The sequence below is a fragment of the Ferrovibrio terrae genome, from assembly GCF_943372915.1.
GTDB classification, from domain to species: Bacteria; Pseudomonadota; Alphaproteobacteria; order Ferrovibrionales; family Ferrovibrionaceae; genus Ferrovibrio; species Ferrovibrio terrae_A.
Map to the genome: position 1 here is coordinate 1 of NZ_CALSAN010000008.1, position 57,482 is coordinate 57,482.

The window sequence follows — 57,482 nt, forward strand, 5'->3', positions numbered from 1 at the left end:
CACGCCCTTGCGCGGCGGCTTTGCCGCCACCGGTCCGCCATCGTGGAAAACATCCTCGGTGATACAGACGATCTTGCGCACTTCGACCAGACTCATATCCCTCACCCCAACGCTTTCTGTGTACTGCCGAGCAGCATCTCGCCACCCACCGTTCTGGTCTCGCCCTGCAGCGACAGGAATGCCGCCTGAACCAGGCCGTTGCGGCGCAAATCTTGCGCGCGCGCTACGCCGGACGACAAGGCCTGCTGGATGGCAATAATCGGTAGTGCACCTACGGATACCGTCACCGGCAGTGCACCCAGATCGCTGTCGTCACGCAATGCGTGTGCCGGCTGCCGGCGAATCATCTCATGCTCCACGGTCACCGCATTGGCGATGATGGTGGCCGCTGCATCGGCCTGCGCTGCCGTTTCGGCCAGAACAGTGACCGCATCGGCAATGCCGAGCGAGAACGAGCGGCCACGCCAGCCCGAAGTGGCGATGCCGCGCGAAGGCTGTGCGGCATTCAGCGTGGCAATCGCATCCAGATGCGGCAGGTCGGGATTGCAGACTACGGCGGCGCGCAGGGTCTCGCCGGGTGTGAGATGGAAAGCGATATCGCCACCATTGTTTACATAAGCTTTTGTCAGCTGCGTGCCGGCCTGCATCGCGGCCAGCACTTCATCCGCCACCGATCCGGCCACGGCCGCCATCGGGGTGATGAAGACGGCACGGTGCGGCCAGCAGGCCGCCGCCATGCGGCGGGCCACCGGGCCGCGGAACAGCGGATGCGCCCCGCCCAGCGGCCGACGCAGATCGGGCAGCTCAGCCACCAGCGTGGCGAGGATATCCTGGAAGCGCGCCACCGACTGGTCATAGGCCCGCGCGACATCCGCTTTTGCGCCAAAGGCTTCGATCACCAGGTCGATCGGGCCATGCTGCAGATGCAGGCGCCGTGAGGCGCCATCGCGGCCAACCAGCCAGGCTGCTGTGGGCTGCGTGCTGCTCACGGCTGCTCCTCGGCCGTCGGACGCGAGATCGGCCAGGGATTGTCGTCGCGCCAGGCCTGCTTGCTCAGACGGCCGGTCTGCAGCACGTCGTCAAGCTGCACCACGTAATCCATATGGCCGCCGAGTGCGGCATAGTCGTCGCGCCGCAGGGTGAATTCGATGGGGGCAACCAGCGCCGGCGTCGGCACATAGCCAAAGGAATTGTCGGGCATGCGCGCCACATCCACCATGTAGGTGATGCCGCCGCCGGGCCAGACATAGACCGGCGCGCCACCAGAGGTGACGCGGGTAAGGCGATCCTTCACCGACAGCGTCAGCCGCACCGGGTTTTCGGTGACGCCCGCGCGCAGGCTGCCGCCAGCGCCGGCCATGAACAGCACGGTGCAGAGCGAGGGCTCGCAATTCTCGGCAATGCGGTCGACCACGACACGCACCGGGGCCGGCATCTCGGCCGGCTGCGGCTTCAGTTGGTCGTCCAGCACATACCAGGCGCTGTGTTCACCGGTGGTGGAGACCATCAGCAGCTTCATGCCCGGCCAGGCGGCCTTGGCATCGATACTCTCGATGATGTCGAGCGGATCGGACACATTGGTGCCGCCCCAGCCCAGGCCCGGCTCGGCCACCTGGAAATAACGGCCCGGCGTGGATTTGCGGCCACGCACGCGGATGCCGGCCAGCGGCATGTCGAGGAAGCGGCCAGCCTGGTGCTCGCTCAGCACGCCGGTGATGTGGTCGTCCACCACGATCACCTCGTCGGCATGGCCGAGCCACTGCTTGGCGAAGATGCCGATGGTGGCCGAGCCGCAGCCGACACGCATGCGCGCTTCCGGCGTGCCGTTCACGATGGGCGGCCGGTTGGCCTGGATGGTGACTTCGGCGCCACCATCGATCTGCACGGTGACAGCCTGCTTGTTGCACAGCGCCAGCAGCGCGTCGCAGGTGACGATGCCTTCCTTCTTGCTGCCGCCAGTCAGGTGATGCACGCCACCGAGCGAGAGCATCTGCGAGCCGTATTCCGCCGTGGTGACATGGCCGATCGCCTCGCCGTTCACGCGCACGGCGGCCTGTTCCGGACCGAGATGGCGATCGGTGTCGATCTTCACCTTGACGCCGCAGTAGCTGAAGATGCCTTCGGTGACGACCGTGACCATATCGACGCCGTCATGCTGCGACGACACGATGAAGGGCGCCGGCTTGTAATCGGGATAGGTGGTGCCGGCGCCGATGCCGGTGACGAACATGGGCGACAGTGCAACAGGCGGCGGGGCTGCCACGCTGCCATTCCAGCCTTCGGAGCCGGAGAGAAACGGCACCACGGCCCCTTCGGAAGCCGCGCGTTCGGTAATGACCAGTGGATCGACGCGGGTGAGCACGCCCTCGACATTGGCATAGCGGTCGCAGGCGCCGGCCTTGCCGGGACGGATGCGGCACAGCACCGGACAGGCATCGCAGCGAACGACGTCATCCTTCGGAGCGGTGGTGGCGACAGCGTGGCTCATGCGTCCCTCCCCTGTCCTATTCCGCGGCCAGCGGCACGTCTTTGAGCGCCGCATGCAGGCGATGCGGCAGCACCGGCACTTCGGTGACGCGCACGCCGGTGGCATGGCGGATCGCACCCAGGATCGCCGGCGCGGTCGGCACCAGGCCCGGCTCGCCCACACCCTTGGCGCCAAACGGCCCGAGCGGTTCGGCATCCTCGATCATGATCACATCGATCTCGGGCACATCGCCCACGGTCGGGATCAGATAGTCATGCAGGTTTTCGGTGCGGCCCGGCAGGTATTCTTCCATCAGCGCCAGGCCCAGCCCCTGCGCGATGCCGCCATGGATCTGGCCTTCCACCTGCGTCGGGTTCACCGCCCGGCCCACGTCATGGGCGGCGATGATTTTCTTCACCTTCACCTTGCCCAGCTCGGTATCGACTTCGACCAGCGCCATCTGCGCGGCAAAGCCATAAGTGGCATAGGGCACGCCCTGGCCATTGGCATCCAGCATGGTGGTGGGCGGATCGAAGCGGCCCTCGCCCAGCAGCACATCGCCATCCAGGTTCAGCCGCGGCAGGCTGGCAAGATCGATGCGGCGCACCGCGCCGCCGTCGTCCACGGTCAGCACCGCACCATCGAAGTTGAGTGTCGCGCCATCGCCGGCATTGGCCAGCCGCAGAATCTGCGCCCGCAGATCGCGGGCAGCGATTTCGGTGGCCTTGCCTGAAACAAAGGTCTGGCGCGAGGCCGAGGTCTTGCCGGCATCCTGGGTGCGGTCGGTATCGCCCATCACATAGTCGATACGATCCATGCTGACACCCAGCGCATCGGCCACGATCTGCACGAAGATGGTGTTCGAACCCTGCCCGATATCGACGGCGCCGTTATAGAAAAACACCCGGCCATCGGCACGCAGGCTGATCCGCATGGTGGAGGGATTGGAAATCGAGGTATTGCCTAGGCCATACCACATGCAGCCAATGCCGAGGCCGCGACGCAGGGTCTTGCGACGGGCATTGAAGGCTTCGACATCGGCGCTCATCGCCTGCCAGTGCGGCCGCAGCGCGGCAATGCAGTCGGCCAGGCCGGCGGAATGTTCCAGTTTCTGGCTGGTCGCCGTCAGATCGCCGGCGCGGATCGCGTTGATGAAGCGCATTTCCAGACGATCGATGCCGAGTTTGGCGGCCAGATCATCCATCAGGGTTTCATGGGCAATGGCGGCCTGCGGCACGCCAAAGCCGCGGAAGGCACCCGACGGCGGCGCATTGGTGAACAATGCGCGGCTGCGGTTCTTCACATGCGGCACATGATACGGCCCGCTGGCATGCACCGGCACGCGGTTGGCCACGGTGGGGCCCCAGCTGGCATAGGCGCCGGTATCGAAATCGGCATGGGTTTCCACCGCCACCAGGCGGCCATTCTTGGCCGCCGCGAATTTCGCCTGGATGCGCGCCGGATGCCGCTTGGTGCTGGAGGCCATGCTTTCCGGCCGCGTGTAGACGCAGGCGACCGGCTTATCCAGATTCCAGGCCGCCAGTGCGATCAGCGGCTGCACCGAAACATCCAGCTTGCCACCGAACCCGCCGCCGCAGGCGGTCGGCACGATGCGCACGCGGTCGGGCGGCAGCTGCATGACACTGGCCACCTCGTCGCGGTCCATATAGGGCGCCTGGGTGGAGGCATGGATTTCAATGCGGTCGCCGATGCGCAGGGCCCAGCCGGCTTCCGGTTCGATATAGGCATGCTCGACAAAGCAAGTCTGGAACAGGCCCTCGGCGGTGGCGGCGGCTTCGGCAAAGCCCTGCGCCACATCGCCCTTGGTGACATTGCCGCGGATCAGCACATTCTCCGGCTTGCCGGCCTGCACCAGCGGCGCGCCCGGCGCCGCTGCGGCGATCACGCCACTGACCGGCTCTTCCGGCACATAGCGGATCGGCAGGTCTTCGGGCTTCACGGCCTCGACCGCCGCGCGCGGACCGACCAGCGCGACCACCGCCTCGCCGCGATAGCGCACCAGGCCGTCGGCCAGCACCGGCTGGTCCTTGTCATCGAAAATGGCAAAGCCGTTGCGCGGCACATCGGCTGCCGTGAACACGCGCACCAGGCCGTATTTGCGCATCACATCGGAGAAATCGCCCAGTGTGAAGGTGGCGCGGGCATGCGGGCTGCGGATCGCGCGCAGCCACAGCGCATCATGCGGGATGTAGTCGGCGCCGTATTTTTCGGTGCCTTCCACTTTCGCAACACCATCGACCTTCAGGCTGCGCGCACCCACGGCGGCGCCAATGTCAGGCGATGCCGGCAGTTCCGGCGTGCGGGTGGCATCCAGCACGGCTTCGACGATCTTGCGATAGCCGGTGCAGCGGCACAGCACACCGCCGATGGCATCCATCACCTGCTGTTCATCAGGCTTGGACACTTCGGCCAGCAGATCGGTGGCGGCCATCAGCATGCCCGGCGTGCAGATGCCGCATTGCGCCGCGCCATGCTTGAGGAAAGCGCTCTGCAGGCGCGACAGCGCGCCATGGGCCTTAAGTCCCTCGACGGTGACCACCGGCCGGCCGGCGGCCTGGCCCACGGCGGTGAGGCAGGCGCAGACCTGGCGACCATCCAGCATCACCGTACAGGCCCCGCAATCGCCGGCATTGCAGCCGACCTTGGTGCCGGTGAGGCCGAGATCATCGCGCAGCACATCGCTCAGGCGTTTGGCCGGCGAGCCCTGATAGGTATGCGGTTTGCCGTTGACGATCAGCCGCATGCCGTCAGTTCCCCTTCTGCTTGGTCAGTGTGGTCAGCGCGCGGCGGACCAGGATTTCTGCCGCCTCGCGGCGATACCCGGCACTGGCGCGGATATCGTCAATCGGGCTCAGGCCATCGAAATGCGAGCGTTCGACGCGATTGGCCAGGGCGACATTGAACCGGCGGCCGATCAGTTCGGCCTCCAGATACGGCAGGCGCTGGGCGACCGCGGAGCAGGCGCCGACGGCGACGCTGGCCGCCGAAATCACGTTGTTCTCGACCTCCACCACCACCGCAACCATGGCAATCGAGATCACCAGATATTCGCGCGCGCCAAGCTTGAGGAAGATGCTGTGCGCGTCTTTTTTCGGTTTCGGCACCAGAATAGCCGAGACCAGCTCGCCGGGCTTCAGCACGGTGCGGCGGTTGCCGGTGATGAAATCGCACAAGCCCAGCTCGCGCTTGCCGCTTGCGGCAGAGATTTCCACCCGCGCCCGCATGGCCAGCAGCGGCGGCACGCTGTCGGCGGCCGGCGAGGCATTGCACAGATTGCCGGCCACGGTGGCGGCATTCTGGATCTGCACGCCGCCGATGGCGCGGGCCGCAGTGCGCAGCGCATCGAACAGCGGCGGCAGGTCGGCGGCAACCAGATCGCTCCAGGTGGTGGTGGCGCCAATGCGCCAGCCGTCAGCGGTTTCGCTGATTCCGCGTAGGTCGGGGATGCCGGTCAGATCGAGGATATCGTCATCGACGGCACGGCCGACGCGCACCGGGTAGAAATCCGTGCCACCCGCCAGGATCACCGGTGCGGCGACATTCTGATTGGCGGCGCTCAGATGATCGAGCGCTTCGGCCAGACTCGTTGGACGCACATAAGACGCCATCGGTGTTGGGGCCTCCCCTCCGGCATCCGACCGTATCGCCCACCCCCGCAGGCCGATATCGTTCGTACGCATATGATGCTGCGTTGCTGCCTCGAAAGAGTCAACGTCAAAATGTAGGCAGTCACTGCGCAGGAATGCGGCAGCGCAACAGAGCGCTGAAAGGTCGCGAAAAGCTCAGGTCAGGCGCTTGAGCAGCGCGACAAACTGCTGCTGTTCGGCCGCCGTCAGCGGGTCGAGCGTGGCTTTGCTCACCTTCGGCCCGTTGTTCAGCAGGCGTCCGACCAGATCGCGGCCTGCTGCAGTGAGGCTGAGGCAGCGGCGACGCTTGTCGTTCTTGTCGGGCCGGTGGGAGATCAGCTTGCGCAGGGTCAGGCGGCGGATCACGCCCTGGATGGTGGCCGGGTCCATCGCGGTGAGACGGCCCAGATGGTTCTGCGACAGTTCGCCCATCTGATACAGCTTCACCAGCGCGGCATATTGCGTGGTGGTCACCTGCTCGTCGCCGATCATGGCGATGAAAAGCGCAGTATGGCGCTGATGCGCCCGGCGGATCAGATGACCGACCTGGTCTTCCAGCACATAGCCGTCAGGCATAGCGGTCGGTTCAACCTTGATCTCCGGTTTCACATTCATGCGCTGCTCATTCCGCTGGATCGCCACTCACAGCTCCAACTTAGCCGGTTCACCGCATCGGGGCCAAGCCATTCCGCAGCAGCCGCAATGCATACGCTGTGATATCGAGCCGCGACGGAACCGGCCGGTTACAAAACTTTCGTCGTGGCCTCGACGCCGCGCGAGACCACCGACAGCCCGCGCATCGTGGTCTCGACCACGGTGCAGGAACAGTAATCCGGCTGCATCACCACCATGCGTTCGTCATTCATGGCCGCGCTCATGGCAGCATTGATGACCATGAAATGCGTGAAGATCACCGTGTCGCTGCGGCAGGACCGCAACATGCCGATCAGGCCCTCGCGCCAGGCGCGGATGATCGACGGTTGGGCGCTGTAACGCTGGTTGGCGATCTGCTGCAGCCAGGGGCCGCGCGCCTTGATGCCCTGTTCAGCAATCTCGGCCGGGGTGGGAATTTCAGAAAATGCAGCACTGACCTCCGGCACCGATCCCCAGCGGTTGGCCAGCGGCAGGGCGGTTTCACGCGCCCGCTCCATCGGTGAAGTATAGATCGGCAGCGGCCCGAGCTTTTCCAACTCCAGCGCCAGATCGATCGCCGCCTCCTTGCCATCATCCGACAGGCTGGGATCTGGATCTTCATCGAACCGCGCCGCAGCCTTGGCGTGTCGCACCAGGTAAATCCGGGACATGTGTCCGCCCCCTCCCTACAATAAATTCACGCGCATATTCTCGCGTGCGACCATGGCGCCGGACCAAAGCTGTCTCGCTTCGGCTTCCAGCTCCTCCATGAACGGGTCCTCATGATCGGGATCATGGTGGAAAATCGCAAGCGTCTTCGCACCGGCGGCGCGGCAAAGCCGCACCCCCTCCTGCCAGGTCGAATGACCCCAGCCGACATGATCTTCGAATTCCGCATCGGTATAGGTGCTGTCGTAGATCACCAGATCGGCACCCTCGATCAGCCCCAGGATATTCTGGTCCGGCTGGCCCGGCGTGTGCTCGGTATCGGTCACATAGCACAAGGATTTACCGCCGTATTCAAAGCGATATCCGGTGGCGCCATCGGGATGGTTCAGCGCCGCAGTGCGCACCTTGATCTGGCCGCCCAGACTGAAGCTGTCACCGGCGCGAAAATCGACACTGTCGATCTGCGCCCCCATCTTTTCCAGCGGCACGGGGAAAAAAGGCTGTGCCATCTGCGACTGCAGTGCATTGCCGATGCCGCCCTTGTCTATCAGATGGCCGGCATGGATCGTGAACTGCCGATCCGCCTTGAAGGCCGGCGAAAAAAACGGGAAGCCGTTGATATGGTCCCAATGCGTATGCGACAGGAAGATATCGCCCCGCATCACGTTGCGTCGCAACAGCCAGTGGCCAAGATTGCGGATGCCGGTGCCCGCATCGAGGATGATGCTGCGGTTGCCGATCTTCAACTCGACGCACGACGTATTCCCGCCAAAACCGATATGGCGCGGCGATGGCGTTGCTATGCTGCCGCGGACGCCCCAGAACTTCACCTTGAAGCTCATGCCGCGCCCTCTTTCCGTTATGATGCCGGCAGGATGGTTTCGACCAGGCGCGACCAGTAGGTGGCGCCGATCGGCAGGACGTCGTCGTTGAAATCATAGCGGGGGTTATGAACCATGCAGCTTTCCTCACCCGCACCGTTGCCGATCCAGACGTAGGAACCCGGCTTCTCGCGCAGCATCCAGGCGAAATCCTCGGCGCCCATGCTGGGGTTGACGTTGCGCAGCACGTTGGTGCCGCCCACCACGGCGGCGGCGGCGGCAGCGGCGAGTTCGGTTTCGTCGGCGGTGTTGATGGTGGGCGGATAGCGGCGCTGGTAATCCAGCTTGGCGGTCGCGCCATGGCTGGCGGCGATGCCGGTGACAATCTGGTTCATGCGCGCCTCGATCATGTCCTGCACCTCTGGCAGGAAGGCGCGCGTGGTGCCGGCGATCATCACCTCTTCCGGAATCACGTTGGTGGTATGGCCGCCCTGGATCTGGCAGCAGCTGACCACCGCGCATTGCAGCGGATCGACATTGCGCGCCACGATATTCTGCAGCGCCAGCACCATCTCGGCGGCGATCACCACCGGGTCGATACCGCGATGCGGATAGGCGCCATGGGCGCCGACGCCCTTGATCTTGATCCAGAACATATCGGCCGAAGCCATCATCGGGCCGGTGCGCACGGCGAACTTGCCCACGTCGATGCCCGGCATGTTGTGCATGCCGAAGACGGACTCACAGGGAAACTTGGTGAACAGGCCCTCATCGACCATCACCTTGCCACCCGCGACATTCTCTTCTGCCGGCTGGAAGATGAAATGCACGGTGCCGTCGAAATTCTTCGCCTTGGCCAGATACTGGGCGGCGCCGAGCAGCATGATGGTATGGCCGTCATGGCCGCAGCCATGCATCTTGCCTTCATGCTTCGACTTGTGGCCGAACTCGTTCATCTCGATCAGGTCGAGCGCATCCATATCGGCGCGCAAGCCGATGGCGCGGTTGCCCTTGCCGGCCTTCAGCGTGCCGACCACGCCGGTCTTGGCCAGGCCGCGATGCACCGGCATGCCGAAGGACTCCAGGGTCTTGGCGACGAATTCCGACGTGCGATGCTCCTCGAAGGCGGTTTCGGGGTGCATATGCAGGTCATGCCGCCAGGCGGTGAGCTGTGCCTTGTTGGCGACGATCTCGTCGATCAGTTTCATTCGGGGCTCCGGCAGGAAAATGCAGGCGTTAAATGGCAGGAATGGGACGATAACCGATTGATTTTGCTCTTTCCACCTGCATAAGGAGGCATTGACTCGGGGGGGCTCCTGTGGTCTTGTCCGCCCGCGGACGGTGCGCATCTGTGCTGACGCCGTCAAGATAATACGGAAATCCATGGAATTTACTGATTTAGGCTTGAGCGAGCCGGTCCTGAAGGCCGTCGCCGATGCCGGATACACCACTCCTACGCCGATCCAGGCGCAGGCCATCCCCATCGTGCTGATGGGCCGCGACGTGCTCGGCACGGCGCAGACCGGAACCGGCAAGACGGCCGGCTTCACCCTGCCGCTGATCGACATCCTGGCCGGTGGACGCGCCCGTGCGCGCATGCCGCGTGCCCTGATCCTGGAGCCGACCCGCGAACTGGCCGACCAGGTCGCCCAGAGCTTCGACAAATACGGCAAGAACTCCCCGCTTTCGATGGCGCTGCTGATCGGCGGCGTGAACTACACCGAGCAGGAAAAGCTGCTGGATCGCGGCGTCGACGTGCTGATCGCCACCCCTGGCCGCCTGATCGACCATTTCGAGCGCGGCAAGGTGATGCTGACCGGCGTGCAGATCTTCGTCATCGACGAAGCCGACCGCATGCTGGACATGGGCTTCATGCCCGATATCGAGCGGATCGGCAAAATGCTGCCGCCGCTGCGCCAGACCCTGTTCTTCTCGGCCACCATGGCGGCCGATATGCGCAAGCTGGCCGACAAGTTCCTGAGCAACCCGAAGGAAATCGAGGTTGCGCGCCAGGCCACGACCGCTGAGTCGATTGCCCAGTTCCAGATCCAGGTTCCGCATCGCCTTAAGCGCGAAGCCCTGCGCACTCTGATCCGCAACGAAGACGTCAAGAACGCCATCATCTTCTGCAACCGCAAGCGCGACGTGGATATCCTGGCCAAATCGCTGGCCCGGCACGGCTTCGATGCCCAGCCGCTGCATGGCGACATGGACCAGTCGGTGCGCACCGCGACGCTGGAGAAGTTCAAGAAGGGCGAGATTGGCATCCTGGTCGCCTCCGACGTGGCTGCTCGCGGCCTCGACGTCCAGGGCCTGACCCACGTGTTCAATTTCGACGTCCCGACCCATCCGGAAGATTACGTCCATCGCATCGGCCGCACCGGCCGCGCCGGCATGAATGGCCGCGCCTTCACGCTGGTGGCCGGCGAGGATGGCAAGTATCTGTCCGCCATCACCAAGCTGATCCAGCGCGATATTCCGGTTATGGAGCTGCACGGCTTTGCCCATGACTCCAGCGATGTTGCCGGGGATGCCGCCGACGAGCGCAGCGAACGTGGCGAGCGCGACCGCAAGTCCGGCCGTGGCCGCGGCGGCCGTGGCCGGGATCGCGACGGCGACCGCACCCGCAGCCGGGATCGCACCCGCGAGCCGCGCGCCAGCGACGCCTCGCGCGAGCCGCAGGCCGCCGTCGAGGCCGCGCAGGTCGAAACCGCCCAGATCGAGACCAGTCAGGTTGAAACCGGCCAGGCTGAGCAGCCGCAGATCGAGCAGCAGGACGCAGCTCCCCGCGATGAGCAGAAGCCGCGCCGGCAGGACCGCCCGCGTCGTGATCGCTCGCGCAAGGAGCGACCGGAACAGCCGCGTGCTGAGCCGGCCCGTGCCGAGCAGCCACGCGCGGAACAGCCGCGCGAAGCCCGCCGTGACCGCAACGACCGGGATCGCAACAATGATCGTGGCCGTCGCGACCATCGCGAAGACCGCGAACCGCCGGTGGTTGGCATGGGCGACCATGTCCCCGACTTCCTGCTGCGCCCGAGCCGCAGGGCGTCCTGATCCGGGCCTCATGATCGTCGCTCACCGGTTGCGGCCCGATTGCGGCCCACGACGGACTTCGATTACAGTCGCGCCAGGACGAGGAAACGGAGCCGGCGATGCAGACGATTTTCGTGATGGTGAAATGCGAGCTGGGCCGCGCCTATGACGTGGCGGTGAAGGCCGTTGAGGAGGTCGAGCAGGTCTCCGAGGTGCATTCGATTTCAGGCCAGTATGACCTGATGATGAAATGCTACCTGCCTGACGGCCAGGACATCGGCCATTTCGTGGTCAACAAGCTGCAGACCATCACCGCCGTGAAGGACACCTTCACGCTCATCACCTTCAAAGCCTTCAACTGACCTGATTGAGAGCGCGCACTTTAACGCGCCCTGACGTTTAGCGCGGACGGTTGCCTGCGGCGCGCGGAGCACTGGTCACTGTGCTGCCGGTCGATGGCGCCACGGTCATGTCGACCTTGGACCCATACAGCGTGGAGCGCGAAATCAGCACCGACGCCACGCGGTCGCCACCCCCCGACAGGAAGGTGAGCTGGCTGGCCTCGGCGCGCACCACGGCCACCTCGGTCCAGCCGTAATTGGCCATCTCGCGCCGGATGAAATCAAACATCGCATCGGCCGAAGAATTCACGCTGTAGGACAGGCGCCCGATCCAGCGGTCCCCCTCGCCCAGAATAATGGTGCGGTTGGAATCCAGCGAATAGCCGTCAGGCAATGCCACGCCGGCAATCTGCGTCGGCGGGCCGCTGCCCGGCTTGCCGGCATCACCCGAGCCACCGGCAGAACTGTTCCATGCTGAGCAGGCCGTCATGCTGCCGAGGATGGCAACAAGCGCGAGAGCCCGTCGTGTTGGGCTGTTGATCAGGCTTGTAAACATCATCGTCGTCCGACGTCCCCCGGCGAATCGGTAAGTCTTTTATTTACCATACTTGCCCGGACAAGTCGCTGGCACGCTGAACGGTACTAGCATGCCGTGCTTCGCTGAGCCTGCGGCGCAGACTCCATCTTGTCGCTGCCTGCAATTTATTTTATACTTAAAATAATATGGCCATGGAGCGGTCCAGGGCCCAAAGGAGCATCCGGGTGAACGAGCAGTCCAAGGCATCCGCGGCAGGCAATCGGGCGTTTACCGGACAGCATGTGCTGGTCACCGGCGCCAGCCGTGGTATCGGCTGGTCGATTGCGCAGGCCTTTGCGTCACGTGGCGCCACCCTCAGTCTGGCCGGCCGCGATGCTGCCCTGCTGGAACAGCGCCGGGCATCCCTCGGCGCGGCCCATACCGCCTTTTCTGCCGATCTTGCCGATGCCGATGCCGCCACCGCCATGGTGCGCCATGCTGTCGCCGCCCACGGCCCGATCAACATTCTGGTCAACAATGCCGGCTACGGCGCCAGCCAGCCGTTTGCCAAGATGACGGCCGAACACTGGAACCAGATGCTGGGTGTGAACCTGTCCGGCGTCTTCCATGTCACCCGCGCCGCTATCGACGGCATGCTGCCGCGCAAATCCGGCCGCATCATCAATGTCGCCTCCACCGCCGGCCTCACCGGCTATGCCTATGTTGCCGCGTATGTCGCCGCCAAGCATGGCGTGGTTGGCCTGACCCGGGCGCTGGCACGCGAATTCGCCACCCAGGGCATCACCGTGAATGCCGTCTGCCCCGGCTATGTCGATACCGAGATGACGGCGGCGACCATCGACACCATCGTGAAAAAAACCGGGCGCAGTGCCGAAGATGCACGCGCCGAACTGGCCAAGAGCAATCCGCAGGGCCGCCTGATCCAGCCGGAAGAGGTCGCCGATGCGGTGCTCTGGCTGGCTGGAGCCGCTGCGGCTTCGGTGACTGGCCAGTGCATCGCCATTGCGGGGGGAGAAGTGATGTCATGAGCGAAGTGCGTCAGCCAGTGCCGGCCAACGATCGCGAAACCGCCGCCAATCGCGACGATAAGCTGGAGCTGCGGCTGTGGCTGCGGCTGCTCACCTGCTCCAGCCTGATCGAGCAGAATGTGCGTGGCGCGCTGCGTCTGCAGTTCGATACCACCCTGCCCCGCTTCGACCTGCTGGCCCAGCTGGATCGCGCGCCCGATGGCCTGACCATGAGCGAGCTGTCGGCCCGCATGATGGTGTCGAACGGCAATATCACCGGCCTGGCCGACCGCCTGGTGGAAGAAGGCCTGGTCAAGCGCACGCCGTCGCAGCGGGACCGCCGCTCCAGCCATATCAGCCTGACGCCGGCCGGCAAGAAGGCCTTCGACACCATGACACCGGTGCATGAGGGCTGGATCGACCGGATGATGGGCGGCCTCAGCCGCCAGGACATGCAGCAGCTGTTCCAGCTGCTCGGCAAACTGAAGCAGTCGGTGCACCAGAACGCCGTCGAAGCGGACCAGGGAGACAAGCCGTGAGCAAGCTGGGCAAGGATTTCAAACCGCAGCATTTCGGCTGGTCGGTCGATGGCAAGGTGGCGACCGTCACCCTCAACCGGCCCGAGCGCAAGAATCCGCTGACCTTCGAATCCTACGCCGAACTGCGCGACACCTTCCGCGCGCTCAACTATGTCAGCGATGTGAAGACCGTGGTGATCACCGGTGAAGGCGGCAACTTCTGCTCCGGCGGCGATGTGCATGAGATCATCGGCCCGCTGGTGAAAATGAAAGACGCCGGCGACATGGCCGGACTTCTGGCCTTCACCCGCATGACCGGCGATCTGGTGAAAGCGATCCAGCATTGCCCGCAGCCGGTGATTGCCGCCGTCGACGGCATCTGCGCCGGCGCCGGCGCGATCCTTGCCATGGCTTCCGATCTGCGCATCGGCACGCCACGCACCAAGACCGCCTTCCTGTTCGTGCGCGTCGGCCTCGCCGGCGCCGATATGGGTGCCTGCAATATCCTGCCGCGCATCATCGGCTCCGGCCGCGCCGCCGAACTGCTCTATACCGGCCGCAGCATGAGCGCCGAGGAAGGCGAACGCTGGGGCTTCTACAACCGGCTCGTTGCGCCCGAACAGGTGCTGGCTGATGCGCAGGCGCTGGCCAAGGAGCTGAGCGACGGGCCGACCTTCGCCCATGGCATCACCAAGACCTGCCTGCATCAGGAGTGGTCGATGGATCTGGATGCAGCCATCGAGGCCGAGGCGCAGGCACAGGCGATCTGCATGCAGACGCAGGATTTCGCCCGCGCCTATCATGCCTTTGTCGCCAAGCAGAAGCCGGTCTTCGAGGGCAACTGAGATGGCGGACAAGAGTTATCTGACCTGGCCGTTTTTCGAGGACCGTCACCGCGCGCTGGCCGCCGAGCTGCAGACATGGGCGAAAAAGCACGCCGCCCATCACGACGAAAGCGATGACATCGACGCGGTCTGCCGCGGCTTTGTCGCGCGCCTGGGCGCTGCCGGCTTCCTCGGCCTGACCGTGCCCAGGGATGGTGGCGGCACTTACGACAAGCTGGAAGTACGCAGCCTGGCGCTGGCGCGCGAAATCCTTGCCTATCACCACGGCCTGGCGGATTTCTCGTTTGTCATGCAGGGGCTCGGCTCGGGCCCAATCAGCCTGTTCGGCACGCCGGAGCAGAAACAGCGCTGGCTGCCCGGCGTGGCGCAAGGCACGCGCATAGCAGCGCTTGCGATGTCCGAACCCGATGCCGGTTCCGATGTCGCCGCCGTCAGCACCGTGGCGGTGCCGGATGGGCAGGGCTATCGCCTGAATGGCGTGAAGACCTGGATTTCCAACGGCGGCATCGCCGACCAGTATACCGTTGTTGCCCGCCTCGGCGATGCGCCGGGCGCAAAAGGCCTTGCCATCTTCGTGGTCGAGGCCGGCACGCCGGGCTTCAGCGTGCCCGAGCGCATCGACGTGATCGCCCCGCATCCGCTCGGCCGCCTGGAATTCAAGGATTGCGTGATTCCCGCCGGCAACCTGATCGGCAAGCCGGGCGAAGGCTTCAAGATCGCCATGAGCAATCTCGATGTTTTCCGCTCCACCGTCGGCGCGGCGGCACTCGGTTTCGCACGGCGTGCGCTGGACGAGGCACTGAAGCGCGTGCATGAGCGCAAGGTGTTCGACCAGAAGCTCGCGGATTACCAGCTGACCCAGGCGAAGATCGCCGACATGGCAACCGAGATCGATGCCTCGGCGCTGCTGATCTACCGCGCGGCCTGGACCAAGGACATGGGCGCTGCCCGCGTCACCCGCGAGGCCTCGATGGCCAAGATGTATGCCACCGAAGCCGCGCAGCGCGTGATCGATGCCGCCGTGCAGCTCTGGGGCGGGCTGGGCGTTACCCGCGGCATCATGGTGGAAAGCCTGTATCGCGAAGTGCGCGCGTTGCGCATCTATGAAGGCACCACCGAGATCAACAAGCTGGTCATCGCTGGCCAGACCTACGCCGCCTTTGCAGGCGAGGCACAGCCATGAAGATCCTCGAACCGCTGAAGCTCAATGGTGTGACCCTGCCAAACCGCATTGCGGTGCCGGCCATGGTCACGCGTCTGTCGGGTGAGGACGGTTTCGTCAACCAGCCGATCATCGACCGCTATGTGCGTTACGCGCAGGGCCATGTCGGCCTGATCGTGGTGGAAGCCACGGCCGTGCATTCCAACAAGTCCGGGCCTTTGCTGCGGCTGTCGGACGACGAGTTCATTCCCGGCCATCGCGACCTGGTCGATCAGGTGCACGCCACCTCCGACTCCAAGGTGGTGCCGCAGATCATCCATTTCCTGAAAGTGGCGCGCTCGGGCTGGCGCCAGACCATCGACAGTTTGAGCGAAGCCGATATCGAGCGCATCATCGAGGAATTCGGCCAGGCTGCTGCGCGCGCCCGTACTGCTGGTTATGACGGCGTCGAGCTGCATTCGGCCCATGCCTATACGCTCTCCTCCTTCCTGTCGCGCCGCAATCCGCGCCGCGATGATTTTGACGGCCGCACCCTGGAAGGACGCCTCGCCATGTTCGGCCGGGTGATGGCCAGTGTGCGCCGCCATGTTGGCAAGGACTGGACCGTGGGCGTGCGCTTCCTCGCTGAAGAGGCGATCAAGGAAGGCTATACGGTCGAGGATGCCAAGCTGATCGCGCTGCGCATGGCGCAGCTTGGCGTCGACTATATTTCGCTGTCGGTCGGCGGCAAGTTCGAGGATGCGGTGCATCGCGAAGGCCAGCCGCTCTATCCCTATACCGGCTATTCCGGCGACCGCTGCATGCCGGGCGACTGGTATCCGCCGCTGCCGCATGTCCATCTCGCCGCTGGCGTGAAGCAGTATATCAATTCCAAGGGTTTCACCGTGCCGGTGATTTCTGCCGGCAAGATCAGTGACCCTGTCGATGCCGAGCGCCTGCTGCAGACCGGCCAGGCCGACATGATCGGCATGGCGCGCCAGCTGCTGGCCGATCCCGACTGGGTCAAGAAGGTGGAGCAAAAGCGCGGCGACCAGATCGTGCGTTGCATCTACTGCAATGTCTGCAAGCAGCTGGACGAGAATTTCAAGGAAGTGACCTGCTTCCTCTGGCCCAAGGGCCTGGTGCAGGCGCCCGCCGATGCCACCGATGGCGCGGCGCCGCAATGGCCCGAAGGCGGTGCCAAGCTGGTCGCCACCGTCGATAAGGGCCAGGTTAAGCTGAGCTGGGCCAAGGCCGTGGCCGGGGCCGCGCCGATCGCCGGCTACAATGTCTATCGCGCCGAAGATGATGGCGCCGCCCATGTCACCGAGGCGGTCAAATCGACCAAGCACAGCGACAAGGTCGTGCTCGGTGGCTTGCGCTACACCTATTACGTCCGCGGCCATGATGCCGCCGGCCGTGCAACACCGCCGTCAGATGCGGTGCGTATCGACCTCCCCGTCCCGATCGCCGAACCCGCTGTCTCGTCTTCGTCCGAGGTTCGTCATGTCCCGCATTGAAACCCATATGCCCGCCGTTCACGAATTTGAACCATCCGCGCATGTCGACAGCTTCGCCCGCGACCACCTGCCGCCGCAGGAGCAGTGGCCGGTCATGCTGTGGGACACGCTGCCTGAGCTGAAGGCGTACCCCAAGCGCATGAACTGCGCCGCCGAGCTGCTCGACAAGCAGGCCGCCATCCATGGCGACCGGCCAGTGATCTATTACAACGACGAAGTCTGGACCTACACGAAGCTGCTGGAAGCCGCCAACCGCATCGCCCATGTGCTGGTGGAGGATTACGGCATCAAGCCGGGCAACCGCGTGCTGCTGCGCTCACCCAACAACCCGATGTATGTCGCCTGTTGGTTTGCAGTGATGAAGGTGGGTGCCATCGCGGTGGCCACCATGCCGCTGTATCGCTGGCGCGAACTCACCTTCATGACCGAGAAAGCCGAGATCGAACTGGCGATCTGCGACTGGCGCCTGCGCGGCGAAATGGAAACCACGCTGCGCGAGTCGAAACATCTCAAGCGCATCTGCTACTTCTACAGTGAAGACGTGCCGGACTCGCTCGAAGCCCGCATGGCGACGAAGCCAGCGGTGTTTGAAACCCTTGATACCGCCTGGGACGATGTCTGCCTGATCGCCTTCACCTCTGGCACCACCGGGCCGGCCAAGGGCTGCATGCATTTCCATCGCGACGTGATGGCGATCTGCGACACCTTCAACCGCTATGTGCTGCGGCCGACCAAGGAAGATGTCTTCACCGGCAGTCCGCCGCTGGCCTTCACCTTCGGCCTCGGCGCTTTGGTCACCTTCCCCATGCATGTCGGCGCCAGCACGGTGCTGGTCGAGCAGTACACGCCGCAGAAGATGCTGGAGACCATCCAGGCCAAGAAGGTCTCGATCCTGTTTACCGCGCCGACGGCCTATCGCGCCATGATCGACCTGGCGAAGAATTTCGACCTGTCCTCGCTGAAGAAAGGCGTCTCGGCCGGCGAGACCCTGCCGCTGGCCACCTATCAGGGCTGGTATGACGCCACCGGCGTCAAGCTGATCGACGGCCTGGGCGGCACCGAGATCCTGCATATCTTCATCACCTCGGAGGGTGACGGCATCCGCCCCGGCGCCACCGGCAAGCCGATCCCGGGCTATGAAGCCGCGATATTCGACAAGGATGGCAACCGCGTGCCGCCGGGCACGGTCGGCCGCCTGGCAATCCGCGGGCCGGTCGGCTGTCGCTATCTCGACAACCCGGAACGCCAGACCGCCTATGTGCAGCAGGGCTGGAACTTCACCGGCGATGCGTACATGTGCGACGAGGATGGCTATTATTGGTATCAGGCGCGCGCCGACGACATGATCGTCTCGGCCGGATACAACATCTCCGGCCCCGAAGTGGAATCCGTGCTGCTGATGCATCCGATGGTGCAGGACTGCGCCGTGGTCGCGGCCCCCGATGGCGAGCGCGGCCAGGTGGTGAAGGCCTATATCGTGCTGCGCGACAAGACCCAGGCAACACCGGAGACGGTGAAGCTGCTGCAGGACTTCGTGAAGGCCGAGATCGCGCCCTACAAATATCCGCGCCAGATCGAGTTCATCGAAACCCTGCCGCGCACCGAAAGCGGCAAAGTGCAGCGGTTCGTGCTGCGCAAGCAGGCTGCCGAGACCAAGGTCTGACCCGGCGCAAAAGTGCAAGTTTCCCTCCGCTGAGTCCATTGGATGCCGTTGGGGAAGGATTAGGTTGTCCAAAGGCAGGATCTTGCGCCGCGACAGCCTTTGACATGCATAATAATGCTTGCGGAGGCCGTGACCGGCATTATAGTACCTACTCGATAATAAACGGAGGAAATGTAACGGGTCGCGGTTTGCGATCTGGCCCGAGCCGCAAGACCTTCGGCTCACAGCATAAATTCCCCCGCAAGCCGCCTTCGTAGCGATGTGGCGAAGGTGGGTTTGGACGTATCGTGCAGGCGTGAGTACAGTGTGGGTACAGGGGCATGCGCCGCAGTCAGGCGGCGTCAGGGGCCATAACAGTCACAAGCGACCAGTAACAAGCGATGGGCCGGACAATCCGGCACCGCGCAGGGAGAGGAGACCACCAATGAAGTTTTCAACCGTCCTGAGCCTGACCAGCGCGCTCGCGCTTGCGGCCGTGCCCTTCGTGGCACAGCCCGCGGCCGCCCAGGCCAAGAAGATCAAGATCGGCTTCGTCACCACCCTGTCCGGCCCGAATGCCGCGATCGGCGTCGACATGAAGAACAGCGTTGAGCTGGCGCTCGATCACCTGGGTCGCAAGATGGGCGGCATCCCGGTCGAAGTGATCTACGAAGACGACGAGCAGAAGCCGGAAGTCGGCAAGCAGAAAACTGAAAAGCTGATGCAGCGCGACAAGGTCGACTTCGTTGCCGGCTATATCTGGTCGAACGTGCTGCTGGCCTCCTACAAGACGGTCGTTGATGAGAAAACCTATCTCATCAGCGCCAATGCCGGCCCTTCGCCGCTGGCCGGCGAGCAGTGCAATCCCTATTTCTTCGCCGCCTCCTGGCAGAACGACCAGAACACCATGGCGGCCGGCGAGCTGCTGAACCAGAAGGGCATCAAGTCGCTCTATATCGTGGCGCCCAACTACGCCGCCGGCCAGGACATGGCCAATGGCGTGAAGTCCACCTTCAAGGGCCAGGTGGTTGGCCAGGACATGACCAAGTGGCCTGACCAGCTCGACTTCTCGGCCGAGATCTCGAAGATCCGCGCCGCCAAGCCGGGCGCCGTCTTCGTGTTCTTCCCCGGCCGCGCCGGCGTGCAGTTCTTCCAGCAGTACAGCCAGGCCGGCCTGAAGAAGGACATTCCGCTCTATACCACCTTCACGGTCGACGCGATCACGCTGAAGCTGCAGAAGGATCTGACGCTGGATACCTACCAGACCCTGTGGTGGGCGCCGGATCTGCCCTATGCCGCCAACCAGAAGTTCGTCGGCGACTTCAAGAAGAAGCACAAGGACACGCCCTCCTTCTACGGCGCGCAATCCTACGACACGATCAACCTGATCGCCTCGGCCGTGACGGCCACCAAGGGCAAGGTGTCCGACAAGGCAGCCGTCGGTGCTGCGCTGAAGGCCGCCAAGTTCGACTCGGTGCGTGGCCCGATGAAGTTCGGCAAGAACAACTTCCCGATCCACAACGTCTACCAGCAGGAAGTCTACAAGGTGTCGGACACCGAGTATGACATCCGCACGGTCAGCACGGTCTATACCGACCTGGTTGACCCGTATGCGGCCAAGTGTCCGATGAAATAAGCAGCAGTTGACCTGCAAAACAGCGGGGCGCCGGCATCGATCGGCGCCCCGTTTGTGTCTAGCTCCAGGATTGCCATTGCCGCGTCAGACTTCGATTGCCTCGCAAGGTATTTGATGCTTAAAATATCTCAACGGGGGACTCCCAAGGGCTTGCAATACAAACGCTGTATGGCGGCGGTGCATCGCTTGATGGGCCGCTCCGCAGGCATGTCACTGAAGGAGACACAAACGATGCGTTCCAGCTTCAAGACGCTTACCCTGCTTGCCACGGCCCTGACGGCTCTGCCGTTCCTGGCCGATGACGCCGCGGCCCAAGCCGCCAAGAAGATCAAGATCGGTTTCGTCACCACGCTCTCGGGTCCCAATGCTGCCTACGGGCAGGATATGAAGAACGCCTTTGAACTGGCGCTCGATCATATGGGCCGCAAGATGGGCGGAATCCCGGTCGAGGTGATCTACGAAGACGACGAGCAGAAGCCCGAGGTAGGCAAGCAGAAAACCGAGAAGCTGCTGCAGCGCGACAAGGTCGATTTCGTTGCCGGCTATATCTGGTCAAACGTCCTGCTGGCCTCCTACAAGCCCGTGCTGGATGCCTACACCTTCCTGATCAGCGCCAATGCCGGGCCGTCTCAATTGGCCGGCGAGGGCTGCAGCCCGTATTTCTTCGCGGCCTCCTGGCAGAACGACCAGAACCACATGGCCGTCGGCGAACTGCTGAACCAGAAGGGCATCAAGTCGCTCTATATGGTGGCGCCGAATTATGCCGCCGGTGTCGACGGCACCAACGGCGTGAAAGCGCTGTTCAAGGGCCAGGTGGTCGGCCAGGACATGACCAAGTGGCCTGACCAGCTTGATTTCTCCGGCGAGATTTCCAAGATCCGCGCTGCCAAGCCGCAGGCGGTCTATGTGTTCTTCCCCGGCCGCGCCGGCGTGCAGTTCTATCAGCAGTACAGCCAGGCTGGCCTGAAGAACGAAATCCCGGTCTATTCTGCCTTCACCATCGATGCGGTGACGCTGAAACTGCAGAAGGATCTGGTGCTGGATACCTATCTCACCTCGACCTGGGGCACCGACCTGCCCTATGCCGCCAACCAGAAGTTCGTCACCGACTACAAGAAGAAATACAAGGAAACTCCGGCCTTCTACGGTGCCCAGTCTTACGATGCCGCCAACCTGATCGGCAGCGCTGTGGTTGCCACCAAGGGCAACCTGAAGGACAAGAAGGCGGTCGGCGCGGCGCTGAAGGCTGCGAAGTTCGACTCCGTGCGCGGCCCGTTCAAGTTCGGCAATAACAATTTCCCGATCCAGAATGTCTACCAGCAGGAAGCCTACAAGACGGCCGATGGCGCCTATGATCTGCGTACGGTCAGCACTGTGCTGACCGCGCATCAGGATCCGCACGCCGCCAAGTGCAAGATGTAAGTTCGACCCGGATGCGCCGTCTCGCGACGGCGCATCCTTCTTTCAAGTGAGTGCTACGACCCCATGATTCTGCTTTTCGAGCAATTCCTGAACGGCCTGCAGATCGGTCTGCTGCTGTTCCTTCTCGCCGCCGGCCTGACGCTCGTCTTCGGCATCATGGACCTGGTCAATCTGGCGCATGGCTCGCTCTACATGATGGGCGCCTACTTCGCCGCCGTCTTCACCGAATGGACCGGCAGTTTCGTGCTGGGCGCCCTGCTCGCCCTGCCGGCCGGCGCCCTGCTGGGCATCGCGGTCGAGGTGATCACGCTGCGCACGCTGTATACCCGCGACCATCTCGATCAGGTGCTGGCCACCTTCGGCCTGATCCTGTTCTTCAATGAACTGGCGCGCGTGATGTTCGGCGCCGGCGGCATGATCATCACCATGCCGAGCTGGCTGAACGGCCAGATCGAAGTGCTGCCCGGCCTGCCCTATCCGTCCTATCGCTTCCTCATCATCGTGGTCGGCCTGCTCTGTGCGGTATTCCTGTATATCCTGGTACAACGCACGCGGCTGGGCATGCTGATCCGCGCCGGTGCCTCCAACCGCGAGATGGTCGGTGCGCTCGGCATCGATATCAAGCTGCTGTTTACCCTGGTCTTCGGCCTGGGGTCTGCGTTGGCCGCCCTCGCCGGCCTGATGGCCGGCCCGGTAACCACCGTGCAGATCGGCATGGGCGACAACATCCTGATCCTGGCACTGGTGGTGATCGTGATCGGTGGCATCGGCTCGCTGCCGGGCGCCTTCATCGCCGCCATTGCCATCGGCATCATCGACACCATGGGCCGCGCTTTCCTGCCCAATATCCTCGGTGCGTTCCTGACGCCATCGGATGCCGGCACGCTGTCGGCCGCGCTCTCCTCCATGCTGATTTACATCCTGATGGCCAGCGTGCTGGTGCTGCGTCCCGCGGGCCTGTTCCCCGCGCCCGGCCGCTGAGGAGAGTTGTTCGTGTCTCAAGCTTCCGTATCCGCGACTTCTGAAATCACCACGGCCCTGCCGCGCAACTTCACCACGCTTGTCGGCGTCATCCTGATGGCACTGCTCGGCCTGGTGCCGGTCTTCGCCGTGATCTTCGACGATCCCTTCCTGCTCACGCTGTTCACCCGCATCGTCATCATGGCGATTGCCGCGGTCAGCCTGAACCTGATCCTCGGCTATGGCGGCCTGGTCAGCTTCGGTCATGCCGCCTATATCGGCATCGGCGGCTATACCATCGGCATCCTGGCCTTCCACGGCGTGCATGCGGCGTGGATCCAGTGGCCGCTCGCCATCATCATCTCGGGCATTGTCGCGACACTGATTGGGCTGCTGTCGCTGCGCACCAAGGGCATCTTCTTCATCATGATCACGCTGGCGCTGGCCCAGCTGGTCTACTATCTGGGCAACGGCGCCTTCGCCTATGGCGGTGATGACGGCCTGAACATCCTCAAGCGCTCGGATTTCGGCGGCCTGATCGATCTCAATCACCGGCCCAGCTTCTACTATCTGTGCTGGGCATTGCTGGCCGCCACGATCTATTTCTGCCACCGCGTGGTCAATTCGCGTTTCGGCATGGTGCTGCAGGGTGCCAAGTCGAATGATCGCCGCATGGCCACCATCGGCTTTCCAGTGCATCGCTATCGCCTCACCGCTTTCGTGATTGCCGGCATGATCTGCGGCCTGGCCGGCGTTCTGACCGCCACCTTTTCCAATTTCATCAGCCCGGCGATGATGCACTGGAGTCGTTCCGGCGACCTGATCGTCATGGTGGTGCTGGGTGGCATGGGCAGCCTGTTCGGGCCGCTGTTCGGCACCGTGGCCTTCCTGCTGCTTGAGGAGATTCTCTCCAGCTGGACCGAATTCTGGAAGATCGTGTTCGGCCCGATCCTGGTGCTGGTTGTGATCTTTGCGCGCGGCGGCATCGACGGTGCCATCCTGCGCGGCCATACCGGCAAGCTGATGGCAGGCCTTGGCCTGTTCTACATCGTCTACGGCATCCACCTGGTCTACGACCGCGACTGGCTGGTGCCGGCATTTATTTTCGCGGCGCCAATCGGCCTGCTATGGCTGGTGCTGTGGTGGGAGAAACGCCGGCGCGGCGAGGCTGTGACGGTGGGAGGCGGCCATGAGTGAGCCCGTGCTGAAGGTGGCCAACCTGGTCAAGCGCTTCGGCGGCCTGACCGCGACCGACAACCTGTCGCTCGATCTGCGCGAGGGCGAAATCCATGCGGTGATCGGCCCCAATGGTGCCGGCAAGACCACGATGATCGGCCAGCTGATCGGCGAACTGCGCCCCGATGCCGGCAGCATCCATTTCATGGGCCGCGACATCACCTCGATGCCGGTGCACCAGCGCTCGGCGCTGGGCATCGCCCGCTCGTTCCAGATCACCTCGATCTTCCCGAACTTCACGGCGCTGGATAACGTGGCCTTCGCGGTGCAGGCCCATGACGGCCATTCCTTCCGCTTCTGGGCCGATGCCCGCAAGGACCAGACCCTGCGCCTGCCGGCCATGGCGGCACTGCAACAGGTCGGCCTCGGCCACCGTGCCGATATCACCGCCAGCGTGCTGAGCCATGGCGAGCACCGCCAGCTCGAGATTGCCATGGCCCTGGCGACCAAGCCGAAGCTGCTGCTGCTGGACGAACCGATGGCCGGCATGGGGCCGGAAGATTCCGCCCGCATGGTCACCATGCTGCAGAAGCTGAAGGGCAGCGTGACGATCCTTCTGATTGAGCATGACATGGATGCCGTCTTTGCCCTGGCCGACCGCATCACCGTGCTGGTCTATGGTCACAGCATCGCCACCGGCCTGCCGGACGATATCCGCCGCAACGAGCAGGTCCGCCAGGCCTATCTCGGCGACGAAGCGGAGGCCGTGTGATGACCGACCTTCTCACCGTCGAAAACATCGACACCTTCTATGGCCGCAGCCAGGTGCTGTTCGGCATGTCGCTCAGCATCAAGGCCGGCGAAGTGGTCACCCTGATGGGCCGCAACGGCATGGGCAAAACCACCACGATCCGCTCGATCATGGGCATGACCCCGGCGGCACGCGGCCGCATTGCCTTCCGTTCGGCCGATATCCGCGGCCTGCCCTCCTACCGCGTCGCCAAGATCGGTGTCGGCCTGGTGCCCGAGGGCCGGCAGATTTTCCCCAACCTCTCGGTGAAAGAAAACCTGATCGCTACTGCCGCCAATCGTAATGGCACGGCCCAGCCCTGGAGCTATGAGCGGGTGATCGAACTGTTTCCCCGCCTGGCGGAGCGTGCCGGCAATATGGGAAATCAACTCTCAGGTGGCGAACAGCAGATGCTGGCCGTCGGCCGCGCCCTGATGACCAATCCGCATCTGCTGATCCTGGACGAGGCCACCGAGGGCCTGGCGCCTTTGATTCGGTTGGAAATTTGGCAATGCCTTGAGCGATTGAAGCAGGCCGGACAAGCCATCCTGGTTGTGGATAAGAATGTCGGGGCGCTCACCAAGCTGGCCAACCGCCACTATGTGATCGAAAAGGGCCGCGTGGTCTGGCAGGGCGATTCCGCCGCGCTGCAGGCCGCACCGGATATCCAGCACCGCTATCTCGGCATCTGACGGGCTGCGCAGGAATTTCATAAGCAAACCCGTGGACAGCGCCGCGCCCGCGCCGCAAAGTAGGCAGCGCGCAGGCCTGTGATCGGGGGAGAACGGCCGGCGCCGAGGGGAGCCCGGCGTGTATCACGACGACCTGCATCAGGCAGCGGAATACGCCCATGCGGCGGTAGCCAGCATGACGCGGTTTTCGATTCCGCCGACCCCGATCAATTTCACCATCTGGTACGAATACCATGCCGGCCGCGATCCGGCGCTCAGCCGCGCGATCGACAGCCTGCTCTCCTCCAGCACAGCTTTCACGCCCGATACCACGCTGCAGCTCTATGAGGAATTCCTCAATCCGGCCCGCATGCTGCGCGCCTCGCGCGAAACCACCGAGAAGCTGCAGGAAGCAATGGACGAGCTGCGCAACTTCATTGGCGCCGCCGAGGAAGACACCCGCACCTACGGCGACAAGCTGGAGGATTTCTCCGACAGCCTCGACAAGCACGGTCATGCTCCTGCCTTCGGCTCGCTGGTCGGCGCCATGCTGCAGGAAACCCGCAGCATGCAGGAGCGCAACCAGTCGCTGGAAGATCGCCTGGCCGAAACCACGGCTGAGGTGCAGCAGCTGCGCGAACATTTCGAGCAGGCGCGCCGCGAGTCCCTGTCTGACTCGCTCACCGGCCTGGCCAACCGCAAGAATTTCGAGCAGACCCTCACCCTGTTTGCCAAGGCGGCGCAGGACAGCGGCGATCCGCTGGCGCTGATGCTGCTGGATATCGACCATTTCAAGCTGTTCAACGACCGCCACGGCCACCAGACCGGCGATACCGTGTTGCAGCTGGTCGCCCGCACGCTGAGCGACAATGTGAAAGGCCAGGATCTGGCGGCGCGTTATGGCGGCGAGGAATTCGCCCTGCTGCTGCCGCGCACCCGCGCCGACCAGGCCGTGAAACTGGGCGACAATATCCGCGCCCTGATCGCCACCCGCAAGCTGGTGAAGCGAACCTCCGGCGAACCGCTCGGCCGCATCACGGTCTCCGCCGGTGTGGCCGAATATCGCCTCGGCGAGTCGCTCAGCAGTTTCGTCCAGCGGGCCGATGCCGCGCTCTATGGCGCCAAGCGCGAGGGCCGCAACCGCGTGGTTGCCGCAACGGAAGCCGTTGTTCTGACAGAAACGGTTCTCCGCTCCTGACAAATCGGCTAGCGTTGCTTCCAATAAGGGAGAGAAACGCATGGCTTGGAATACGCTCATCGTCGACAAGCGCGACGGCATCGCCACCATCACGCTGAACCGGCCCGACCGCCTCAATGCGCTGAACAGCGAATTGATGACCGAACTGGGCAAGGCGCTCGACGAGATCGACGCCGATGCGACCATGCGCTGCCTGCTGCTGACCGGTGCCGGACGCGGCTTCTGCTCTGGCGCCGACCTCGCCTCTGGCGATCTCAACAACGATGGCGGCATGCCCGATCTGGGCCGTGCGCTGCATGACAAATACCATCCGGTGATCCGCCGGCTGGCCGCCTATCGCATGCCGGTGGTCTGCGCCGTGAACGGCCCCGCCGCCGGCGCCGGCATGAGCCTGGCGTTGACCGGCGACATCGTGATCGCGGCACAATCCGCCACCTTCCTGCAGGCCTTTGCCAATATCGGCCTGGTGCCCGATGCCGGCAGCACCTATTTCCTGCCGCGCCTGGCCGGCACCGCGCGCGCGCTCGGCCTCACCATGCTGGGCGAGAAGCTACCGGCCGAAACTGCTGCCGCCTGGGGCCTGATCTGGCAATGCGTGCCCGATACAGAGCTGATGCCGGCGGCTATGAAGGTGGCGACCAAATTCGCCAATGGGCCCACCGTGGGCCTGGCGCAGATCCGCAAACTGATCCGCCAGTCAGCCACCAACGGGCTGGATGCCCAGCTGGAGGCCGAGCGCGAGGCCCAGGTGGTGGCCGGCCGCACCCGCGACTTCATCGAGGGCGTCACCGCCTTCCTGCAGAAGCGCGCCGCCAAGTTCAGCGGCAAATAATGACGCCGCAGGAGATTGCCGACACCATCGGCAAGGCCGCCGCAGACCGCGACCTTGCCGCGCGCAAGCTGGGCATGCAGCTGATCGCGATGGGGCCGGGCCGCTGCGTGCTGCAGATGACGGTGCAGCCCGACATGGTGAACAGCCATGGCACCTGCCATGGCGGCATGATCTTCACGCTGGCCGATTCGGCCTTCGGCTATGCCTGCAACAGCTTCAACCGCAACGCCGTGGCGCAGCAGTGCGACATCACCTTCCTCAAACCCGTGGCCGTCGGCACGCTGCTGACCGCCACCGCCGAACTGCGCGAGACGGCGGGTCGCAGCAGTGTCTATGACATGACCGTGCGCGATGCCGCCGGCGATACCGTGGCGCTGTTCCGCGGCCTGTCGCGCGAAGTCAGCGGCGCAACCATTCCCAATCTCGGGGGCTGAGCATGGGCAAACTCAATACCGACATGAACCTGGCCGATGGCGACGCCACCTATGCCGCGCTGGTGAAGATGACCGAGGGGATGGACGATACTGCTGCAATGAAGGCGATGGCGAAGCTGGTGCTGCTGCTCGCCAACCATATCGGCGACGACGCGGTGCTCAACGAGGCCATGGCGATTGCGCGGGGAAAGGCCTAAACAGGCACCCCAGATTCTGCAATGGACAATGAAAATTGCTGCCAATATAGCTCTACCATCTAATAACCTGTAGCAGGTTCTGTATGTGGCGCATCATCATTGCAGCACTAATATTCGTCGCTCCGATTGCACAAGCTCAGACAATTCATGTGCCCGAAGGATATGTCCTCCAGGAACTTCGCCCGACCGGAGGCCAAATCGCCAAACCGGCCAATTGGCAATATCATGATTTCGCCGGCTCGAATGGTTGGACATGGATCATCGCCGCCAGTGACCCGACGAAATGGTATGACATCGGTTGGCGCACACAATTATTGATTGGCGTGGAGAGCGGAACCAAACGGCCCCGCGCAGACTTCGTCAGAAATTTCATAAATCAGAAGCGTACGACTGGTCAGGTTCTGCGCGATTGTCCGCAGTCCGATCAGGGTGATTTCTTCCTCATCTGCTTGGAAACCATAGAGACTTTAAAAACTCCGAGCGGAGAACGTCGCTTTCACATTCTTTATTCAGTGTTCTGGGGCAAGCAGATGGACATGGTCTATGTCACCACAAGCGGAGCTCCCGAAGAGGATTGGGAAACAGCTCGCCCTGCTTTCGAGGTTATGCGCAACTTCATTATCATTGGCGCTGATTTTGCCAATAAGGGAACAGCCGGGAAGCAGCAGTAAGGGCGGTTAACGGTAGCGCCGCGCGGCGCCCAGCGTGATGCGGCGCGACGACGGCGGGATGGCCGCCTTCTCCGCCTTGGCGACATCCAGCGCCGTTTTGCCCCAGGCAACCGCCTCTGCGGCATTGTCGATCAGCTCGGCCGGCAGCTTCCAGTAGCTCATCTGCACCGGCTTGCCCTTGCTGTCATAGACAAACGGGCCGCAGCCGCGCGCCTCGAAGGCTTTTTTGCCTTCGGCATCGGCCTTGAGATAGACGGTGTCGTCCGCGACCAAGGCAAACATCAGGCCGCGCGAATAGACCCCGGTGCCGCCGAACATCGGGCGCAGGGTCACGCCGCCCAGGGGGGCGAACAGCTCCTGAATGAAGGCGGTGAAATCGCGACTCGCAGGCATGGCGGGCAAGATAGCCAAGCCGGCGCCCAGGGCCAAGCGGGCTTTGCAGCCTGCGACAAAAAATGCCGCAGGCCGCTGGGCGGTTTTTTGCCGGCGGTCAGCCTGTCCCCTGCCAGCCCCCGGTCTGTGATCCAGCTACGGGCTAGAAATAGAGCCCTCCAAATGAGGTCGAGCCGGCAGCACTGCCCGGCAGGTAATTCGCGCCACCACCACCGGTATTGATCACGGAATTGATATCGGAAGTGTAGCGAACACCGGTCGCGGCCCCTGAGAAGGCATCACCATCACACCAGATGATGCCCATGGAAGAGGCCCAGGCGAACAGATTCCTGAAGTTCGGTATGCCGGTCAGGGTCACCGTGATGTTTTTCGCGTATATGCGCCCACTCTCCACCGCTGCCCAGTGGATATCGGCCGCCCCATCGATTGAATAATTGGAAAGCACATAAATGCTGCCTCCCGCCTGGGCCAGCAAATGATGGTACCCAGCCACAATCGAACCGAACACGACGGCCTCCCTGATGTACCCCGTCGCCCCGATATCGGCGTACAGCGCGTAACCTGCCGTCGAAGTCGTCAGCTTGAAACCGCCAATGGAAAGCACTGCATCATGCCGCAGCAGGAAGCAATGAGTGGTGGCAGCTGAAATCACGCAGTTGGCCGGCGTCGTGACATTGCCGATGACGAAAACCTCGCCGCCCCCCGTGAAGGGCGCCCTGACAGCGGCACCGGCACTATAAGTCCCGTCTGCCACCTGCACTGTAGCCCGATAGCCATTGAGGTCGATGGCCTTGGCGATCACATCGATCGCATGCTGGATGGTTGCGAAGGGCGCACCCGTGGTCAGGCCATGATTGGTATCAGATCCTGTGGTGGCCACATAGAAGCTGGTCGCTGCGCCCAGGCGGCAGCGCGCCGGGCTTTCCGAGGTGACGTAGTTCGTCCCGTCCGACACAATCGTCGCGCGTTGACTCGGGCCAAGATAGAGGATGGTCGAGGCTGAACCATTCAGGCTCGCCCCGCTCCCCACTATGACGGCCAGCAACGCCGCATCATCCGCATTGCCGATGGTAACCTGCCAGCCGGCGGGCATCACGCCGGTAGCCGTGCCCGGCAGGGTGTCGATCATGGCGGCACCACCATTGCTGCGCTGTTTCAGGCGGTAATGGTCAGTGTCGAGATAGCTGTAGTTGGCGCCGGTTTCAGTATCAACAGGGCGATAGCCATGACCCAGGCGCGAAACATCGCGCTCATCGGTGATCATCGCGTCATTGATGCCGGTGACACCCGGCTCAAGCCGCACCTGGGCAACCGGAATCTTGCCGGCGGGAACGGTCGGTGCGGAGGGGGTAGCTGCTGCCGTACCTGCAACGACCGTGAGCATGCCGGTGCGCTGATCCACCACAATGCGGTCGATCCGCGGATTGCCGCTCGGCGCCATGAAAGCCGGCGTGACCTGCTGGAAAGTCAGTGCTGTACCGGCCAGCGTGGCGGTGGCATTGGCGCTCAGCGTCACGCTGCCACTGCCCACGCTGCTCACCGTCGTCCCATCGGGAATGCCGAGACCGACCACCTGGAGGCCGGCTCCGAGGCCCGCGGTGCTAGGTAGATTGGAAACCGTGGGCGAACCACTGGCGATGTCCCCGACGAGATAAGCGCCGATCTGGATCAGACCAATACCATTGAAAACATGACCGGGATGAAGCGCCACTGTGAGCGATGGAATCGCCTGAGCGCGTGGCGCGAAGGCGTCGGCCACCCGGGTCAGTGGAGAAAAGAGCGTATTGAAATCGGCCTGGGACCAGACAGGGATCGTCATGGCAGTCTCCTTATTATCGAGGCAATAAGAACATAAAGCGAATATATAAAAAAGTAAAGTTATTAATCCTATTAATGGGATTTAAAGTGAACTCTGCGGATAAAAAGAAACGGCGGCAAAAACTAATTCGCCGCCGCACGTTCTAATCGCGTTTTCAATCTTACTGGCCGTTGCCGTTATTGTTCGACGAAGGCCTTTTCGATCACATACTGGCCGGCACCGGTGGTGGAGCCTTCCTGCCAGTTCAGGCCATCCAGCATGTCGCGCATCTCGGCCAGCATGGCCGGGCTGCCACAGAGCATGATGCGGTCGGTCTCGATGTTCAGCGGCGGCAGGCCGAGATCAGCGAACAGCTTGCCCGAGCGGATCAGGTCGGTCACGCGGCCCTGGTTGCGGAAGGCCTCGCGGGTCACCGTCGGGTAATAGACCAGCTTCTGTTTCACCTCGTCGCCGAAGAACTCGTTCTCCGGCAGTTCGCGGGTGATGAAGTCCTGGTAGGCCAGCTCGTTCACGCTGCGCACGCCATGCACCAGCACGACCTTGTCGAACCGTGCATAGGCATCCGGGTCCTTGATGATCGACATGAACGGCGCCAGACCGGTGCCGGTGGAGAGCAGATACAGCGTCTTGGCCGGCGTCAGGTTGTCCTGCAGCAGAGTGCCGGTCGCCTTCTTGCCCACGATGATCCTGTCGCCCACCTTCAGATGCTGCAGCCGCGAGGTGAGCGGACCGTCCGGCACCTTGATCGACAGGAATTCGAGGAACTCCTCGTAATTCGAGCTGACCATCGAATAGGCGCGCAGCAGCGGCTTGTTGTCGACGATCAGGCCGATCATGGCGAACTGGCCGTTGATGAAGCGGAAACTGGGATCGCGTGTCGTCTTGAAGGTGAACAGCGTGTCGGTCCAGTGATGCACATAGGTCACCGTCTCCTCGCGCAGATTGCCACCCGGCTTGAGCAGCGGATGCGAGGGCGTGACAGGAATGGCGGCAGCAGCGGCGGAGGAGGTCATGGCTCAGGAATCCGATTTCTCTGAATCAGCGTTTGGGGGCAGCGCGGGGATACAGCAGCGATGCCCGGAACTCACGGCCGAAATCATATGTGTACATATAATGTGATCCTGTGACCTTGAACAGCGGATATTTCGCATTCCACGACCAAAAGCAAGGTTTAACCACAATACACAATTAATCAGTGTTTAAAAGTGTCGCCCTTGGAAGCGGCACTGCAATTATTTTAAGTATAAAATAGTTTTGGGGACACGCAAGCAGGTTTAACCGCGCCGGCAGTGCCCATATGCCGCCATCCGGTCGTCACCCTCAGTTTTGCCCCGTGAGCCCTCAGCGCATCGGAACGCGCCGATGAAGCCTCGGCACTAGGCCGAGGCTGGCGGCGAAGCTGACTGGCGTTACCGCCCCTTCTGCTTGCGCCAGGCCTCGAAATCCACCTTGGTCTGCGGATCGGTGGCCGGATAAAGCCCCTTGATCGAACGACCGCCGAGCACCTGCTCGGTGACGAAATCCTCAAACGCCGTCATCTCGACGGCTTCGGTGGCGATCTCGTCGGCAATCGCGGCCGGGATCACCATCACACCATCGGCATCGCCCACCACCACATCACCCGGAAACACCGGCGCATCACCGCAGCCGATCGGCACGTTGATGTCGATGGCCTGGTGCAAGGTCAGATTGGTCGGCGCCGAGGGTCGGCTGTGGAAGGCCGGAATCTTCATCTGCGCGATCTCACCGGAATCACGGAAGCCGCCATCCGTCACCACGCCGGCCACACCGCGCACCATCAGGCGCGAAATCAGGATCGAGCCGGCTGAGGCGGCACGCGCATCCTTGCGGCTGTCCATCACCAGCACGGCCCCTTCGGGGCAGATTTCCACTGCCTTGCGCTGCGGATGCTCGGGATTCTGGAACACCGTGATCGGGTTGAGATCTTCACGCGCCGGCATGTAACGCAGTGTGAAGGCCTCGCCCACCATGGTGGGCAGCGACGGATTGAGTGGTTTCACATCCTGGATGAACTGATTGCGCAGGCCGCGCTTGTACAGTGCTGTTGCGAGCGTGGCAGTGCTGACAGTTTTCAGCTTGTCGCGGGTTTCGGCCTTGAGAGTCACGGGAGAGGTCCTTCTTTTTTAAACAATCAGGAAAGTGTCGCGCCCTGAGCGTCGACATAGAGGGCATAGATCGACTGGCTGGAGGCCATGAACAGGCGGTTGCGCATTTCGCCGCCAAAGCACAGGTTGGCGCAGCGCTCCGGCAGCGCAATCCGCCCGATGGGGCGGCCGTCGGCGTTGAACACCATCACGCCATCCAGCTCGTCACTGCCCATGCCCCAGCCGCACCACAGGTTGCCGCCGGTATCGACGCGGAAGCCATCGGCCGTGCCGGCGCCGCAGTCGATCAGCACCTTGCGGTTGGTCAGCGTCTTGCCGCCGCTCACGTCATAGACATGGATCAGGCGATTGGGCGCGGCCAGTGACTCAACAATATAGAGCCGGCTTTCATCGGGTGAAAACGCCAGGCCATTCGGGCCGTTCAGGCCTTCGGCCACCACGCTCAGCTCGCCGGTCGCCGGATCGAGACGATAGACATGCTGCGGCAGTTCGGAGGTCGACTTGCGGCTTTCATAGTTGCTGTTGACGCCGAAGATCGGATCGGTGAACCAGACCGTGCCGTCAGATTTCACCACGATGTCGTTCGGAGAATTGAAGCGCTTGCCTTCGAAGCGATCCGCCAGCACGGTGATGCCGCCGTCATACTCCGTGCGCGTTACCCGGCGCGTTTCGTGTTCGCAGGTGACCAGCCGGCCTTGCCGATCGCGCGTATTGCCATTGGCATAATGCGACGGCTTGCGGAACACGCTGACCGTGGCGGTCTGCTCGTCCCAGCGCAGCATCTGGTTGTTCGGGATATCGCTCCAGATCAGGCAGCGCTGGTCACCGAACCACACCGGACCTTCGGCCCAGCGATAACCGGTGGTTAGTCTTTCCACTGCCGCGGTGCGCAGGCGCAGCTTCAGGAAACTGTCGTCCAGCACCTGCACGGCCGGATCGGGATAGCGCGACGTCGACAGCGTCCACATCAGAAGATATCCGGCTCGCGCACCGGGGCGCCGAAATCGGTTTCCAGGAAGTCGAAGTCGCAGCCCTGGTCGGCCTGCTTGATATGCTTGGAGAACATCCAGCCATAGCCGCGCTCGTAGCGCACCTCGGGCTGCTTCCATTCTGCCTTGCGTTTCGCCAGCTCGGCCTCGGGCACATCCAGGGTGATGGTGCGCTTGTCGACATCCAGCGAAATGATGTCGCCATTCTTCACCAGTGCCAGTGGTCCACCGATATAGGATTCGGGTGCCACATGCAGGATACAGGCGCCGTAAGACGTGCCGCTCATGCGCGCATCCGACAGGCGCACCATGTCGCGCACGCCCTGCTTCACCAGCTTCTTCGGGATCGGCAGCATGCCCCATTCCGGCATGCCCGGACCGCCCAGCGGTCCGGCATTGCGCAGGATCAGGATGTGATCGGCGGTGACATCCAGATTCTCGTCATCGACCGCCTTCTTCATCGACGGATAGTCGTCGAACACCAGCGCCGGACCGGAATGCTTGAGGAAGCGCGGCTCGCAGGCGCTGGGCTTGATCACACAGCCATCGGGGGCCAGGTTGCCTTTCAGCACCGCCAGTGCGCCTTCGGCATAGATCGGGTTCTCCACCGTGCGGATCACATCGTCCTGATGTACCTGGGCATGGGCGATATTCTCGCCCAAGGTCTTGCCGCTGACCGTGACGGCATCCAGATGCAGATGCGGCTTGATGCGGGTCATCAGCGCCGGCAGGCCGCCGGCATAGAAGAAATCTTCCATCAGGTAGGCTTCGCCCGAGGGCCGGATATTGGCGATCACCGGAACCTTGCGGCTGGCGATCTCGAAATCATCCAGCGAAATATCCTGCCCGGCGCGACGCGCCATGGCGATGAGATGAATAATGGCATTGGTGGAGCAGCCCATCGCCATCGCCACGGCAATGGCATTCTCGTAGGCCTTGCGGGTCTGGATCACGGTGGGCGTGAGATCTTCCCACACCATGTCGACAATGCGGCGACCGCATTCACTGCTCATGCGGATATGGTTGGCATCGGCGGCCGGAATGGACGACGCGCCCGGCAGGGTCATGCCGATGGCCTCGGTGATCGCCATCATGGTGGCGGCCGTGCCCATGGTCATGCAGGTGCCGTAAGAGCGCGCGATGCCGGCCTCGATGTCATTCCATTCCTGGTTCGAGATATTGCCGGCGCGGCGCTCGTCCCAGAATTTCCAGGCATCCGAGCCGGAGCCGAGAATCTTGCCCTTCCAGTTGCCGCGCAGCATCGGGCCCGCCGGCAGGTAGATCATCGGCAGCCCGGCGCTGGTGGCACCCATCAGCAGGCCCGGCGTCGACTTGTCGCAGCCGCCCATCAGCACCACGCCATCGACCGGATGGCTACGGATCAGTTCTTCGGTCTCCATCGCCAGCATGTTGCGATAGAGCATGGTGGTCGGCTTGACGAAGCTTTCGGAAACCGAGATCGCCGGCAGCTCGATCGGCAGGCCGCCGGCCTGCAGTACACCGCGCTTCACGTCTTCGACGCGGTGCTTGAAATGCGCGTGGCAGGGATTGATGTCGGACCAGGTGTTGACGATGGCAATCAGCGGCTTGCCGGTCCATTCGGTGGCGGCATAGCCCATCTGCATGATGCGCGAACGATGGCCGAAGCTGCGCAGGTCGTCAGGGGCGAACCAGCGGGCGCTGCGCAGCTGGTCCGGGGTCTTCTTCTTGCTGGCCATGATCTCAACTCTTTTAAAAGCAGATGGGGCGGACATCGCTGCCCGCCCCGCGACTGTAGCTTATTCCGGCTGGATTTTGCCGACCTCGATGACGGTTTTCCAGCGGGCAATTTCGGCCGCCAGGAAGGTTTCGAACTGCTTGCTGGTATTAGCCACAACATCGAAGCCGATGTCATTGAACTTGGCCTTGACCTCGGGCGCGTTCAGCGCCGCGATGGTCTCCTTTTCCAGGCGCGCGCGGATATCGGCCGGCAGGCCCTTGGGTGCGGCTGCCGCCTGCCAGGAATAGACCTCGACGTCCTTGACGCCGGCTTCGGCCATGGTCGGCACATCGGGCAGTGCCGCATTGCGCTTGTCGGCGGTGACGGCCAGGGCCTTCAGCTTGCCGCCACGCACATGATTGGCGATGGCGCCCAGATTCTGGAACGAGACATTGGCATGACCGCCGATCAGGTCGGCAATGGCCGGCCCGCCGCCCTTGTAGGGCACATGCACGCCCACCGTGCCGGTCTTCTGCATGAACAGCGCAGCGGTCAGGTGATCCGACGAACCGGTGCCCGAAGAAGCGAACGACACCTTGTCGGGGTTCTTCTTCAGGTATTCGACCAGCTCCTTCACCGTACTGGCGGGGAAGTTCGGGTTGGCGACCAGGACGTTCGGCGTGCGCACGGCGACCGTGAGCAGGTCGAAATCCTTCATCGGGTCGTATTTCAGATCCTTGAACAGCGCCGGATTGATGGCGAACACGCCGATCGAGCCGACCAGGATGGTGTAGCCATCGGGCGCGGCCTGCTTGAGCAGGGTGGCGCCCAGCGAACCATTGGCGCCGGCGCGGTTGTCCACTACCACCGTCTTGCCCAGGCTTTCGCTCAGCTTCGCAGCCACGTTCCGCCCGGTGATGTCAGAGGCACCACCAGCCGGGAACGGCACGATCATCGTGACATTGCGGTCGGGATAGGCCTGCGCCATGGCCGACGGGGCCAGCGCGGGCGTCACGAGCAGGCCGAGCATGGCCGCGGCGCCGGCGAGGCGCCTGAATCGGGTTTGCGATGTCATGATGATTCCTCCGGTTATTGTTATGGGCGAACTAAAGCACTAATGCATTAGTGCGTCAATCATGCTACAGGAGGCGCATGGACACCGTTTCATCCCTGCTCACCCGCCCTGGCCCGCTCAATGCGGAACAGCAGGACAAACTCGCGCGCGACCGTTCCCGTCAGGCCGCGCCACAGGTGTTAGAGCATCTGCGCGAGAAGATCATCGCGCTGGAATTGCCGCCGGGCACCGTGCTGTCGCGCACCGAGCTGCAGTTGCGCTTCGGCCTGAGTTCGACGCCGATCCGCGATGCGCTGATGAGGTTGGCGGAAGAATCGCTGGTGGAAATTTTCCCCCAGCATGCCACCCGGGTCAGCCCGATCGACCTCACCCTGACGCAGCAGGCGCATTTCCTGCGCCGTTCGATCGAGACCGAAGCCGTGCAGCTCCTGACCAAACAGCGTGACCCGGAGTTGATCGCGCGCCTGCGCGAGATTCTGACGCTGCAGCGCGGCCTGGCCGAGAGCGGCGACCTCGCCCGCTTCAACGATGCCGACCAGGCGTTTCATCGCGAGATTTATCTGGCTGCTGGCGTGCCGGATCTGTGGACCCTTGTGCGGCGCCATAGCGGCCATATCGACCGCCTGCGCCGCCTGTATCTGCCGATCGAGGGCCGACCGCAGCAGATCGTTGCCGACCATACGGCGATTGTCGATGCGATCGAGTCCGGCGATCCCGAGCATGCGCGCGCCGCGCTGCGCCACCACCTGTCGCGCTCGCTGACCGACAGTGCGACCATCCGGGCGAAATACCCGGCCTGGTTCCGCGACTAGAGCAGCTTGGGCAGCGCCGCGGCCAGCATCGCGAAGCCCGATACCGTGAGCAGCCCGAGCACGATGCGGCGGAAAGTCGCCTCGCTGATGCCGATATAGAGCCGCGCCCCCAGCAGGGTGGGGATCAGCATGGCCGGCAGCACGATGGCCAGCATCGGCAGCGTCGCCACCGAAATCACACCGGTGCCGATATAGGTGGCCAGCGTTACCCCCAGCATGCCGAGATTGAAATTCTGGATCACCGCGCGCTGGGCATCCTTGGGCATGCCGCGCAGGGTGCACCACAGGGTCGGGATCGCGCCCGATACGCCGGCGATGCCGCCGAGCACGCCACCGATGAAACCGGCCGTCGCATCGGCAAGACGACCGCCGGCGGTGACGCGCGGCAGCCGGTTGCCCAGCAGCATGATCGGGCAGATCACCACCAGCAGGCTGCCAAGCGCCAGCTTGAACACATTCACGTCCAGCAGCGGCAGGATGCCAACGCCGACCGGAATGCCGGCCAGGCCGCCCAACACGAACGGCAGCAACAGCTTCCAGTCGAAGCCGCGCCGCACCGTGAGCGCCGCCAGCAGCTGGCCGCTGAAGCCACCGAACACGGCCATGGCAGCCGCCAGCTGGGGATCGACCCACCAGGCCCAGACCGCCATCGCCACCATGGCAAAGGCAAAGCCGGACAGGCCCTGGACAAAACCGGCCAGGGCCGCGCCGAGCGCGACGACGATATAGAGCGGGTCCACCTGCAGGCCGGCGGCGGGCTTACATCATGTTCCGGGTGGCGGTCGGCAGGCTGACCACCAGACCGTCCAAGGCATCCGACATGATCAGCTGGCAGCCGAGCCGCGAGGTCTTGGTCAGGCCGAAGGCGAGGTCGAGCATGTCTTCCTCGTCGGGCTTGGCCGGGGTCAGCCTGCCATACCAGTCGGCGTCGATGATGACATGGCAGGTCGAGCAGGCCAGCGAGCCCTCGCAGGCGCCCTCGATATCGATGCCATGCTTATGGGCGATCTCCAGCACCGACAGGCCGATCGGGGCGTCGACTTCAACGCGCTTCCCGTCCGGCTGGATGAAGGTCATTTTCGGCATCGCTGGACAGACTCCACTCTGGGGGGCGCGGTGGATATATCGCCCCCCCCGGTCTGTCGCAACCCTGCCCGGCGGCAGTCCGGGATCAGTGGCGGCCGAATTCGCGCAGCCGCTCCTCGATGAAGCCGGCCACCGACATCGCCCGCTCATAGCCGGCCGGCGACAGGGTCTGGCGGGCGGCGGCATCGAACAGGGCCATCCAGCGTTCGAAGTGGGCCGGGGTCATGCGCAGGTGGGTATGCGCCCCCATGACGCAGCCGCGATAGCGGTCGGTGCCCATCAGCGCCCGCGACCAGAAGGCGCCCACGGTGTCGAGATGCTCCTGCCAGTCGGCGATGGTGGCAGCGAAAAACGGACCCAGCAAAGGGTCGGCATGGGCCCGGGTATAGAAGGTTTCGACCAGGGCCCGGACCATGTCCTCGGTGATCGGTTCTGGTGCGATTGCGGCCTCGGCCATGTGCCTCTCCTGGATGCGTGACAGGAGCAACCTAGCCAGGGCCGGGCGGTGCCGCTTTGCGCAGGATCAACCGAGTGGCATCTTGACGCGGTGAGAGTAAATCACTTCAATTGATCTATATTTATTATTAAATATCAATATATTATTATAATTATATCACTCAAAACATTACTTCGACTTGCGCTGCCACAGCGCAATCCAGGCTGCCGCCGCGCGCTCGATATCCTCAGCCTTGCTGGCCCAGCCGAGGCTGAAGCGCACCGCCTCGCGGGCGGCCTGTTCGGGCAGGCCCATGGCGGTGAGCACATGGCTCGGCGTCACCTTGCCCGAGGAGCAGGCCGAGCCGGCCGACACCGCCACCCCGGCCAGGTCGAAGGCCATCACCTGGGTCTCGGCCGGCATGCCAGGCATGCCTATACACAGGGTATTGGGCAGCCGCGTCTCCGCGCTGCCGCCATGGACCGGGGCCGCCGGACAAGCCTCCTGCAGGGTGGCCTGCAGCCGGTCACGCAGGGCGGCGATCTGCTTCATGCCATAGAGGCCCTGCTGGGCGGCAGCAGCCGCCGCACCGAAGCCGGCAATCCCCGGCAGGTTCTCGGTGCCGGCCCGCATGCCCTGCTCCTGGCCGCCGCCGCGCAGCAGGGGCGCCGGCACCCAGTCGTCACGCAGCACCAGGGCACCGACCCCGGTGGGGCCGCCCAGCTTGTGGCCGGACAGGGTGAGGAAGTCGCAGCCCAGCTGGCTGAAATCGACCGGGATCTTGCCGGCCGCCTGCACCGCGTCGCAGAGCACCAGGGCGCCGGCGGCATGGGCGGCCCGGGTGACCGCGGCGACCGGCTGGATCGTGCCGGTCTCGTTGTTGGCCAGCATCAGGCAGACCAGGGCGGGGGCAGCCGCCTTGGCCAGGGCGGCCTCGACTGCCGCCACGGTAACCACCCCGTCAGGCCCGGCGGCTATCTCGGTCAGGGGCAGGCCGAGATGGCGGGCCGGTCGGAGAACCGAGTCGTGCTCGATGGCCGCCACGACCAGGCTTTTCACCCCGGCCGCTTCGCATGCAAGACGGAGCGCCAGATTGTTGGCCTCGGTGCCGCCCGAGGTGAACACCACCCGTTTGGCCTCGGCGCCGACCAGATCGGCGACCTGGCGGCGGGCAATATCGGCGATTCCCCGCGCCGCACGGCCGAAACGGTGCACCGACGAGGGGTTCGCCGGGGCCTCCAAAGCGGCCAGAAGGGCAGCCCGGGCCTCGGGCCGGAGCGGCGCCGTTGCGTTATAGTCAAGGTAGGTGGAGTTCATTTCCTGCTTTTAAGCTTGAATTTCGCTCTGCCGAGTATGGTAAAAGTGGACCTTGATCAACCGATTATACAGCGCCGCCCCCTCCCCAGAGGCGCCAGAGTGACGAACAACAATGCCTGACATCATATTCCCCGGTCCCGACGGGCGGCTGGAAGGCCGCTATACCCACGGGCCGGAGGCCAATGCCCCGATCGCGCTGATCCTGCATCCGCACCCGCTGTATGGCGGGACGATGAACAACAAGGTTGTCTATAACCTGTTTCATGTCTTCGCCAAGCGCGGCTTCTCGGTGCTGCGTTTCAACTTCCGCGGCGTCGGCCGCAGCCAGGGCACCTTTGATAACGGCCAGGGCGAACTCTCCGATGCCGCCTCGGCGCTCGACTGGCTGCAGGGCGTCAATGCCAATGCCTCGGCCGTGTGGATCGCCGGCTTCTCGTTCGGCGCCTGGATCTCGATGCAGCTGCTGATGCGCCGCCCGGAGATCGACGGCTTCATCTCGGTGGCGCCACCGGCCGGCATGTTCGATTTCGGCTTCCTCGCCCCCTGCCCCTCGTCGGGCCTGATCATCCAGGGCACCGACGACAAGATCGTGTCGGAACCCGAAGTGGCCAAGCTGGCCCAGCGGCTGGCGCTGCAGAAGGGCATCAAGATCGATTACAAGAAGGTACAGGGCGCCGACCATTTCTTCGAGGGCAAGCTGGATGAGCTGACCTCGGCGGCCGACAAGTATGTGAAGACCAGCTTCACGCCGACCTCCGCCCGCGCCGGCAAGGGCGCCCAGGCTGCGCAGCAGAGCTAGGCTGCGCAGGTGTAGTCGCGCGACTGGGGGTCCCAAGTAAGTCGTGTAGTCCGAGCCGGCCTATGGCCGGGTCAACTGCGACACCCTATCTGTACTGCATGTTCGCCATCCCGGTACGCCCTGCCACTGCAGCCGATGCCAACACGATTGCGGCGCTGATCCAGCGCACGCTGCGCGTCAGCAATGCCGCCGATTATTCGGTGGCAGAAATCAGCCACGTGTTTGCCGGCTTCTCGGCCGGGCGCGTGCTGCAGCGCATCCAGCATCAGGATGTGTTCGTGGCCGAGATCGATGGCGAGATCGTCGCTACCGTGGGCTATGCCGATGGCCAGCTCTGGGCGCTGTTCGTGGCGCCGGAACGCCAGCGGCTCGGGCTCGGCCGCCTGCTGGTGGAGCATATCGAGGCCCATGCGCGCCAGCGCGGCGATCTGCAGCTCGCACTCTCGGCCTCGCTCACCGGGGTCGAGTTCTACGAGCGGCTTGGCTATCACCGCGTCAGCTACCTGCCCCATCGCAGCGGCGCGACCTATGCGATGGTGAAGGCGCTTTAGCCGTCTCGACATTTCCAAAAAGTAATTCTGGGGGCACAAACAGTAACCGGAAATTTCGGCGCAAACCCGTCTACAGGCACCTATCCTGTGTTGCAGGAGAACCCTCATGGTCGGTGCATTCGGCTGGATCAAACGGATTTTGGGCGCAGAGGACGATCCCGACAGCGCCGCCTCCCCCTCGCGCCTGCAATCCAAACAGACTCTCTCCAAGGCTGGCCTGCCGCCCCGCCTGCAAGCCAGCAACCTGCAAGTGGTTGGCCTGCAGGCCATCCGCGATACGCTGGCCGACCAATGGCAGGAACGCCGCGACAAGATCAATCAGATCGTCGATAGCGCGATCCGCCGCCGCCTTGAACCGGGCGATGCGCATTTCCATCTCGACAACGACGACTATCTGGTGCTGTTCCTGCACCTGACGCATGCCCAGGCCAAGGCGAAAGCCGCAATGATCGCCGACGAGCTGCGCCGGCTGATCCTGGGCGAAGTGCCGGGCGCCGATATCCATGTGACCTCACGCGTGGCGGAGATCGATCGCGATTTCGTCACCAGCAAGATCGACTCCATTCACGAACTGGTCGACCATGTGCAGCAGACCGGCCAGTCCTCGCAAGGCGATGTGATGCTGTTCGACGACGATCCAGGCGAGCCATTCGAGGATTTCAGCCAGGCCGTGGCGCCGCAGGCGGCCGTGCCGGTGACCGGCGCGGGCCCCGATCTGGCCGACCTCGACCAGTCGCTGACCGCGCTGTTCCAGAAAAAGAAAAGCGCCAGTTTCCTGAAGGAATGCCAGGCGGCATTCTATCCGAATTTCAGCACGCGGCGGCGTGCCTTCTCCTTCTACACCGTGGCCGTAAGCCATGTACCAACCGGCCGGCCGGCCGATTCCAGCGATCCGATGCTGGAGGATCCCGAGGAACTCGAATTCCTGCTCGACCGCTATCGCCTGACCACCGCCCTGCTCGGCATGCATCGCATGGTGACCGGCGGCCATCAGGGGGTGATCATCATCCCGGTGTCGTTCCAGACCCTGGCGACCTCGAAAAACCGCGGCCTGTATCTCAGCCGTTTCCGCGACCTGCCGCGCGGCCTGTTCCGCTCGCTGTGCATCACCCTGTGCAACATCCCGCCCGGAACGCCGGCCAGTCGGGTGGCCGATGCGATGAACTACCTGCAGCCATTCTGCGCATCGCGGCTGATCAAGATTCCTGCCGATCCGAAACTGATTGATCTGTATGCCGGCAGCGGCGTACACGGTTTCGAGACCAGCCTGCCGGTGGAGGCGGCCGACAGCGGGACCCAGAATGCACTGCTGGCCAACTTCGCCAAGCGCGCGGCCTGGCATAAACTGGAATCGCTGCTGTCGAATATCGGCACCCCCGACGATCTGCGCACCGGCAGCCAGGTGGGATTCAACTTCCTGATCGGCGATGCCGTGGCGCCACTGATCGCCACGCCGGGCCATCGCCAGGCCCTGCGCGCCGATCACATTCCACAGCGCAGCGTCACGGTCACACCGGGCTAGACCGGATACACCCGCCCGCCACTCACCGGCACGCGCACGCCGGTCGTGCCCGGCAGGCTGAGCGGCAGACCGCGCACGGCGCGCGCCGCCAGAAACGCAAAGGCTTCCGCCTCCAGACTGTCGCCGCGCCAGCCGACCGCCTCCACCGCTTCCACGGGCATGTTGAGATGCTGGGTGAGCAGCCGCATCAGCGTCGCATTATGGCGTCCGCCGCCACAGACCAGACAGCGCAGCGGCCGCTGCGGCAGATGGCCTAAGCCCCGCGCCACGCTGGCGGCCGTGAAGGCCGCGAGCGTCGCGGCACCGTCCTCGGTTGAAAGTCCTTCCACCGCAGCCGCCGTGAAGTCGTTGCGGTCGAGCGATTTCGGCGGCGGCGCCGCGAAATAGGCATGATCGAGCAGGCGGGCGAGGCGCTCGGAGTTTACTGTGCCGCGGCCGGCTGCCGCGCCGCCCTCGTCCTGTGCCACGCCGGCATGGTGCTGCATCCAGTCGTCGATCAGCGCATTGCCCGGCCCGGTGTCGAAGGCGATCAGGTCGCGCTCATCGCTGCCGCCGATGTAAGTGACATTGCCAACGCCGCCGAGATTGAGCACCAGCAGTGGCGCGTCCAGTCCGGCATGGCGCGCCAGGGCGGCATGATAGAGCGGTACCAGCGGCGCACCCTGCCCGCCCATGGCGACATCGGCACTGCGGAAATCGCTGACCGTGGCGATACCGGTCAGCTTGGCGAGCAGCGCGCCATCACCGGTCTGCCATGTTCTGCCTTCGGCGGGACGATGCAGCAGCGTCTGGCCGTGATAGCCGAGCCAGGCGATCTCCGGCGCCGCCATCCCGGCCCGCTGCAGCAGCGCCTGCACGGCGGCGGCATGGGCCAGGCTGAGATCGCGCGACAGCGCCGCACTGTCGCCGGGGCCCTCGTTCAGGCAGGCGCGGATGCGCGCGCGCAGGGCCGGATCGTAGGGCATGGTGAGGGCCGGGCCGAAGCCCGCGATGCCCACCCCATCGGTGCGCAGCAGGGCGGCGTCGATGCCGTCCATCGAGGTGCCGCTCATCAGGCCCATGATCCAGAGGGGCTGTGTCCAGGCCGGTTTTTCAAGGGTTTTGGTCACGACGGTCAGGGCCCGGAAGCTAGGCGAGTCAGGGCCCATATGTTAGACCATCGGGCCATCAAAGCCTACCCGAGCCATCAAGCCGTCCGAGCCAGACCATGACCGCGTTCAAATCCGACTTCCTGCAGACCATGAGCCAGCGCGGCTATCTGCACCAGTGCACCGACAATGCGGCGCTGGATGCGCTGGCGCAGCAGCCCGGCGGCATCACCTGCTATGTCGGCTATGACTGCACCGGCCCCAGCCTGCATGTCGGCCATCTGCTGTCGATCATGATGCTGCGCCGGCTGCAGCAGGCCGGCCATAAGCCGATCGTTCTGATGGGCGGCGGCACCACCAAGGTGGGTGATCCCTCGGGCAAGGACGAAGCGCGCAAGCTGCTGACCAACGACGACATCGCCGCCAACATGGCGAGCATCAAGACCGCGTTTGGCCGTTTCGTCAGCTTCGGCGACGGGCCGAGCGATGCCATCATGGCCAACAATGCCGAATGGCTGGACAAGCTGCAGTATATCGATTTCCTGCGCGACTATGGCCGGCATTTCTCGGTCAACCGGATGCTCAGCTTTGACTCGGTGAAGCTGCGGCTGGAGCGCGAGCAGCCGCTCAGCTTCCTCGAATTCAACTACATGATCCTGCAGGCCTATGACTTCGTCGAACTGGCGCGGCGCTACAAGTGCAATCTGCAGATGGGCGGCTCCGACCAGTGGGGCAATATCGTCAACGGCGTCGAACTCGGCCGCCGCGTGCATGACCTCAGCCTCTATGGCCTGACCTGCCCGCTGCTGACCACCGCAGCCGGCCACAAGATGGGCAAGACCGCCTCGGGCGCCGTGTGGTTGAACGAGGACATGCTGCCGAGCTATGACTACTGGCAATACTGGCGCAACTGCGAGGATGCCGATGTCGGCCGCTTCCTGCGCCTGTTCACCGACCTGCCGCTGGACGAGATCGCCCGGCTGGAGGCGCTGCAGGGTGCCGAGCTGAACGAGGCCAAGAAGATTCTCGCCACCGAGGCCACGGCCCTGTGCCGCGGCCGCGACGCTGCCGAGGCGGCCGCCGATACGGCGAAGAAGGCCTTCGAGCAGGGCAGCTTCGGCGGCGCGCTGCCGGTGGTGAAGATCGCGCGCGACCGGCTGGATGCCGGCATCGAGGCCTTTGCCCTGGTGCTGGAAGCCGGGCTGGCAAAATCCGGCGGCGAGGCGCGCCGGCATATCCGCGGCAATGCGATCAAGCTGAACGACAAGCCGGTGAGCGATGAAGTGCAGAAGATCACCGCCGCCGATCTCGGCGCCGACGGTCAGCTGCGCCTGAGCTTCGGCAAGAAGCAGCACATCCTGATCGAAGCGGCCTGATCGCGGCGGCGTAAAAGACCCACATCGTCATGCCCGCGAAAGCGGGCATCCAGGCTGCGGCACGACTGGGTTCCCGCTTTCGCGGGAACGACGAGAAAGCGCTAGTGCCGCCCGTCGTTGAGGTTGTAGCGCATAATACGGCCATGGCGGCCGGTCTTGTCGCGCTCGATATCGTAGCAGTCGCCCGGCGGGCCCTGGCGTTGCGCCAGCACCGCATCCAGCGCTGTGCGGTCCACCGTATCGAGGCGCAGCGTATCGACGCGCAGGTTGGCGGCCAGATGCTTGGTTGACGTCGCACCGATAATGGCGCCGGCGACACCGGGGCGATCCAGCACATAGCGCGTCGCCACCTGGCCAATGCCGGTGCCATGGCGCTGGCCGATCTGCTGCAGGGTGACGAGCAGCTGCTGGAACAGCGCCCAGCCGCCGAAGTCTTCAATGATCAGCTTGTATTTGGTGAGCGACCGATTGGCGAGCGGTTCCTGCGGTTCCGGCTTGTCGAGCCAGGCCTCGCTCAGGAATCCGCCGGCCAGCGCGCCATAGCACAGCAGGCCGATACCATGCGCCCGACAGAGTTCGACCAGGCCACGTTCAGGGCGTGAGTCGAGCACTGAATACTGCACCTGCGTCGCTGCCACCGGCACGCCGGCCGCGACGATCTCAGCCGTGGTGGCAGTGTTGAAATTGGTCAGCCCCAGCAGGCGGATCTTGCCGGCGCGGCGCAGGTCGTCGAGCACGCCCATCGCCTCGACATAGCCGGGCACGGCGTAATTCCACCAGTGGAACTGCACCAGGTCGAGGCAGTCGGTGCGCAGGCGGGTGAGCGAACGGTCGATGATGCTTTCGACATAGGTGCGGTCGCAGCTGGTCAGCCGGTCGTAATCGGGTACGAATTTGGTATGGATCTCGATGCGGCGGCCGAGCTGCGGATAGGCGGCACGGAAATCGCCGATCAGTTCTTCCACGCCGGTGTAATGGTCGGCGCAGTCGAAGCTGGTGATGCCGGCCTCGACAAAGGCGGCCATGTCGTCGATCGCCTGCTTGCGGTCTACATCGCCATGGCCGCCGGCCAGATGCCAGCCGCCTTTCAGCAGCCGCGACATGCTGTAGCCCGGGGCCAGTTCATACCGCTCGACCATGATCTTTACGCCTTGCTGTCGTCGTTCCCCGTCAGGGGGACTGCTGTGGTTTCAGAATGGCGGAATGCGCGTTTGCCCAGGCGGCGGATGCGGAATTTCGCCGTGCAGTTCGGATCGGGACAGGCGACCAGCGCATCGGTGCTCATCCAGTCATTTGGATGCGTCTCGCGCTGCTTGGCCGGCAGCAGCGGCAGCAGCGCTGCCAGCGCATAGATCGACCAGGACTGGCCCGGCGGAAACTGCAGCTGCTCGCCATGCAGCTCGAAATGGTCGCCGGGCTTGGCTGCACAGAAGCAGCGGTCGCCCGGCACCCACTCGATGCGCAGGTCGTAGAGGCTGAAGCTGTCGTCAGCCATTACGGCTTCACGTTCAGCTCGCGCGCCACCGCCGGAATCGCCGCCTTGTATTCGGCGAGCGCGGCCGGGGCTTCCGGCGCCTTCTTGGTGGCTTCCGCCAGCCATTCGTCGGTGACGAACTGCAGCTTGGCGCGCAGCTCGTCCAGCAGCTTGCCCTCCACGTTGGTCACCTTCACGCCGGTCTCGGCGAACTTTGCCAGCGCCGCCGCTTCCTTGGCTTCCCAGATGGCGGCAAAGCGCTTGACCATCGCCTCACCCGACAGTTTGGCGATGGCATCGCGATCGCGCGCCTCCAGGCCCTTCCACTTGGCTTCGTTCACCACCATGAACTGGCTGGAATGGGCGAAACCGCCGGGCACGAAACTGGCGACCGGCATATGTTGGGTCATGTTGAAGGCGATCACGGTTTCCTTCTGCTGGAACATGCCTTGGATGACGCCACGCGAAATCTGCTCATAGGCCTCGGTGAGCGGCGAGGAGATCGGCGTCATGCCGAGCGCCTTGGTGATGCGTTCCACCGTGGCGCCGGGAATGCGGATCTTGATGCCATTGACCGCATCCAGGCTGGTGAAGGCATTGGCCTTGGTGAACAGCTGGTATGGGCCATTGGTCCACAGGCCGAGCAGATGGGTGCCCTCATGCTCGTTATACTTGGCGAAATGCTTCTGGTAGGTGCGCCAGTAGGCGACCGAATTGACCACCGCATGATCGGTGGTAAACGGCAGTTCCGACATCTCGGTCAGCTTGAAGCGGTTGGCGGTGTAGCCATGCACGCCGAAGGCGGCATCGGCGACGCCGTTCTTGACCAGGTCGAAATGCGCCGGCGGTGCGCCGAGCGCCGGCAGCACCTGCAGCTTGACGCGGCCTTCGGTCGCCTTTTCCACATCGGCAGCCCAGGGCGTGACCATCTCGGTGACGACATGGTGCGTCGGCGGCAGCCAGTTGGAGAAGCGCAGCACGGTCTGGGCTTGCGCAGCTGAAGCAACGCTGGTCGCCGCAACAGCGGCAAGGATAAGAGTACGATATGCGGTCATGGCAGGCCTCGTTACATCAGGGATGGAAGGAAGGTGGAAATCGCAGGGAACGCAATCAGCAACACGATACGGATGACATCGGCGGCAACAAAAGCCCCAACGCCGGCAAAGATGGTTTTCATCGGGATATGCGGCAGCAGGGTCTGCATCATGTAGACATTCATGCCGACCGGCGGGGTGATCAGCGCCACCTCGATCAGGGTGACCATGATGACGCCGAACCAGATCGGGTCGAAGCCTGCCGCAGTCACCACCGGAAAGACAATCGGCAGCGTGAGCAGCACCATCGACATGCTTTCGAGGAAGCAGCCGAGCACCAGATAGAGCGCGCAGATGATCAGGATCAGGCCGAGTGGGCCGATCTCGGCCGCCGCGAACCAGCCGGTCAGCGCCTGGGTGAAGCCGGCGATGGTGATGAATTTCGAGAAGATCAGCGCGCCGACCAGCACGAAGAACAGCATCGTGGTGGTGGCCGCCGTGTCGACCAGGATGGCGAACAGCCGGCGCCAGCTCAGCTTGCGACGTGCCAGCGCAATCAGGAAGGCGCCGACCGCGCCGATGCCCGCCCCTTCGGTGGGGGTGAAGACGCCGCCATACATACCGCCGATCACGACCAGGAACAGGCCGAGCACCGTCGCGGTGCCGCGCAGGGCGGCAAAGCGCTGGCCCCAGCTGCTGCGCTCGCCTGCCGGGCCATCCTGCGGCCGCAGCCAGACGACAACGATCACGGCGCCGATATAGAGCAGCGCACCGAGCAGACCGGGCAGCACGCCGGCCATGAACAGCTTGCCGATATCGGTCTGCGTCATGATGCCGTAGACCATGAAAGCGACGCTGGGCGGAATCATGATGCCGAGCGTGCCGGCCGAGGCGATACTGCCGGCAGCCAGGTTATCGGCATAGCCGTAGCGCTTCATCGAGGGATAGGCGACCTTCGACATCGCCGCCGCCGTGGCCAGGCTGGAGCCGCAGACAGCGGCGAATGCGGCGCAGGCGATCACGGTGGCAATCGCCAGGCCGCCCTTCAGATGGCCGACGAAGCGATAGGCGGCGTCATACAGTTCGCGCGAGACATCGGCCTCGTTGATCAGGTTGCCCATCAGGATGAACAGCGGGATCACCGACAGGGCGTAGGAATTGACCGTGCTGAAGGTGGTTTCGGCCACCATATAGGCGGTGGGGTCCCAGCCCAGCATCCATAGGAAGCCGGCGATGCCGGGCAGCGCCATCGCCACCGCGATCGGCACTTCCACCACGATCAGCGCCAGCATGGCGACGAGAGCAATGACGGCGGCAGTCATGCCAGTTCCGCCCCGGTGCCGCGCAGGCTGAACAGGGCGCAGAGCGCGCTGACCACACTGCTGGCGGCGCCGAACCAGGCCACCCAGGCCAGCGGCAGGTCGATGAAAGGCGCCAGATCGCCGGCGCGCTGGAAGGTCTGGCCCATCTTCCACAGCGTGACGGCGAGATAGGCGAACAGCACCACCAGCAGCAGGCGGCGCAGCCAGCGCATTGCCGCCCCCAGCGCCGGATGCCGCAGGGCCAGCATGCTGAGCATGCCGGCGCGCACATGCTCGTCGCGCCGGGTGACGCCCGGCAAGGCTGCAAAAACGGTGAGCGCCACCAGCACGGCGGTCAGTTCATAGGCGCCGGTGACCGGGCGGTTGATGCTGCGGAAGGCGACGTCCAGAAACGCCACTGCGGCCATGGCCAGCAGCGCCAGCGCACCGGCAATGGCAAAGCCGCGTTCAAGGCGGCCGGCAAGCAATGGCCCGGCATGGAAACGGTCTGGCATGGCTGGCGGTCGGCCATCCCCCTTTATGATATGTGATCACAGTAGAGAGCCGGGCGATTTTCTGTCAAGCTTGCCGTCATGCCAAGCCTCCGTCCGCCCGGGCGTGCCAAGCCCTCCCCTGCCGTCCAGCCGCGCAAATCCAAGCGCGGCCTGGCAGATCGCGGCCCAGCCGATCGCTCGGCTGCCGTGCGCCGCGCCGTGACCCCGGTGGCGCGCGATACCGTGCAGGATCGCGTCTACGCCGAACTGGGCGACGCGCTGATCTGCGGCCGGCTGCAGCCGGGCCAGCAGCTGACCATCCGGGATCTGGCGGCGGCTTTCGATACCAGCGTGATGCCGGTGCGCGAGGCGCTGCGCCGGCTGATCGCCGAAAAGGCGCTCGACGGCCTGCCGCAGCGTTCGGTGCGGGTGCCGCCGATGACGCCGGAGCGGCTGCTGGATCTGCGCCGCACCCGCCTGCTGGTGGAGGGCCATGCCGCCGAACTGGCGGCTGCCCATGTGACGCCGGCGCTGCTAACGCAACTGGCCGCCGCCGATGCCGCCTATATCGCCGCTGCCGAAGCCGGCGATGCCGACCAGGAACTGCTGTGCAACCAGCGCTTCCATTTTACACTGTACGAGGCCTGCGGCTCGCCCAGCCTGCTGGCGATCATCCGCTCATTATGGCTGCAATCGGGGCCCTATATCCGCACGGCGGTGGAGCGACATTCCGACCAGACCCGCGTCAGCCAGCGCGGCACGCGCGGCAGTTTCCACAGCAGGATCGTCGCCGCGTTGCGCAAGCGCGACATCGTCGCCGTGCGCAAGGCCCTAGAGGCCGACTTGAGCTGGGCCTTCGATCTACTCGACGAGCGCTAGCACCTATTCCTGTCCCGACGGGATCATCGGCAGCCGTTCCGGTGCGGGCTTGTCGCCCGGAGTCGGCACGCTGACTTCCGGCGCCTGGAAGATGCGCCGCAGGAAGCCCGGCGCAATCGCCGACAGCGGATTGATGGTGAATTGCGGATCGCTCTTGGCGCCGGAAACCGCAAAGTTCACGCCGATGATGCCATCGCCGACCAGCAGATCACCCAGCAGCGGAATCTTGCCCAGCATGGTGTTGAGCACGAAGGCCGGCACGGCGGTGCCATTGATGCTGACCGTATCGTTCTTCTGGTTGATATTGCCTTCAAAGGTGATGCCGAGCTGCGAACCGCTCAGCCGCGACGGCTGGATGGTCAGCAGGCCATCCTTTTGTACGAAGGGCACCTCGCCATTCTCGAACATGATGCCCTCGCCTGAGAGCAATGCGCCGAGGCCGGAGAAAGAGGCCGCGCCGAACAGCCGGGCCAGGAACGGCGCGCGCACGGCGCGCACAGTCTTCAACAACATCTTGCCGGCCAGGGGCTGGGCTGCCTGGGTATCGTCATAGCTGGCATTCACCGTCATGGTGCCGCCCTGCATGTCGGTGACGCCAAGGAAGTGCAGCATGGCGCCGGCATTGTCGGTGACCAGCCTGAGGTCGCGGCCATTCAACGCTGGCTCGATGCCCAGCGTCACGCCGCCGGTGGTGGAGAAACCGCCAGTCAGGCTGAGCTTTTCCATTCGCGTCGGCTCGCGCTGCGCCGTCAGCGCCATGTTACGCAATTCCAGCACATCGTCGATCCGCGCCTCGTCGAAGCGCAGGCTCAGCGTCATCCGCGGCTTCACCGTGCCGGGCGGCGTGTCGTCCTCGAAGATCGCCTGCACGAAGGGGCGCAGATCGTAGCGATGACCGCTGAGTGCGATCTGCGAATCGCCATTGGCGGCAAAAACAATGCGCCCCCGGGCATCGCTGATGGAATCGCTCTTAGCATCACTCTTGGTATCGCTCGGGCCGGCCTTGAGGGAAACAATATCGGCCGACCAGCTGTTGTCGTTGTTCAGCACGGCACTGGCCTTGGCCGCCAGCGCTGCGCTGGCAATCTCAATCAGGTCGAACTGCACCGGCTGGCCGCTGCGGGTGCGGATCTGGGTGCGGCCGGTGGCGGCCATGCCGGCGGGTTTCAGCAGATGCGCATCGGCAATGGCTATGGTGGCATCCTTGAGATCGAACTCGCCGCCAATCGCGGTCTCGCCGCCGCGGCGCTCCTCGATCTCCATGCTGGCCTCGGCGGGTCCGTCGATATAGGGCGCCAGCGGATAGCCCAGCGCCTTGCGCTGGGCTTCGTCGATACGGCCTTTCAGCGTGTAGCGCGCGGTAACCGGCGCCCGCGCGCTGAACTCCTCGCGCCAGCCGATCTGCAGCGGTACGCCATTCAGTGCCGCCAGGCCATTCGCCTCCAGGCCCTTGGTATCGACCTTCAGCTTCATCTGACCCTGGCTCAGCGCATAGCGTCCGAGCAGGCCGTCCATGCTGAGGTCGGTCATATCGGCCTCGGCATTCACCGCGATGTCATCAACCTTCAGGTTGTTGAACAACGGGAAACGCAGGCGGAACCGCACCTCGCCGGTGCCGCCAACACTGGCGGGCTTGATGCCGAGCTTGGAGGGAAAACCGAGCGGTTTCTGGTCGATCAGGGCAAGCAGGTCAGCACTGCTGCCGCGCGCCACACTGCTGATCTCAGCAAACTGATCACGGTCCTGCAGGCCGGTGATCCGCACATTGCCCGGTCCGCTGGCGATGGTGCCAACGCGGCCGCTTTCCAGGCTGAGCGTGAACACATCAGCATCCAGGGCAGCAATACCCTTGCCGTCGGTCATCTTGCTCATCGGTGCGAGATAATCGAGCTGCAGACCCTCGAAGGCGAAATCGAGCTTGATCGCATCCGCCGGCAGACGCTGAGTACCGGCCACCATCTCCGGCGTCAGCTTGGCAGCGAAGCGGCCGGCGCTCACCTTGCCATCGCGCAGATGGCCGGTGACCCAGTCGCGCGCATTCTTCGCCATACCCGGCGGCCAATATTGCCCGACCGCATTGGTGGCGAGATCGCGGAACTGCCCGGAGATATCCAGGCCGTAGCGCTCGCCGTCCTGCCGCGTCATGGTGCCGCCGAAGGAGGCGCGGAACTTGTCGGCAAAGGACAGGCTGGCCTCATCGAGGAACAGCACGCCCTTGCCGGCATCGGCATAACCACGGAAGCGCGCTTGTTCCAGCGCCAGCGGCATCGACAGCATATCGGGCGCGGTGATCAGGCCCTGACCGGCGGTGAGATCGAAATTGAGGCCGAGCTGGGCGCCAGTGTCGTTGACCGTGAGCGTCAGGCTGCCGGCCAGCGGCGCCGAGATGTAACTCAGCGGCGCCAGCTCCGGCACCACATCGGCAAAGTCCGCCGGCTCGACATTGGAGAAATTCAGCACGACGCGGGCGATGCGCTCGGCCACGGTGTAATCGGCCTCGACATTGAGATCGACCCGGCGCTGGCGCCAGTCGAGAGCGCCCACTGCAGACCCATAGACATGGCCATCACCGCGCTGGAAGCCGATCTGTGCCTGCGGCACCACCCAGCGCTGGTTCAGCTTCCAGTCTTCCAGCACCAGGCGTTCGGCAATGATCGAAACGGTCTGCAGCTGGCCGAGCGGATCATCGAGGGATGGTGGCCGCGACAGCAGATCGAAGATCGCGGCAAACATGGCCTGCGCCGCCTGGTCGTCGGCATGCATCGGTGTCGGTTCAACCGGCGCATCGGTGGGCGTGGCTTCCGGCAGGCCGAGCTGGAAGCGGCCCTGCGCATCGCGCACCAGCCGCGCCTCAATGCCGCTGGCCAGCAGATAGCGCGGCGCGATCACACCACGCAGCAGTGACGGTCCGCTGAGGCCCATGTCGATATAGGGTACCCGCAGCACCACGCGTTCGCCATCGACGCGGTATTGCGCATTGAGCAGGCGCAGCCGCAGGCTCTGCTCGCGTTCCGACCAGGCCAGCACCACATCGTCGACCTCGACGCGGAAGCCAAGTTCGGGCAGCGCCAGCGCCTCGCTGACATAGGGCGACAGGAAACCGAGCGAAATCGGCCCCTCGGAAATGCGCCATGCCAGCCCGCCGAGCAGAATCACAATGGTGACGACAACGGCCGAGACCGTGCGCACCACCAATCGACTCCACCTTAGAACCACGTCGCGCGCCCTTGCCTTTTTCTGTCCTGGAGCGATCTCCGGGCCATGCCGCTTGACCCTGTCGCAAGTTTAACCGAACTTCGCGGGGACTACGAGAGAAACGCCATGCCTGCCAATGTATTGAAGGCAAAATCCGCCAAAAGAAAGGCGGCTGCCAAGGCCCCCGGTAAAATTGTCGGGACGGCAGCGAAAAAGGCTGGTGCGAAGCCTGCCAAACCGGTGCGGAAAACCGCGACCGGCAAGGCGCGTGCCCAGAGCATCGCTCCACCCCTCGCCCCGGCCATCATGCTGCCCGCAGCTTTCGATGCCGATGCCGCCGCGCGTGGTCTGGTTGCCTGGCGCGAAACGCTGGCCGAATTACCCGACCGCAGCCTGGCCAAACGGCTGGCGGCTGCAACGGCGAAAGACCAGAATGCGCTTGGCGGCAAAACGCTGCTGCCGGCCCTGTTCGGCAACAGTCCGTTCCTGACCGAACTCTGCCTGCGCGAACCCGCCACGGTCGACCTGCTGCTGGGCAGTGGTCCGGACAAGGCCCTGGCCGGCGCGCTGGCCGCCCTGAAGCTGGCCGCGCGCAAGGCAACGAGACCCGATGATCTGGCGCAGCCCCTGCGCATCGCCAAGCGGCAGGTGGCGCTCAGCATCGCTGTGGCCGACATCGCCGGCCTGTGGCCGCTGGAAAAGATCACCGCAGCCTTGAGCGACTTTGCCGCACTCTGCGTGGATCTGGCTTTTGCAGCGCTGCTGCGCGATGCCGCCGAGAATGGCGAACTGGAATTGCCGGACAAGAAAAATCCATGCAAGTCATCGGGCTTCTTTGCCCTGGGCATGGGCAAACTGGGCGCCCGCGAGCTGAACTATTCCAGCGATATCGACCTGATCGTGCTGTTCGACCCCGATGTTGCACGCTACACCGGCCGGCGCTCGATGCTGGAATGCTTCATCCGCCTGACCCAGCAGATGGTGCGGCTGCTGCATGACCGCACCGAAGACGGCTATGTGTTCCGCACCGATCTGCGGCTGCGGCCCGATCCGGGCTCCTTCCCGGTGGCGGTGTCGACGCTGGAAGCCGAGGCCTATTACGAAAGCTTCGGCCAGAACTGGGAACGCGCAGCGATGATCAAGGCCCGCCCGGTGGCCGGCGACCTGGAGTCCGGCGCGCGCTTCCTGAAACATCTGACACCCTATATCTGGCGCAAGAATCTCGACTTCGCCGCCATCGAGGACATCCATTCGATCAAGCGGCAGATCCATGCCCATCGCGGCCATGCCGAGATCGCGGTGGAAGGCCATAACATCAAGGTCGGCCGCGGCGGCATCCGCGAGATCGAATTCTTTGCCCAGACCCAGCAGCTGATCGCCGGCGGCCGCGACACCCGCCTGCGCGCGCCAGCCACCTGCGACGCGCTGCGCGCGCTGGTCGCCACCGAGCGAATCAGCCAGGCGGTCTGCGACGCGCTGATCGCCGACTATCACTACTTGCGCACCGTCGAACATCGCCTGCAGATGATCGACGACGAGCAGACCCATACACTGCCGGCCGATAAATCCGGCCTGGCCCGCCTCGCCTGCTTCCTCGGCGCGCCGGATGCCAAGGCGATGAGCAAGCAGATGCTGGCGACGCTGGAGCGGGTGAAGACCTATTACGACGACCTGTTTGCTGAATCAGCGCCCCTGGGCAGCGATGCTGGCAGCCTGGTCTTCACCGGCACCGACGACGACCCCGCCACACTGGAGACACTGCGCGAGCTGGGCTTCCGCGAACCCTCCGAAATCGCGGCGATGATCCGCGGCTGGCATTTCGGCCGCTATCGCGCCATGCGCTCGGAACGCGCGCGCGAGAAGCTCACCGCAATCATGCCGCAGCTGCTGGAGGCCTTCTCGCGCACCGGCAGCGCCGATGTCGCCTTCCGCCGCTTCGATTACTTCCTTGCCAGCCTGCCAGCCGGCGTGCAGCTGTTTGCCCTGCTGCAGGCCAACCCCGCCGTGATGGACACGCTGGCCGAGGTGCTGGCCGCCGCGCCGCAGCTGGCCGATGCGCTGGCGCAGAATGCGGCGCTGTTCGACAGCCTGATCGAATATGCCGACCACCCGGCCGTTTTCGAGCACGCAGCCCTGGCCGCCAGCCTGCAGCGCCAGATGGCGGCGGCGCGCGATTTCCAGGATGTGCTGGACTGGGCGCGGCGCTGGACCACTGAACTGAAACTGCAGGTCGGCATCGGCCTGCTGCATGGCCGCATGGATGGCAGCGCCGCCGGTGCCGCCCTGAGCACGGTGGCCGATGTGGTGCTGGCCGATCTGCTGCGCCATGTCAGTGCGGAATTCATTGCCCAGCATGGCCGCATCGCCAAATCGAGCATCGCACTGGTCGGCCTCGGCCGCCTGGGAAGCCGCGAGCTGACACTGGAATCCGATCTCGACCTGGTGCTGGTGTTCGACTGCCCGGACACGGCGGGACAATCCGATGGCGCGCGCCCGCTGACGCCGGGCCTGTATTTCGCACGGCTGTGCCAGCGCCTGATCGCGGCGATCACGGCAATGACCGGCGAAGGCCGGCTTTATGAAATCGACATGCGGCTGCGGCCCAGCGGCGGCGCCGGGCCGATTGCCATCAAGCTGGATGCCTATGCCGATTACCAGCGCAAGGACGCCTGGACCTGGGAGCATATGGCGCTGACACGCGCCCGCGTCGTCTGCGGTGTCGACAATTCAAAGGAAGAAACCGCGCTGATCCGCAAGATCGAGACACTGTTCCACGACATCCTGACCATGAAGCGCGACCCGAATAAGCTGCTGGCCAATGTGGCGACCATGCGCCGGCGCATGGCCGAGCACAAAAAGGTGCAGAGCCCCTGGGATCTGAAGCTGGTGCGCGGCGGCCTAGTCGACCTGGAATTCATCGTGCAGTACCTGCTGCTGCGTCATGGCGCGGCCAAGCCGGCGATCCTGCAGCAGCAGCCGCTGGCCGCGCTCGAGGCTTTGCGCGATGCCGGGCTGCTGGATGCGGCGCAGGCGAAAACCCTGATCGAGGCCGGCCGGCTCTACGCCACCCTGCTGGCCACCGCGCGGCTGGCCGGGCGCGATGAGGCCGGAGAGCCTGAACGCTGGCCGCCGGCGCTGGCGCAACGCCTGCCGGTGCTGCTGGGCGACAAGACCATGACGGCACTGACCCGGCGGCTGCAGAAAACCC

Annotated in this window: 53 protein-coding genes (1 of these 53 running past the window's edge); 26 read left to right on the forward strand and 27 right to left on the reverse strand. The window is 64.1% G+C overall.

Annotation, left to right across the window (positions count from 1 at the left end):
* Positions 1–101: 101 nt before the first annotated feature.
* The 8 genes from AAG821_RS07355 to AAG821_RS07390 all read right to left on the reverse strand — a co-directional run bounded on the left by AAG821_RS07355 (position 102) and on the right by AAG821_RS07390 (position 9,445).
* A complete protein-coding gene (locus tag AAG821_RS07355; protein ID WP_341913251.1) occupies positions 102–989 on the reverse strand; it encodes a UPF0280 family protein in 888 nt (295 codons plus the stop codon).
* A complete protein-coding gene (locus AAG821_RS07360; protein ID WP_341913253.1) occupies positions 986–2,488 on the reverse strand; it encodes a 6-hydroxynicotinate reductase in 1,503 nt (500 codons plus the stop codon). The genes AAG821_RS07355 and AAG821_RS07360 overlap by 4 nt, the downstream gene beginning before the upstream one ends.
* 16 nt (positions 2,489–2,504) lie before the next feature.
* Positions 2,505–5,231, reverse strand: a complete 2,727-nt coding sequence (locus AAG821_RS07365; protein WP_341913255.1) for a molybdopterin cofactor-binding domain-containing protein — start codon at positions 5,229–5,231, stop codon at positions 2,505–2,507.
* Between the two features lie 4 nt (positions 5,232–5,235).
* Positions 5,236–6,084 carry an FAD binding domain-containing protein gene (locus tag AAG821_RS07370; protein ID WP_341913257.1) on the reverse strand — a complete coding sequence of 283 codons (849 nt, stop codon included), beginning with the start codon at positions 6,082–6,084 and terminating at the stop codon, positions 5,236–5,238.
* A gap of 186 nt (positions 6,085–6,270) precedes the next feature.
* The gene (locus tag AAG821_RS07375) at positions 6,271–6,756 is read right to left on the reverse strand and encodes a MarR family winged helix-turn-helix transcriptional regulator (RefSeq protein ID WP_341913259.1); all 486 of its coding nucleotides are present in this window, start codon (positions 6,754–6,756) and stop codon (positions 6,271–6,273) included.
* A 101-nt stretch (positions 6,757–6,857) separates the two neighbouring features.
* Complete coding sequence (locus tag AAG821_RS07380; protein WP_341913261.1) at positions 6,858–7,418, reverse strand: histidine phosphatase family protein; 561 nt, start codon at positions 7,416–7,418, stop codon at positions 6,858–6,860.
* A 15-nt stretch (positions 7,419–7,433) separates the two neighbouring features.
* Complete coding sequence (locus AAG821_RS07385; protein WP_341913262.1) at positions 7,434–8,258, reverse strand: MBL fold metallo-hydrolase; 825 nt, start codon at positions 8,256–8,258, stop codon at positions 7,434–7,436.
* Positions 8,259–8,275: 17 nt separating this feature from the next.
* Complete coding sequence (locus AAG821_RS07390) at positions 8,276–9,445, reverse strand: M20 aminoacylase family protein (protein ID WP_341913263.1); 1,170 nt, start codon at positions 9,443–9,445, stop codon at positions 8,276–8,278.
* A 196-nt stretch (positions 9,446–9,641) separates the two neighbouring features.
* On the opposite strand from AAG821_RS07390, the gene AAG821_RS07395 reads away from it, so the two are divergent.
* Positions 9,642–11,291 (forward strand): DEAD/DEAH box helicase, encoded by a 1,650-nt coding sequence (locus AAG821_RS07395; protein WP_341913265.1) that lies wholly within the window; start codon positions 9,642–9,644, stop codon positions 11,289–11,291.
* A 98-nt stretch (positions 11,292–11,389) separates the two neighbouring features.
* Positions 11,390–11,632 carry an Lrp/AsnC ligand binding domain-containing protein gene (locus AAG821_RS07400; RefSeq protein WP_341898965.1) on the forward strand — a complete coding sequence of 81 codons (243 nt, stop codon included), beginning with the start codon at positions 11,390–11,392 and terminating at the stop codon, positions 11,630–11,632.
* 37 nt (positions 11,633–11,669) lie between these two features.
* Here AAG821_RS07400 and AAG821_RS07405 read toward each other — a convergent pair whose 3' ends face one another.
* Positions 11,670–12,170 carry a hypothetical protein gene (locus tag AAG821_RS07405; protein ID WP_341913267.1) on the reverse strand — a complete coding sequence of 167 codons (501 nt, stop codon included), beginning with the start codon at positions 12,168–12,170 and terminating at the stop codon, positions 11,670–11,672.
* Positions 12,171–12,373: 203 nt separating this feature from the next.
* Here AAG821_RS07405 and fabG point away from each other — a divergent pair, with 203 nt between their 5' ends.
* The 17 genes from fabG (at position 12,374) to AAG821_RS07490 (ending at position 28,809) form a co-directional block, all read left to right on the forward strand.
* Complete coding sequence (fabG, locus tag AAG821_RS07410) at positions 12,374–13,177, forward strand: 3-oxoacyl-ACP reductase FabG (protein ID WP_341913268.1); 804 nt, start codon at positions 12,374–12,376, stop codon at positions 13,175–13,177.
* Positions 13,174–13,695, forward strand: a complete 522-nt coding sequence (locus AAG821_RS07415; protein WP_341913269.1) for a MarR family transcriptional regulator — start codon at positions 13,174–13,176, stop codon at positions 13,693–13,695. Before fabG ends, AAG821_RS07415 begins: the two co-directional genes overlap by 4 nt.
* Positions 13,692–14,519, forward strand: coding sequence for an enoyl-CoA hydratase family protein (locus tag AAG821_RS07420; protein ID WP_341913271.1), 828 nt, complete (start codon positions 13,692–13,694; stop codon positions 14,517–14,519). The genes AAG821_RS07415 and AAG821_RS07420 overlap by 4 nt, the downstream gene beginning before the upstream one ends.
* A 1-nt stretch (position 14,520) precedes the next feature.
* Positions 14,521–15,702, forward strand: coding sequence for an acyl-CoA dehydrogenase family protein (locus tag AAG821_RS07425; RefSeq protein ID WP_341913273.1), 1,182 nt, complete (start codon positions 14,521–14,523; stop codon positions 15,700–15,702).
* Positions 15,699–17,180 (forward strand): NADH:flavin oxidoreductase, encoded by a 1,482-nt coding sequence (locus tag AAG821_RS07430; protein WP_341913275.1) that lies wholly within the window; start codon positions 15,699–15,701, stop codon positions 17,178–17,180. Before AAG821_RS07425 ends, AAG821_RS07430 begins: the two co-directional genes overlap by 4 nt.
* On the forward strand, positions 17,167–18,843 hold the full coding sequence (locus AAG821_RS07435) for an AMP-binding protein (protein ID WP_341913277.1): 1,677 nt from the start codon (positions 17,167–17,169) through the stop codon (positions 18,841–18,843). Before AAG821_RS07430 ends, AAG821_RS07435 begins: the two co-directional genes overlap by 14 nt.
* Positions 18,844–19,267: 424 nt before the next feature.
* On the forward strand, positions 19,268–20,458 hold the full coding sequence (locus tag AAG821_RS07440) for an ABC transporter substrate-binding protein (protein WP_341913278.1): 1,191 nt from the start codon (positions 19,268–19,270) through the stop codon (positions 20,456–20,458).
* Between the two features lie 231 nt (positions 20,459–20,689).
* Positions 20,690–21,880 carry an ABC transporter substrate-binding protein gene (locus AAG821_RS07445; protein WP_341913280.1) on the forward strand — a complete coding sequence of 397 codons (1,191 nt, stop codon included), beginning with the start codon at positions 20,690–20,692 and terminating at the stop codon, positions 21,878–21,880.
* A gap of 63 nt (positions 21,881–21,943) precedes the next feature.
* Positions 21,944–22,861 carry a branched-chain amino acid ABC transporter permease gene (locus AAG821_RS07450; RefSeq protein WP_341913282.1) on the forward strand — a complete coding sequence of 306 codons (918 nt, stop codon included), beginning with the start codon at positions 21,944–21,946 and terminating at the stop codon, positions 22,859–22,861.
* Between the two features lie 12 nt (positions 22,862–22,873).
* The gene (locus AAG821_RS07455) at positions 22,874–24,037 is read left to right on the forward strand and encodes a branched-chain amino acid ABC transporter permease (RefSeq protein WP_341913284.1); all 1,164 of its coding nucleotides are present in this window, start codon (positions 22,874–22,876) and stop codon (positions 24,035–24,037) included.
* The gene (locus AAG821_RS07460) at positions 24,030–24,788 is read left to right on the forward strand and encodes an ABC transporter ATP-binding protein (RefSeq protein WP_341913286.1); all 759 of its coding nucleotides are present in this window, start codon (positions 24,030–24,032) and stop codon (positions 24,786–24,788) included. The genes AAG821_RS07455 and AAG821_RS07460 overlap by 8 nt, the downstream gene beginning before the upstream one ends.
* Positions 24,788–25,498 (forward strand): ABC transporter ATP-binding protein, encoded by a 711-nt coding sequence (locus AAG821_RS07465; protein ID WP_341913288.1) that lies wholly within the window; start codon positions 24,788–24,790, stop codon positions 25,496–25,498. The genes AAG821_RS07460 and AAG821_RS07465 overlap by 1 nt, the downstream gene beginning before the upstream one ends.
* Before the next feature lie 118 nt (positions 25,499–25,616).
* Positions 25,617–26,675, forward strand: coding sequence for a diguanylate cyclase (locus tag AAG821_RS07470; RefSeq protein ID WP_341913290.1), 1,059 nt, complete (start codon positions 25,617–25,619; stop codon positions 26,673–26,675).
* 40 nt (positions 26,676–26,715) lie between these two features.
* The gene (locus AAG821_RS07475) at positions 26,716–27,507 is read left to right on the forward strand and encodes an enoyl-CoA hydratase-related protein (RefSeq protein WP_341913292.1); all 792 of its coding nucleotides are present in this window, start codon (positions 26,716–26,718) and stop codon (positions 27,505–27,507) included.
* Positions 27,507–27,941 (forward strand): hydroxyphenylacetyl-CoA thioesterase PaaI, encoded by a 435-nt coding sequence (gene paaI / locus AAG821_RS07480; RefSeq protein ID WP_341898138.1) that lies wholly within the window; start codon positions 27,507–27,509, stop codon positions 27,939–27,941. Before AAG821_RS07475 ends, paaI begins: the two co-directional genes overlap by 1 nt.
* A 2-nt stretch (positions 27,942–27,943) precedes the next feature.
* A complete protein-coding gene (locus AAG821_RS07485) occupies positions 27,944–28,138 on the forward strand; it encodes a DUF2783 domain-containing protein (protein ID WP_341913294.1) in 195 nt (64 codons plus the stop codon).
* A gap of 83 nt (positions 28,139–28,221) precedes the next feature.
* Positions 28,222–28,809 carry a hypothetical protein gene (locus tag AAG821_RS07490; RefSeq protein ID WP_341913295.1) on the forward strand — a complete coding sequence of 196 codons (588 nt, stop codon included), beginning with the start codon at positions 28,222–28,224 and terminating at the stop codon, positions 28,807–28,809.
* 6 nt (positions 28,810–28,815) lie between these two features.
* Here the strand turns inward: AAG821_RS07490 and AAG821_RS07495 are convergent, their stop codons facing one another.
* The 7 genes from AAG821_RS07495 to AAG821_RS07525 form a co-directional block, all read right to left on the reverse strand.
* Positions 28,816–29,202 carry a TfoX/Sxy family protein gene (locus AAG821_RS07495; RefSeq protein WP_341898143.1) on the reverse strand — a complete coding sequence of 129 codons (387 nt, stop codon included), beginning with the start codon at positions 29,200–29,202 and terminating at the stop codon, positions 28,816–28,818.
* Positions 29,203–29,344: 142 nt separating this feature from the next.
* The gene (locus AAG821_RS07500) at positions 29,345–31,021 is read right to left on the reverse strand and encodes a hypothetical protein (RefSeq protein WP_341913297.1); all 1,677 of its coding nucleotides are present in this window, start codon (positions 31,019–31,021) and stop codon (positions 29,345–29,347) included.
* Positions 31,022–31,197: 176 nt separating this feature from the next.
* A complete protein-coding gene (locus AAG821_RS07505) occupies positions 31,198–32,034 on the reverse strand; it encodes a ferredoxin--NADP reductase (protein WP_341913299.1) in 837 nt (278 codons plus the stop codon).
* 396 nt (positions 32,035–32,430) lie between these two features.
* Positions 32,431–33,147, reverse strand: coding sequence for a ribonuclease activity regulator RraA (locus AAG821_RS07510; protein ID WP_341913301.1), 717 nt, complete (start codon positions 33,145–33,147; stop codon positions 32,431–32,433).
* A 26-nt stretch (positions 33,148–33,173) separates the two neighbouring features.
* Positions 33,174–34,115, reverse strand: a complete 942-nt coding sequence (locus tag AAG821_RS07515) for an SMP-30/gluconolactonase/LRE family protein (protein ID WP_341913302.1) — start codon at positions 34,113–34,115, stop codon at positions 33,174–33,176.
* Entirely contained in the window at positions 34,115–35,854 is a 1,740-nt protein-coding gene (gene araD / locus AAG821_RS07520; RefSeq protein ID WP_341913304.1) for an L-arabinonate dehydratase, read from the reverse strand. Before araD ends, AAG821_RS07515 begins: the two co-directional genes overlap by 1 nt.
* 60 nt (positions 35,855–35,914) lie before the next feature.
* Positions 35,915–36,910: a tripartite tricarboxylate transporter substrate binding protein gene (locus AAG821_RS07525; protein WP_341913306.1), complete on the reverse strand. Its 996-nt coding sequence runs from the start codon at positions 36,908–36,910 to the stop codon at positions 35,915–35,917.
* Positions 36,911–36,987: 77 nt separating this feature from the next.
* On the opposite strand from AAG821_RS07525, the gene AAG821_RS07530 reads away from it, so the two are divergent.
* A complete protein-coding gene (locus AAG821_RS07530) occupies positions 36,988–37,722 on the forward strand; it encodes a GntR family transcriptional regulator (protein WP_341913308.1) in 735 nt (244 codons plus the stop codon).
* Here the strand turns inward: AAG821_RS07530 and AAG821_RS07535 are convergent.
* From AAG821_RS07535 to AAG821_RS07550, 4 genes are all read right to left on the reverse strand, one after another.
* Positions 37,719–38,462, reverse strand: coding sequence for a sulfite exporter TauE/SafE family protein (locus AAG821_RS07535; protein WP_341913310.1), 744 nt, complete (start codon positions 38,460–38,462; stop codon positions 37,719–37,721). The genes AAG821_RS07530 and AAG821_RS07535 overlap by 4 nt on opposite strands.
* A gap of 19 nt (positions 38,463–38,481) precedes the next feature.
* Positions 38,482–38,808, reverse strand: coding sequence for a ferredoxin family 2Fe-2S iron-sulfur cluster binding protein (locus AAG821_RS07540; protein WP_341913312.1), 327 nt, complete (start codon positions 38,806–38,808; stop codon positions 38,482–38,484).
* Between the two features lie 85 nt (positions 38,809–38,893).
* Positions 38,894–39,265, reverse strand: coding sequence for a group III truncated hemoglobin (locus AAG821_RS07545; RefSeq protein ID WP_341913314.1), 372 nt, complete (start codon positions 39,263–39,265; stop codon positions 38,894–38,896).
* A gap of 168 nt (positions 39,266–39,433) precedes the next feature.
* A complete protein-coding gene (locus tag AAG821_RS07550; RefSeq protein ID WP_341913316.1) occupies positions 39,434–40,561 on the reverse strand; it encodes a cysteine desulfurase family protein in 1,128 nt (375 codons plus the stop codon).
* Between the two features lie 112 nt (positions 40,562–40,673).
* Here AAG821_RS07550 and AAG821_RS07555 point away from each other — a divergent pair, with 112 nt between their 5' ends.
* From AAG821_RS07555 to AAG821_RS07565, 3 genes are all read left to right on the forward strand, one after another.
* Positions 40,674–41,360 carry an alpha/beta hydrolase gene (locus AAG821_RS07555; RefSeq protein WP_341913317.1) on the forward strand — a complete coding sequence of 229 codons (687 nt, stop codon included), beginning with the start codon at positions 40,674–40,676 and terminating at the stop codon, positions 41,358–41,360.
* 62 nt (positions 41,361–41,422) lie between these two features.
* Positions 41,423–41,911, forward strand: a complete 489-nt coding sequence (locus AAG821_RS07560; RefSeq protein WP_341913319.1) for a GNAT family N-acetyltransferase — start codon at positions 41,423–41,425, stop codon at positions 41,909–41,911.
* A 106-nt stretch (positions 41,912–42,017) separates the two neighbouring features.
* Positions 42,018–43,433 carry a hypothetical protein gene (locus AAG821_RS07565; protein WP_341913320.1) on the forward strand — a complete coding sequence of 472 codons (1,416 nt, stop codon included), beginning with the start codon at positions 42,018–42,020 and terminating at the stop codon, positions 43,431–43,433.
* Here AAG821_RS07565 and AAG821_RS07570 read toward each other — a convergent pair.
* Positions 43,430–44,542, reverse strand: coding sequence for an anhydro-N-acetylmuramic acid kinase (locus AAG821_RS07570; protein ID WP_341913321.1), 1,113 nt, complete (start codon positions 44,540–44,542; stop codon positions 43,430–43,432). The two genes, AAG821_RS07565 and AAG821_RS07570, sit on opposite strands and share 4 nt — an antisense overlap.
* 98 nt (positions 44,543–44,640) lie before the next feature.
* On the opposite strand from AAG821_RS07570, the gene tyrS reads away from it, so the two are divergent.
* Entirely contained in the window at positions 44,641–45,897 is a 1,257-nt protein-coding gene (gene tyrS, locus AAG821_RS07575) for a tyrosine--tRNA ligase (protein WP_341913322.1), read from the forward strand.
* A gap of 101 nt (positions 45,898–45,998) precedes the next feature.
* On the opposite strand, the gene AAG821_RS07580 is transcribed toward tyrS, so the two are convergent.
* The 5 genes from AAG821_RS07580 to AAG821_RS07600 are packed head-to-tail and all read right to left on the reverse strand — an operon-like array spanning position 45,999 to position 50,221.
* On the reverse strand, positions 45,999–47,036 hold the full coding sequence (locus tag AAG821_RS07580; RefSeq protein ID WP_341913324.1) for an aldo/keto reductase: 1,038 nt from the start codon (positions 47,034–47,036) through the stop codon (positions 45,999–46,001).
* Positions 47,037–47,041: 5 nt separating this feature from the next.
* Entirely contained in the window at positions 47,042–47,392 is a 351-nt protein-coding gene (locus AAG821_RS07585) for a TIGR04076 family protein (protein ID WP_341913326.1), read from the reverse strand.
* Positions 47,392–48,426, reverse strand: coding sequence for a TRAP transporter substrate-binding protein (locus tag AAG821_RS07590; protein WP_341913328.1), 1,035 nt, complete (start codon positions 48,424–48,426; stop codon positions 47,392–47,394). The genes AAG821_RS07585 and AAG821_RS07590 overlap by 1 nt, the downstream gene beginning before the upstream one ends.
* 11 nt (positions 48,427–48,437) lie before the next feature.
* Positions 48,438–49,727, reverse strand: a complete 1,290-nt coding sequence (locus tag AAG821_RS07595; protein ID WP_341913330.1) for a TRAP transporter large permease — start codon at positions 49,725–49,727, stop codon at positions 48,438–48,440.
* Positions 49,724–50,221 (reverse strand): TRAP transporter small permease subunit, encoded by a 498-nt coding sequence (locus tag AAG821_RS07600; protein WP_341913331.1) that lies wholly within the window; start codon positions 50,219–50,221, stop codon positions 49,724–49,726. The genes AAG821_RS07595 and AAG821_RS07600 overlap by 4 nt, the downstream gene beginning before the upstream one ends.
* A 78-nt stretch (positions 50,222–50,299) precedes the next feature.
* On the opposite strand from AAG821_RS07600, the gene AAG821_RS07605 reads away from it, so the two are divergent.
* Positions 50,300–51,079 carry a GntR family transcriptional regulator gene (locus tag AAG821_RS07605; protein ID WP_341913332.1) on the forward strand — a complete coding sequence of 260 codons (780 nt, stop codon included), beginning with the start codon at positions 50,300–50,302 and terminating at the stop codon, positions 51,077–51,079.
* A 3-nt stretch (positions 51,080–51,082) separates the two neighbouring features.
* Here AAG821_RS07605 and AAG821_RS07610 read toward each other — a convergent pair whose 3' ends face one another.
* On the reverse strand, positions 51,083–54,271 hold the full coding sequence (locus AAG821_RS07610) for an AsmA-like C-terminal domain-containing protein (RefSeq protein ID WP_341913334.1): 3,189 nt from the start codon (positions 54,269–54,271) through the stop codon (positions 51,083–51,085).
* Positions 54,272–54,400: 129 nt separating this feature from the next.
* Here AAG821_RS07610 and AAG821_RS07615 point away from each other — a divergent pair, with 129 nt between their 5' ends.
* Positions 54,401–57,482 carry the 5' portion of a bifunctional [glutamine synthetase] adenylyltransferase/[glutamine synthetase]-adenylyl-L-tyrosine phosphorylase gene (locus AAG821_RS07615; RefSeq protein WP_341913336.1) on the forward strand. The gene runs 125 nt beyond the window's last position, so 3,082 of the gene's 3,207 nt are visible here — the first part of the coding sequence; the start codon lies at positions 54,401–54,403; its stop codon lies beyond the right edge, outside the window.

Bases quoted from the DNA above. Each gene is read 5' to 3' on its own strand.
- AAG821_RS07545 (WP_341913314.1), bottom strand. From the start codon at position 39,265: ATGGCCGAGGCCGCAATCGCACCAGAACCGATCACCGAGGACATGGTC.
- AAG821_RS07525 (WP_341913306.1), bottom strand. From the start codon at position 36,910: ATGACATCGCAAACCCGATTCAGGCGCCTCGCCGGCGCCGCGGCCATG.
- AAG821_RS07595 (WP_341913330.1), bottom strand. From the start codon at position 49,727: ATGACTGCCGCCGTCATTGCTCTCGTCGCCATGCTGGCGCTGATCGTG.
- AAG821_RS07430 (WP_341913275.1), top strand. From the start codon at position 15,699: ATGAAGATCCTCGAACCGCTGAAGCTCAATGGTGTGACCCTGCCAAAC.
- AAG821_RS07600 (WP_341913331.1), bottom strand. From the start codon at position 50,221: ATGCCAGACCGTTTCCATGCCGGGCCATTGCTTGCCGGCCGCCTTGAA.
- araD (WP_341913304.1), bottom strand. From the start codon at position 35,854: ATGGCCAGCAAGAAGAAGACCCCGGACCAGCTGCGCAGCGCCCGCTGG.
- AAG821_RS07405 (WP_341913267.1), bottom strand. From the start codon at position 12,170: ATGATGTTTACAAGCCTGATCAACAGCCCAACACGACGGGCTCTCGCG.
- AAG821_RS07605 (WP_341913332.1), top strand. From the start codon at position 50,300: ATGCCAAGCCTCCGTCCGCCCGGGCGTGCCAAGCCCTCCCCTGCCGTC.
- AAG821_RS07400 (WP_341898965.1), top strand. From the start codon at position 11,390: ATGCAGACGATTTTCGTGATGGTGAAATGCGAGCTGGGCCGCGCCTAT.
- AAG821_RS07495 (WP_341898143.1), bottom strand. From the start codon at position 29,202: ATGCCTGCGAGTCGCGATTTCACCGCCTTCATTCAGGAGCTGTTCGCC.
- AAG821_RS07365 (WP_341913255.1), bottom strand. From the start codon at position 5,231: ATGCGGCTGATCGTCAACGGCAAACCGCATACCTATCAGGGCTCGCCG.
- AAG821_RS07450 (WP_341913282.1), top strand. From the start codon at position 21,944: ATGATTCTGCTTTTCGAGCAATTCCTGAACGGCCTGCAGATCGGTCTG.
- AAG821_RS07585 (WP_341913326.1), bottom strand. From the start codon at position 47,392: ATGGCTGACGACAGCTTCAGCCTCTACGACCTGCGCATCGAGTGGGTG.
- AAG821_RS07500 (WP_341913297.1), bottom strand. From the start codon at position 31,021: ATGACGATCCCTGTCTGGTCCCAGGCCGATTTCAATACGCTCTTTTCT.
- AAG821_RS07530 (WP_341913308.1), top strand. From the start codon at position 36,988: ATGGACACCGTTTCATCCCTGCTCACCCGCCCTGGCCCGCTCAATGCG.
- AAG821_RS07540 (WP_341913312.1), bottom strand. From the start codon at position 38,808: ATGCCGAAAATGACCTTCATCCAGCCGGACGGGAAGCGCGTTGAAGTC.
- AAG821_RS07560 (WP_341913319.1), top strand. From the start codon at position 41,423: ATGGCCGGGTCAACTGCGACACCCTATCTGTACTGCATGTTCGCCATC.
- AAG821_RS07475 (WP_341913292.1), top strand. From the start codon at position 26,716: ATGGCTTGGAATACGCTCATCGTCGACAAGCGCGACGGCATCGCCACC.
- AAG821_RS07565 (WP_341913320.1), top strand. From the start codon at position 42,018: ATGGTCGGTGCATTCGGCTGGATCAAACGGATTTTGGGCGCAGAGGAC.
- AAG821_RS07390 (WP_341913263.1), bottom strand. From the start codon at position 9,445: ATGAAACTGATCGACGAGATCGTCGCCAACAAGGCACAGCTCACCGCC.
- AAG821_RS07505 (WP_341913299.1), bottom strand. From the start codon at position 32,034: ATGACCTCCTCCGCCGCTGCTGCCGCCATTCCTGTCACGCCCTCGCAT.
- AAG821_RS07415 (WP_341913269.1), top strand. From the start codon at position 13,174: ATGAGCGAAGTGCGTCAGCCAGTGCCGGCCAACGATCGCGAAACCGCC.
- AAG821_RS07555 (WP_341913317.1), top strand. From the start codon at position 40,674: ATGCCTGACATCATATTCCCCGGTCCCGACGGGCGGCTGGAAGGCCGC.
- paaI (WP_341898138.1), top strand. From the start codon at position 27,507: ATGACGCCGCAGGAGATTGCCGACACCATCGGCAAGGCCGCCGCAGAC.
- AAG821_RS07380 (WP_341913261.1), bottom strand. From the start codon at position 7,418: ATGTCCCGGATTTACCTGGTGCGACACGCCAAGGCTGCGGCGCGGTTC.
- AAG821_RS07465 (WP_341913288.1), top strand. From the start codon at position 24,788: ATGACCGACCTTCTCACCGTCGAAAACATCGACACCTTCTATGGCCGC.
- AAG821_RS07485 (WP_341913294.1), top strand. From the start codon at position 27,944: ATGGGCAAACTCAATACCGACATGAACCTGGCCGATGGCGACGCCACC.
- AAG821_RS07590 (WP_341913328.1), bottom strand. From the start codon at position 48,426: ATGACCGCATATCGTACTCTTATCCTTGCCGCTGTTGCGGCGACCAGC.
- AAG821_RS07550 (WP_341913316.1), bottom strand. From the start codon at position 40,561: ATGAACTCCACCTACCTTGACTATAACGCAACGGCGCCGCTCCGGCCC.
- AAG821_RS07435 (WP_341913277.1), top strand. From the start codon at position 17,167: ATGTCCCGCATTGAAACCCATATGCCCGCCGTTCACGAATTTGAACCA.
- AAG821_RS07445 (WP_341913280.1), top strand. From the start codon at position 20,690: ATGCGTTCCAGCTTCAAGACGCTTACCCTGCTTGCCACGGCCCTGACG.
- tyrS (WP_341913322.1), top strand. From the start codon at position 44,641: ATGACCGCGTTCAAATCCGACTTCCTGCAGACCATGAGCCAGCGCGGC.
- AAG821_RS07580 (WP_341913324.1), bottom strand. From the start codon at position 47,036: ATGGTCGAGCGGTATGAACTGGCCCCGGGCTACAGCATGTCGCGGCTG.
- AAG821_RS07460 (WP_341913286.1), top strand. From the start codon at position 24,030: ATGAGTGAGCCCGTGCTGAAGGTGGCCAACCTGGTCAAGCGCTTCGGC.
- AAG821_RS07440 (WP_341913278.1), top strand. From the start codon at position 19,268: ATGAAGTTTTCAACCGTCCTGAGCCTGACCAGCGCGCTCGCGCTTGCG.
- AAG821_RS07515 (WP_341913302.1), bottom strand. From the start codon at position 34,115: ATGTGGACGCTGTCGACGTCGCGCTATCCCGATCCGGCCGTGCAGGTG.
- AAG821_RS07425 (WP_341913273.1), top strand. From the start codon at position 14,521: ATGGCGGACAAGAGTTATCTGACCTGGCCGTTTTTCGAGGACCGTCAC.
- AAG821_RS07360 (WP_341913253.1), bottom strand. From the start codon at position 2,488: ATGAGCCACGCTGTCGCCACCACCGCTCCGAAGGATGACGTCGTTCGC.
- AAG821_RS07385 (WP_341913262.1), bottom strand. From the start codon at position 8,258: ATGAGCTTCAAGGTGAAGTTCTGGGGCGTCCGCGGCAGCATAGCAACG.
- AAG821_RS07490 (WP_341913295.1), top strand. From the start codon at position 28,222: ATGTGGCGCATCATCATTGCAGCACTAATATTCGTCGCTCCGATTGCA.